Genomic DNA, 41616 nt, shown 5'->3' on the forward strand with positions numbered 1-41616 from the left:
CTAGGCGCAGAGCCCGGCGCTGCCTCGGACCCACACCCTCCGAGAGCCAGCACCAGCGCCACCCCCAACCACACCTTCCCCACCATGGGGTCGAGTATCCGCTTCCCTTCTCGGCCCCTCAAGCAGCGGGGTTTGGTGCGCTGACCGCGTCAGTCCGGTCGCCTTGCGCTCTCCCACAACACGACGTGTTCACGACCGAGATCGGTACGGCGATCGAGCCGGACAACCTGCGGCGGGTTGGTACCCGCTGCGAGAGGCGGCCGGGCTGGGGGAGATGCGCCTCCACGACCTGCGGCACTCGTGTGTGACGTTGCTCCTACGGCTTGGAGTACCGCCACACATCGTCCAGGCGATCGTCGGGCACGCGGACATTCATGTGACCATGACGATCTACGCGCACGCGTCGCTGGACGACCAGCGGAAGGCGTTGGAACAGCTCTCGGAGATGGTCGCCGGATAGGCGTTGCGGTACTCGCGGGAGGATCGGCGGGTCTCAGATGGAGAAGCCGCAGGTGAGAAGGGTGGTCAGGGGCGGTCTCGAACCGCCGACCTTCCGCTTTTCAGGCGGACGCTCTACCAGCTGAGCTACCTGACCAGGGAGAAAATTAGCGGCGGTGTTGTGACACCGCCGCCTCTCCTGGCGACCCAGACGGGACTCGAACCCGCGACCTCCGCCGTGACAGGGCGGCACGCTAACCAACTGCGCCACTGGGCCAGATTTCTCGATGATCCTACAGCATCTTCGAGGTGGTTCTGACACCGGCCTTTCGGCCGTATCCCCAACGGGATTCGAACCCGCGTTACCGCCTTGAAAGGGCAGCGTCCTAGGCCACTAGACGATGGGGACTCGGACCCGCGGGAGCCGAAGCTCCAGGGACAGCCGTAAGCATAGAGGAGTTGGGCGCAGGCTCCAAAACGAGTTACCGAGCAGGCATCGACCAGGGTCCGGACCGCCGCAGGGCGAGCGCCGTACGCCGGGTGAGAGAGACGGCGTACGGCGCCCTGAGGGGGAGGGCTAGCTGGTTGCGTCAGGGGCGATCAGCTGTGGGTATTGGGCGACGAACAGCTGGTAGAAGCTCAGCGCCGGCAGGATGTGCCCCTGCGGCAGGGCCGCGTCTGCGAGGCCGTACGCCCACAGGGAGGAGCGCATCCGCTGGTTGGGCGTGCCGTGGTGTCCGGGCGCGGTGAAGCCGCAGTCGCCGAGTTGGTAGAACATCTGGCTGAAGAGCTCGACCCGCTTCCACTGCATCGCTGCGCCGCGGGCGTGGGTGAGGAAGTACGCGCTGTACGCGTCGGCCATCAGTTCGGCCCACCGCGAGGCCTCAGGAGCCGGCAGGTCGCTGCGCATCAGACCGCGGGCGTACTGGATGTGGTGACCGAACTCATGCGCCAGGATGGCCTGCGGCGCCGCATCACCCAGTCCGACGCGGGCGAAGCCCTCCAGTACGCCGTCGCCGAAAGCGATCCGCTTCGGTGAGACGCCGTACCCGGGGATGACGTCGCCGCCGGGTGCGGCGTACGCGTTGAAGGTGAACAGTGGCAGGTCGCCGTACCCGAGGGCCGCGCTGTTCAGCTCCCGCGCGACCAGGTCGGCCGACACCCGCGACGCGACCGGATCGAGGCGGTAGACGGCGGTGAAGACGCGGTAGTTGAGCTCGGGGTCGAGCATCGACCGGCCGTGGGCGGGCACGAGCTCGATGTCGCCGGACGGGATGTCCCAGAACGTCCGCAGGTCGCGGTTCGTGCGATTCACCACATTCGTGAATTCACCGTCGGCGCCGAAGGTGTACGGCGTGGGTTGCGGCAGGTACGCCGCATCGACCAGCGCCATCTGGTAGATCAGCACGTGCAGGACGGCCAGGATCTGCTCGAAGGTCCAACCCGTGACATCCGGCATGATCGCGGCGACCACCGGCGGCACGGCCGCGGAGCACTCGTACTGCGTCGGGTCGATGGCCTCGACGAGCGCGTCCAGTGCCGGGTTCTCCGGCAGCCCCATCTCGGCCTGGACCGCGGCCGCCTGCTGCCGCATGGCCGGTAGATTGTCGACAATCTGCTGAACCTCGGGCGACAGGCTTTGCGGTACGGCGCTCTGCGTCGAAGCGGCCGGGGACGCGGCGGACGCGGTGGCCGCGGCCGCGGGTGGTGCGGCGAGGCCGAGTACCAAGGCGATGACGGCAATCGCCAGACGCTTTCTCATCCGAATCTCCTCGGGGAACAACTGGTGGGGACGGCAGCAGTATTGGCACCGAGTAGCGCCCGCTACGAGGGCTTGTGCTGTCAGAAACCGGCATGTCAGCAACCTGTCGCCACCCCGCCGCCGGTGGTAGACAAGGGCATGGAACCGCTTCAGTCGCTGGGCCTGTCGGCCCCAGCGGAGGCGCTGCTGCTCGACCTGCTGCAGCGCCCTGACACGGCAGCGGCCGACCTGGCAGCGCAGCACGAGCAGGTGGACGGCAGCCTCGAGGAGTTGGCCGCACTCGGCCTCATCGAACGCAACGGCGACGCCATGTCCGTTCGGCCGCCACGGCTCGCGATGGAGGCCCTCGCCGAGCGTCACACGCAACAGGCCCAGCTCGCCCGCGACAGTGCGGAGATGCTCGGCGAGCTCTGGAAGGCCGCAGCCGGCAAGCAGGACTACCTGGAGGTCCTGCCGACGTACGCCGCTTCACAGGCGGTCCTGAACTCCGTACAGACCGACGCACAGCAGCAGGTCCGCGCCATGACCATGGGCAACCTCGCGGCCCGCGAGCTACGCATCGTCGACGGGATGTTCGAGGCACTGGAGCGCGGAGTCCGGTACGACGTGATCTACGGAGCCCACGTCCTCCAGGACGCCAACGCGCTACACATGGTGCAGGCATGCATCGACGCAGGTGAGACGGCACGCGTCTTCCCGCACGTGCCGCTCAACATCACGATCGTCGATGACAGGTGGGCGCTGGTGGGTGCGCGGTCCGAGGTACGGCGTGGGCCGGCGTTTGCGGCTGTCGTCGTCCATGACTCGCCACTGCTGGCCGGGATGGCGCGGATCTTCGAGGCACTGTGGCGGATGGCCGTGCCCATCACCGGTGGCACCGAGCTGAACGACGTGAACGCCGGACCGAGCCTGGAGGAGAAGCGGCTGCTGACCTACCTGAGCGCCGGCCTGACGGACGAGTCGATCGCCCGGGAGTTCGGCGTCAGCGAGCGCACGATCGCCCGCCGCATCGGCCGCCTGCAGGAAGCACTGGGCGCCCAGACCAGGTTTCAGCTCGGCGTCCAAGCGTCCCGGCAGGGCTGGCTCTGACTCATTACGCTGGCCAAGTGATCGAGATGAGCCGGGCGGACTTCGAGGTGCTGGTGTCCGAGGCGCTGGACGAGGTGCCGCCGGAGCTTGCGGCGCTGATCGACAACGTCGCGGTCTTCGTCGAGGACGAGCCGCCGGCGAGCGACCCGGAGCTGCTCGGCATCTACGAGGGCATTCCGCTGACCGAGCGCGGGCACTACTACGGCGGTGTGCTGCCGGACCGGATCACCATCTACCGCAACCCGACGCTGGCGATCTGCGACACCGTCGAGGACGTCGTCGACGAGGTGAACATCACCGTGGTGCACGAGATCGCCCACCACTTCGGCATCGACGACGCCCGCCTGCACGAGCTCGGCTACGGGTAGCCGTTGCCACTTCGTGCAACTCGCCCGTAAAAATGCGACGCCGATCACGCGATTGAGGTAACCTCACCCGGCCGGTATCGGGGACCGGCCTCTTCGTCATCGCCAATCGATTGAGGCCCCCTGTCGTGAGTGACCCGACCGCCCAGCCGCCTGCCTGGAACCCCGACAACGAACCGACGCGCGCGTACCCAGTGCCGCCCGCGCAGCCACCGAGCCAGCCGCAGTACTACGGCCAGCCCCCGCAGCACAGCGGGCAGCCGCCGTACTACGACCGGCCGCCCACCCAGCCGCAGTACTACGGCCAGCCACCCATGCAGCCGCCGCACAACGGCCAAGAGCCCGGCTACGACCTGCCGCCGCCCCGCAAGAACAAGATGGGATGGCTCATCGCCGGCGCGATCGCCGTCGTCGTCTCGCTGATCGGTGGTGTCGGAGCCTTCGTACTGACCCGCTCCGACCAGAACGCCTCGGCAGAGTCGCCGCTTCCCACCGCCACCTACTCCGACGGTCTGTCCTCCCCGGACCCGTCGACCCAGCCGTCCGCAACCCCCACTGACACCCCCACCACGGTCCCGACGCCCACTCCGACTCCGTCTCCGACGCCCACCGAGCGGCGCCGTACGTTGAAGGACGTCGACCAGGGCATCAAGGTGTACGACGACGTCTACGTCAAGCCCGCGACGGGGTGGAGGAAGGACCGCTCGACGCAGTACTCGGTCACGCTCGGTTCCCGGAGTCGCGCCGGTGCTGTGTTCGTTATGGTCAATCCCGTCGGCTACCCGGCCCGGGTCGCGGTCGCAGCCGTGGCGGCGGACCTCATCAAGGCCGACCGCCTCACCGGCGTCCGGAAATCGTCGGTCAAGACGCTCAGCCCGGCCAACTCGAACATCGACAACCAGGCCCAGTTGACCTACTCAGGCCGGTACACCACGCCGAGTGGCGGAGTTCTCTCGCTGGTCGCCAAATGCACGACGATGACCGGCGTCGAGTCGATCCACAACGTCACCGTCACGTTGTGCGTCGCCGCCCGCAAGGACGATCAGACTGCGGTCTTCCGGGACGCCACGCGCATGCTGGCCTCCGTCGCCAAGTCGATCTGAGGCTCAGGCGGAGCGGCGGAAGAGGAGCTTCCACGGCATCAGGGCCGACTCGAGTTGCACCTTCAGGCTCATCTTCGAGTCGCCCGCGGTCCGCTCCTCGAACCGGATCGGCGTCTCCGCGATCCGCAGTCCGCGGCGGACGGTGCGGTAGTTCATCTCGACCTGGAACGAGTACCCGTTGCTCTGGATCGTGGTGACGTCGATCCAGCGCAACGTGTCGGCCTTCCACGCCTTGAACCCGGCGGTGGCGTCCTTCACGTGCAGCCGCAGGATCGCATTCACGTAGAAGTTGGCCCACGCGGACAGTGCCCGGCGGTGCCAGGCCCACTCCGCGGCCGCCGAGCCGCCCTCGACGTACCGGGAGCCGATCACCACACCGGCGTCCGTGGTCCGCAGCATCTCGACCATGGTCGGGATCACCGCGGCCGGGTGCGACAGGTCCGCGTCCATCTGGATCACGATGTCGGCGCCCTCGTCCAGCGCGCGGCTGATGCCGGCGATGTAGGCGCGGCCGAGGCCGTTCTTCTCGGTCCGGTGCAGTACGCCGACCTGCTCGGGCGACGCCTTTGCCAGTTCGTCGGCCACGTCGCCGGTGCCGTCGGGGGAGTTGTCGTCGACCACGAGCATCTGCAGGCCCGGCAGGTTCAGGTCGGACAGCAGCCCGGCCAGCACGGGCAGGTTCTCCCGCTCGTTGTAGGTCGGCACGACGACCACGATCTTGCTCAGCTCACCCATGACATTCCTTCTTCGGGGACCACCGGACGCTATCGCATCACCCGGTCTGGGGTCTTGTGATGGTCCGATCAGTGCGGTGCAGGCCCGGTCGAGCCGCGCACGATCAGCCGCGGTGGCACCCGCACGATCCGCCGCTTCGCGGGGAGATCCCCGCGGATCCGTGCCAGCAGCAACCGCGCGCAGTTGCGCCCGAGCTCGACGGTGTGCTGGTCGACCGTGGTCAGCGCCGGCTGCACCAGCGACATCCACGGCACGTCGTCGTACGCCGCCACGCTGAGCTGCCGCGGGATCTTCAGCCGCCGGTCCTTCAGCTCGGCCAGCGCACCCTGCGCCAGCACGTTGTTCGCCGAGATGATCGCGGTGACCTCGTGGTCGTTCAGCAGCTTGCGGGTCGTCTCCCGGGCCGCTTCCGCGTCGAAGCTGGTGTACGCGATCAGGTCCTCGTCCAGGTCGACCAAGTTGTCCAGGTGCGCGGCCCGGAAGCCGGCCAGCCGCCCGGCGCCGGTCGACCACTTGGTCTCGTCGATCAACAGCCCGATCCGGGTGTGGCCGAGAGCGAGCAGGTGATCGGTCAGCTCCCGCGCACCGGCCTTGTTGTCGCTCATCACCACGTCGCCGTTGCCCCGACCGAGCTCGCGGTCTGCACACACCACGTGGACGCCGTTCTCCTGCAGCACCCGCGGGCACTTGGCGGTGACCGGCGTGACGATCACCCCCGGCACCCGCATCGCCAGCAGCGTTTCGGCGGCCCGCATCTCCTCTGCTGGGTCGCCGTTGTCGTTGACGAGCACCATCTGGTACTCCGCCGCCCGCAGCTCCTCCTCGATCCCAGCGGCCAGGTCGGCGTAGAACGGGTTGCGCAGATCGGAGATGAGCACGCCGATCGAGGTCGACGTACGGCTTCGCAGGTTGCGGGCGTTGTGGTCGAGCACGTACCCGATCCGCGCGGCCGCTGCGCGTACCCGGGCGCGTACGGCGGGGGACGCATAGCCGCGGGTGTGCAGCGCGCGTGACACGGTCGACGGTGAGACACCGGCCTCGCGGGCCACGTCCTGCACCGTCGGACGCCGGACCAGCTGAGGAGCGGGCAGGTTCATGACCCGCAGTCTAGGTGCCGGAGCCGCAGGGAGAAACGCTTGTCTGCAAGGGGATTCAGAGCTCGGCGAGCGCCGCAGCGACGGTCGAGTGGATCCGGAACTGCCCGCCCAGACCGGTGATCGACAGCGGCCGGTCGACCGGGCGGCCGACGCCGACCAGGGCGAGGGTGATGTTGTGCCGACCGGCCAGGTTGCGGGCCTCCACCAGATTGCCCAGTCCGGCCGAACTGCAGAAGGTGACAGCGGAGACGTCGATCAGCACCAGCCGGGCCGGTGGCGCCACGGCGGCACGGATCGATTCGGCGGCGAAGTCAGTGGTCGCAATGTCGATCTCACCCGACAGCCGGACCAGCAACACGCCTGGTTCCAGCTCCTTGGTCACAGCGTCGAAAGTCGTTTTGATCATCTCGCCGTCCCGCGGCTCTGGGTGGCTTGTCACGCCGGTCTCTCCCCCGGGTAGTCCCGCGAACGCCGGTCGGTCCTGGCGAGGTGGAACTGCCCTGCCCTCACCGTATGCCCCAACGCGCAGGCGTCACAACGGGTATGACCCGGATGACCTCGGAGCGTGATCTAACCACGGGTGTAAGCGCTACCAGTAAGTGCATCTGCTCGTGCAGACGCTTCGATCATCTGCCTGTGCATACGCCTCGTCCGAAGGCAATCGTCACCTCGGGCAAACGCATCACCTCCAGCCGGGCGGCCGCCGGGTTCGTTCATGAAGGGTATGCGTGATAGGCACGTTATGGAAGCGGTCTGACACAAGGAGTGAGACGGTGCGGACCCGGCTCCGGGCACAATGGGACCGATCCAGGAAGGAGCTGTGATGGGCGTACTCGACGGCAAGGCCGCACTCGTCACCGGAGGTTCGCGCGGGATCGGGGCGGCGATCGTCCGCCGACTCGCCGCCGACGGCGCCGTGGTCACCTTCACCTACCTGTCGAGCGAAGCGGCGGCAGCGGAGGTCGTCAACGAGGTCAAGGCGGCCGGCGGCCGGGCGATCGCCGTACAGTCCGACCAAGCCGATCTCGCGAGCATTCCCGAGCTGTTCGCGCAGGCCGCCGGCCCGACCGGCGCCCTCGACATCTTCGTCAGCAACGCGGCCGAGGTGACGGTGAAGCCGATCGACGGCGTCACCGAGGACGATTACGACCACCTCTTCGCCACCAACGTCAAGGGCCCGTACTTCGCCATCCAGCAGGCGGCCCGGGTGTTCCCGGACGGCGGCCGGATCATCGCGCTCTCGACGCTGAACACAGTGGTGCCCGGTCCCGGGATCTCGCTGTACGCGGCGAGCAAGGCCGCGCTCGAGCAGTTCGTCAAGGTCGCCGCCCGCGAGTACGGCGCCCGCGGGATCACCGTCAACGCGGTGTCGCCGGGTGCGACCGACACCGACATGTTCCGCGACTCCAATCCGCCGGAGGCAAAGGCAGCCCTGGTCGGCATCACCGCCCTCGGCCGTGTCGGCGAGCCGGCCGACGTCGCCGACGTGGTTGCCTTCCTGGCCGGTCCCGACAGCCGCTGGCTCACCGGGCAGAACCTGCGTGCCACCGGAGGGCTGCTGATCTGAGCACCGCCGACCTGCTCGCCGACATCGACGCCGCGGCCGACCCGGCCGTGGCGGAGATCCTTGCGGGCTACTTCAAGCTGGGACCTGGGGGCTACGGTCACGGCGACCAGATGATCGGCGTGAAGCTGTCGACCATCCGCGGCCTGCTCAAGCCCTACCTGCGCGCCGGCCTCCCGCTCGCCGAGCTCGAGCAGGCGCTGAAGAGCCCGATCCACGAACACCGGCTGGCAGTTCTCTGCCTGCTCGCCGACCGCGCGTCTCGCAGCCTCAAGTCGCGTACGGCGGACCCGGCCGAAGCCACCGCGATCTACGAGCTGTACCTGCGCAGTACGGCGTACATCAACAACTGGGACCTGGTCGACTGCAGCACCTCGGAGATCGTCGGCGGGTACCTGCTCGACAAGCCGCGGGACGTGCTCTACACGCTGGTCCGGTCGTCCTCGCTGTGGGAGCGGCGGATCGCGCTGGTCGCGACCCACTGGTTCATCAGGCACGGGGAGAGCGCGGATACGTACGCGCTGGCCGCGCTCGTACTGGACGACCGGGAGGACCTGATCCACAAGGCGTCCGGGTGGATGCTGCGTGAGGCCGGCAAGCGAGTCTCGGAAGACGAGCTCCGGGCGTTCCTCGACAAGCACGCGGCGGTGATGCCGCGGACCATGCTGCGCTATGCGATCGAGCGGCTGGAACCCGCCGTACGCAAGGAATATCTGGCGATGCGCTGACATTTTCGCGTACGTCGAAAGGCCTAGCGATCCGGCGACGCAGCGTTACCCTGGCGCTCAAATCGATCGCGGAAGGGGCCGCCCCCATGAACCCGAAGCGCATCATCAAGCTGTTGCTGCTCGCAACACTCGTCGCCGCCGGACTGGTCGCCGTACCGAGCACCGCCACGGCAGCACCCGGATTCCAGATGCCGATCCCGTGCGGGCTGCGGTGGACCACCGCGACGCACAGCGGCCACGCCAGCCAGTGGATGCTGGACATGGTCTCGCCCAGCGGAGCCACCCGCGGTACGCCGGTGCTCGCGTCGGCCGGCGGGACGGTCAGTGCTTCGCTGCTGTCGTCCAGCGGCGGACACATGGTCGTCATCGACCACGGCGGTGGTTGGCAAACCAGGTACCTGCACATGGACCGCCGTGATGTTGCCGTCGGCAACGTGGTCGCGCAGGGCCGGCAGATCGGCATCGTCGGCAACACCGGCGACAGCACCGGGCCGCACCTGCACTACGAGCAGAAGCTGAACGGCACCGTCCAGCAATCGTGGTTCAACGGGCACGCCGTACCGCTGACCTGGTCGTACAACCAGCACTTCGAGACCAGCGCCAACTGCGGTGCTGACGGGAAGTACTGGGTCGACACGTTCGCGAACGCACCCGGTCACAGCACTCCCGGCGGCACGCAGACCGGCACGCTCTACCAGGGCACGAACTACGTCTTCTGCAAGGTCTGGGGACCCGAGGTCCGGGTCGGCAGCGCCTACAACCACTGGTGGATGAAGACCGACCTCGACGTCGGCCCCGCCAACCAATGGGTGTCGGCGTACTACCTGTCCCGCTGGGGCAACGACGAGGCGAAGGACAACAACGGCCGCGACCTGCCGAACTGCTGAATTTGTCGACATGTCGCCGGGCCGGCCTGGAACTCAGGAGGCCCGGCGGCTGTCGGCGTACGGCGGGGCGGTGAGGGCGCAGTGCGGGTGGTGCTCGACCTCCGCCGGCTTCTCGGCGCGACCGCCGATCGTGAACCAGGCGATCACGCCACCGGCCGCGGACAGTGCCGCGGAGATCCACAACGCGTTGGCGAACCCCTCGCTGAAGGCCACCGGATCGAGGTAGGTGTCGCCGGTGATCCCGGCCGCGATCGGGATCGCCGCGACCGCCATCAGCTGCGCCGACCGGGCGATCGCGTTGTTCACCCCGGACGCGATGCCGGCGTGGTGGTCCTCGACCGACGACAACACGGTCGCCGTCAGCGGCGCGACGGTCGCGACCAGCCCGAGGCCGAGGACGACGACCGCCGGCAGCACCGCGGAGACGTACGACGAGTCGATGTCGATCCGCAGCATCAGCAGCAGGCCCACGCCCATCACCAGCGGTCCGACGGTCATCGGGATCCGCGCGCCGATCCGGTCCGCGAGGCCGCCGGCGTAGCCGGACAGCGCCAGCATCAGCAGGGTCATCGGCAGCAGCGCGGCGCCGGCCCAGATCGCGGAGTAGCCGAGTGCCGTCTGGAGGTAGACGACGAGCAGGAAGGTCGCCGTACCGAGGCCGCCGTACACGACGACCGTGACCAGGTTCGCGCCGGTGAAGGCCCGGTTCGCGAAGATGCCGGGTGGCAGCATCGGGTGCGACTCCCGGCGTTCGATCTCCACGAAGGCCGCGAACGCGAGCACGCCGACGATCAGCGAGACCAGCACGACCGGGTCGCTGAAGCCGCCTTCGCCGGCCCGGATCAGGCCGAAGGTGAGCCCGCCGAGGCCGATGGTCACGACGACGGCGCCGTTCACGTCGAGCTTGCCGGCCGCGGTCTCGTCGCGGGTCTCCGGCACGTGCCGCAGGGTGATGAGCACGGTGAGCAGTGCGAGCGGGATGTTCAGCAGGAAGATGAGTCGCCAGGACCCGCTGTCGACCAGGCTGCCGCCGACGAACGGGCCGATGGCCGCTGCGACCGAGGTGAGGCCGGACCAGGCGCCGACCGCCTTGCCGCGGTCGGACGGTGCGAACGTGGTCTGCAGGATCGCCAGGCTGCCGGGTGTCAGCAACGCGCCGCCGATGCCCTGCAGGACCCGGCCGATGATCATCACCTCGATGGTGGGCGCAACGGTGCACACCACCGACGCGACCGCGAACCAGATCACCCCGGCGACGAAGGTCCGTCGCCGGCCGAGCCGGTCACCGAGCGATCCGCTGAGCAGGATCAGCGCCGCCAGCGGCAGCATGTACGCGTTGACGATCCACTGCAGGCCGGCCACCTCGGCGTCGAACTCCTCACCCATCGCCGGCAACGCGACGTTCACCACGGTGCCGTCGAGGAACGCCATCCCCGATCCGAGTGCGGTGGCCGCGAGGACCCACCGGGCCCGGCTGGTGCCGAAAACGATCCGCTCGTCCGTCATGGACTCACAGTAGACAGTTCAGGAGACAGTTACTGCGGCTGTGGAAGGTCCAGTTGGAGGACGACGAGGGCCTTGTCGGCCGGGATGCCCTGGAGCACCGACAGCTTGGGTGGATTGCCGACCGCGCAACGGGTCTCGGTGAGCAGCGGGCAGACCGCGTTGAGCAGCTCGCCGCCGGTCACGATCAGGTTGGTCGGCAGGCCGCTCTCGGTGATCGCGGTCAGTGGCCGGATGGCCGCCGAAGCCCGCTCCGGCTTCGACTCCGTACGTCGTACCGTCGAGCCGGACAGCCGGTAGGTCAGCCGCAGGTTCGTCGCTGCGGTCGTCAGCGGTACGTCGGTCGTCGTGGTGACGCTGGAGCTGGCCAGCGGGACGACCATGTTGTCGGCCAGCACCCGCAGGTTGGTCGCGATCGGCGACGTCTTGGTCATCATCCCGGACAGTTGCTCACCGGACGCGGGCAACTGGACCTGCAGGATGCTTGTCGCCCTCGGCAACATCACGTCCTCGACGATGTCGAACGACCCGTCCGGCATCGGTTTGGCGACCAACCGGATGCCGGGCCTGGTGGCGCCGGGGCCGGAGCTCGTGGTCGGAGTCTCGCCGGGCTGGGTGCTGACCGGTCCGGAGGGGCTCACGGGCAGGCCGGGGCTGGGGGCCACCGGACCGGCGACATCCGGTGCGCAGGCCGCGGTCGCGCTGAGCCCCAGAGTCAGCGCGGCCGTGGCCAGCCACCGTGTCCCCGTCGCCAGTCGCCTGAGGTCCTCCACCCCCGATGGAACGTCCGGGAGGAACTCCGCGTCCGTCCTCGATGCGATGCCAGGGGAACCTCGTTCAGACACGTCTCATCGCCCCCAACGGATTCGGCCGCTTCCTCTGGCGGTCGGATCGGACTTGCGCATACGATACGCCGGAATTAGTGGGGTTCGGCAATTACTGCCGGATATTTCATGGGGACTCCAGGGGGCACAAAATGGTGAGACGGAGCGTGTCCAGATCATTCCGGGCCGTATTCGAAGTAATTTCGAGAATTCATGGTCCGGTAATTCGAAGGATACTTCCACTGACGCTGGTGGTGACGGTCGCGGCCGCGCCGGCAGTGCTCGTGGCGCCGGCCCAAGGGGCCGCGGGCGCCAACTTGTACGTCGTCCAGGGCCTGCCCGGCCGGTCGCTCGACATCAGCATCGACGGCCGCACGGTGGCCACCGGGGTCGCGACCACGAAGGTGATCGGCCCGTTCGGTGTTGCTGCCGGCAAGCGGATGCTGACCGCACGGCAAGGCGGCGAAGTCGTGATCCAGCGGGAGGTCACGGTCGGATCCGGGGCCAGTGTCGACGCCGTGATCCACCTGCCGGTCTCGCCCACGGGGGCGCCGGTGCTGACGTCGTATGTGAACAAGCTGAGCGCCATCCCGAAGGACAAGGCCGCCGTGCGGGTCGCCCACGACGCGGCCGTCGGTCCGGCCGACATCCGGGTGAACGGACAGGTGGCGTTCGCGAACGTGGCGAACGGGGAATCACTGGAAGCGGTCGTCCCGGCTGCCACCTACAAGGTCGACATCGTGCCGGCCGGCGCGACTTCACCTGTTGTTCTCGGTCCGTTGGATTTGCCGGCCCGTGCCGGTTATCTGACTCGGGTGTTCGCGGTCGGTAATCCGAACGCGCAGACGATGAATGTCGCGCTCGGGACGATCAAGTTGCCCGCCTCGGGTTCGGGGACGCCCGGCCTGGTGAACACCGGGACCGGCGGTCAGGCGGCGGAGCTCGACCAGGGGCAGAGCTCCTCCACTTCCGGCCTCTGGCTCGTGGTCGTCCTGGCCGGGCTGCTGGCGGCGGTGGTGACGGTCCGGAAGGCGGTCCGTCGCTGAGGAAGTTCCTGCTCGCACTGGTGTTGTGCTGCGCGGGCCTGGAGGGGTGCGCTGCGCAGGCGGACAACACCGTGCCGGACCCCGGGGCGGGCGGCGGTACCCCAACACCGTCGTCCGCTCCGGCTGCACGCGGCGTCCCTGGGTTCGCTCCGGAGATCGAACCCAGGGTCACGCCTTCGCCGGCGCAGACCGATCCGACGTCCGCGCCACCGGCCCGGATCGGTACGCCGGCGCCGAGCCAGCGGATCTGGTTCGTTCCCACCCAGGTCGTCCTGCCGGGTGGAGCGAAAGCCCCGGTCTTCCCGGCGAGCACGGTGAACGGCGAGCTGAAGGTTCCGGAGCAAGGCCAGCGCGTCGGCTGGTGGGACGGCGGCGCGCAAGCCGGTGACCCGTTCGGGTCGGTGGTCCTGGCCGGCCACGTCGACACCAAGACCGAGGGAATCGGGTACTTCGCCCGGCTGCTCCGCATCACGCCGGGTGAGCTCGTCGTACTGCATGGCTCCGGCCACACCGCGACGTACCGGGTCAGCTCGATCGTGTCGGTGCCGAAGAACGCGCTCGCGACCCGGAGCGGCGCCTTCGACCAGAAGGTCGGCCACCGGCTGGTGCTGATCACCTGCACCGGTGCGTACGACGCCTCCCGGGGCGGGTACGAGGAGAACCTCGTCGTCACCGCCACCGCGGTCGGTCCGGCCCGCTGATCCGACCGCTAGGCTCGCCCGTTATGGCGAGGTATTTCGATGTGCATCCGGAGAATCCGCAGCGGCGCGCGATCGGCCAGGTGGTGGACCTGGTGCGCGACGGCGGGCTGATCGCGTACCCGACCGACTCGTGCTTCGCGCTCGGCTGCCAGCTCGGGAACCGCGATGGGATCGAGCGGATCCGCGCCATCCGGCACCTGGACGACCGGCACCACTTCACGCTGGTCTGCCAGGACTTCGCGCAACTGGGACAGTTCGTGCACATCAGCAACGCGGTGTTCCGGTCGATCAAGGCGGCCACGCCGGGCAGCTACACCTTCATCCTGCCCGCTACGAAAGAAGTGCCGCGCAGGCTGCTGCACCCGAAGAAGAAGACGGTCGGCGTGCGGATCCCGGACCACGTCGTGGCGCAGGCTTTGGTCGAGGAGCTCGGCGAGCCGCTGCTGTCGAGCACCCTGCTGCTCCCGGACCACGAGGTGCCGATGACGCAAGCCTGGGAGATCAAGGAAGAGCTGGACAACCAGGTCGACGCGGTCATCGAGGGCGAGACCGGCACCGAGCCGACCACCGTCGTGGACTTCTCCGACGACGTCGCCGAGGTGGTCCGGGTCGGCGCCGGCGATCCGACGCCGTTCGAGTGAACGCCCCACCTCCACGTCCGCTTCTGCGAGAAGGTGCACCCCAACAGCCTCTACACCTGCTGACCAAGCAGACTGGGGCCGTGACCTACACCTTGGATCTGAACCCCGATGAACTGCTGACGACGACGCGTACCGTGCGGAAGCGGCTGGACCTGGACAAGCCGGTGCCGCTCGAGGTCGTGCGGGAGTGTGTGGAGATCGCGTTGCAGGCGCCGTCGGGGAGCAATCGGCAGACGTGGCACTGGCTGGTGATCACGGATGCGGAGAAGCGGGCCGCCGTCGGGGAGTACTACCGGTTGGCCGTGGAGAAGTACCTGGCCGGCACCGGTGCGGCCGGGAAGCTCTTCGCGGACGACCCCGTGCGCGGCCCGGTGCAGCGCCGCATCGGTGACAGCGTGGCCTACCTCGGGGAGCGGATGGGACAGGTCCCGGTGCTGGTGATCCCGTGCCTCGAAGCGCGGACGCTGCCGGCGGGCAACCAGGCCGGGCTCTGGGGCTCGATCCTGCCGTCCGCCTGGAGCTACATGCTCGCCGCTCGTGCCCGCGGCCTCGGTACGGCGTGGACCACGCTGCACCTCAACTACGAGCAAGAGGTCGCCGATGTCCTCGGTCTGCCCGAGGAGGTCCGGCAGTCGGTGCTGATCCCGACCGCGTACACGATCGGGACCGACTTCAAGCCCGCCCCACGCCAGCCGCTGGACGACGTCCTGCACGTCAACGCCTGGTAGCTATCGCACCTCCACTTCGGCCAACTGCATCCGGTACCCGCCCTCGCCGTCGGGCCGCAGCTCCGTCCCGCGCACCTGGACGTAGCGCGCGGTCGTCGGCGGGAACGTGAACGACACGGGCGCCGATCCCGGCTGGGCGTGATCGGTCACCACGGCGACCGGCGTCCAGCTGACACCGTCGGCCGACGTCTCGACGGTGAAATCGACCGGGAACCCGTTCCCGGTGTTCGCACCGTCCGACCGCGCGTACAGGTCCACCCGGCTCACCAGACTCGGCCCACCGAGGTCGACCCGGACCGACTGCGCCGATCCGGCAGGTACGGACGCACTCGTCCAGCCCATCGAGTTCCACAGGCGCGACTGCCGGGCGCCGTCGGTCAGGTTCGCCCGCAGCCACCCCTCGGCCGTGAGCTCGGACGACGAGGTCGAGCTGACAGTTCGCCCGGCCGCAAGGCTGCCGCCTGCGACCTCGACTTCGGCGAACTGCATCCGGTAGGTCCCGAACGGATCCTGCCCGAGCCGCGTCCCCACCACCCGCACAAACCGCACGTCACGCGCAGCGAACGGGAACGTCTGCACCCCGGTGGGCCGTGGCTGCCCCTGCCGCGACGCGACCGTCGACCACGCCGACCCATCCGCCGACACCTGCACCGTGAAGTCGATCGGGAACCCGATCCCGACGTTCGCCCCATCAGCCCGCGGATACAGGTCGACCCGACCGATGGACCGCGCCGAGCCGAGATCCACCTGCACCGACTGCGCATCGGTCGCGCCGGCGGCAGCCGCACTCGTCCATCCCATCGAAGAAGCGTCCGAGGACCGCCGACCGTCCACGACCGCGCGCGGATTCCATCCGTCCCCGTCGTACGTCGAACTCACGCTGACGGCTCCGCCCTCGGCTGGACCGACCGACGCCCGGAAGTTGTCAAAGGCAACGTTCACGCCACCGCTCGCTAGCCCGATCCCGCCGGCCCGGAAGGCAGAGTCGGTCACCGTCAGCACCGGCGCGTGCCCGGACCCGGCGTACACCTGCAGCGTGCTGCCGCGCGCGACCACCCGCAGCCGGTTGAACTGGCCGGCCGCGTATCCGGGCGCCGGTGCGCGCCCGAGCGTCGTACCACTGCGATAAACGAAGACCTCGCCGTTGTTGCGCTGAGCCACCAGATAGCCGCTCTCGAAGTCCGTCGGGTTGAGGTTGCGGACGACGATCCCGGCCCAGTTCTCGTTGCCGCCGGTCGGGTTGACCCCGCGGATCTGCAGGTCCACGCTCGCCGCGACGTCGCCGTACGCGCGTCCCTCGAGACCGGCAACGTGGTCCCAGCGGCTGACGTCGGTCTGTGTCAGCACGCCACCGGAGGCGGACCACGTCCCGCTGTTCGGCTGCCAGGACTGCGATCCGGCCGCGAAGTCGTCGGCGTACGGGTAGGCCTGATCGGGTCCACCGGCTGCGAGCGCGTCGAGGACCTGACGGTGTACGGCGGCCACGGCTGTGCCGGAGCGATCCCCGGTGTAGGAGTTGACGAGCAGCGAGTTGGCCAGCGCCTTCGCAAGCAGCGGTTTGGTCGCAGCGAGTTGGGTGAAGAGCTCGTAGTCCTCGGCGCCGTCGAGTTGGGCCTCGCTCCGGATGCTGTCGTAGACGTCGTACGCTGTCCGGTTCGGTCGCACGATGAAGTTGTCGCCGTTCTGCGGTCCGTCGAAGGTGTCGTACTGCACGTACGGCCCGCCGACGTGCTCGAACCAGTAGTTCCAGCCCCAGTGCAGGTAGCCGACCGAGTCGGTTTTCCAGGCCAGCAACGGGGTGAGCCGGGTCTTGGCCAGGTGCGACACGAGGAAGCGGTTGAGGTACGGGCCTTGCGGACCGATGCAGTTGTAGAGCCAGAGTTCGTTACCACCCAGCCGCTTGGTCTGGTAGTAGCCGACGTTCCTCTCGTACAGGTCGAGGATCGGCGTGTTCGCGGTCAGGTTCGGCGGCGGGTTGTGGATCGCGAGCTCGGCCTCGTTCAGCCGCGGGTTCGGGAAGTACTGCCGGTACTTGGCGTAGAACCAGTTCGCCGCGGTGGTGTCGGCCGTGTACCGGGTCTCGTCGTTCGCGCTCATGTAGAACAGGTCGGTCCAGCCGTTCGCGTCCAGGTGCTGCTTGAGCGCCGGGAACAGCTTGTCCAAGTAGGCGTTCGCCTCTGCCGACTGGGACGGCACCGGGACCATCTGCGTGGTCCCGTCGGACGCGCGCTCGAGCATCTCCAGCTGGGACGGTCGGCCGACCGCCGGATCGCTGCTGATCAGCAGGGTCGGCGTGTAGATCCACTGTAGTGCACCGGCGTCCCGGTAGATCCTGATGAACCGGTCGAAGTCGGTCCAGTCGAAGGTGTAGTTGCCTGCCGCATCGATCCGGGTCCGCGGGATCAGCAGTGCCTGGAAGTCGGCGTACACGACGTTGTTCCGGTGCTTGGCGTGGTTGCGGGCCATCGCCTCGATCACCTTCCACCAGTTCGCGTCGTACATCTGGACGCCGTACTGGACCGGGACCGCTTTGATCGTGCCGTCGTAGTCCCAGCCGGCCGAGGTGGTCCAGTTGTTCAGCTTGAAGGTGGACTGGTTCGTCGGTGGGACGGTGACCGGGTAGACGGTCAGCCGGACGGGTACGGCGACATCGCCGGCGCTGCTCTGGACGGTCGCCGTACCGGTGTAGAGGCCGGGAGTCGCGTTGGCCGGGACGTGGACGCTGTAGTGGTACGGCTCGGTGACGTTCGCGGCGAGTGATCGCGGAGTGTTCTCGACGAGCGCGTCGTAGTACGCCGTACCGCTGCCTTCGACCTCCACGTCGGGGCCGGGCCGGGTGACGTTGGGGTGCAGGTATTCCCGCCGTACGGTGATGTCCGAGATCGTCGCGCCGGCCGGTCCAGTCAAGTTGCTCACGGCAATGGATACGTTCTGGACCGCGGCCGTCGGGCGGATGGCGAGCTGTGCGGCCTCGGTCTCGTTGCGGGCTGCGTACAGGTCGATCGAGGTGGGTGCGCCGGCAGGTCTGGTCGTGCCGGGGAACAGGCGGTCGCTCGCGTTGTGCGTCCAGACCGGCGGCGGCGCGGCAGCCGCCGGAAGGGGGAGCGCAGCGGCTAGCAGTACGGCGGAGAGCAGGGCGGCTGGGATGCGCATTCGGGTCCTCCAGGCGGGACTCGGAAAGTACGCATGAGTGTGCGGAGGCGCTCGAACCCGGTCAAGTGAGCCTGCTGACCGGAAACGGTCAGGAGGCTGCCATCTCCTCGATCGTCAACCCGCTCAGCACCGATCGCGGTTCGGAAACGGTGAGGTCGACGTCCGGATCGGCCGCGGCGTCGCGGACCTTCACCAGCAGCCAGTCCGCGCCGGTGCGGGTGAAAGCCCACGCGCCGTTGAGTTTCACGCCGTGCAGTTGCACCTTGAAGTGCCCGTTGTCGATCGCCACCGCCGGGTCCACCGGCTCGTGACGATCGTCGTGGGTGAGATTGGTGTAGATCCCGGCGTCCCACACGATCACGGCGCCGCTGCCATACGCGCTGTCCGCGATCACGCCCTCGTACGAGGCGTACTCGAGGTCGTGATCGGTGGTGAAGACCGCCAGCCGCTTCACGGTCGGGTCCAGGGACGGCCCCCGCGGGACCGCCCAGGACTTCAGGACGCCGTCGACCTCCAGCCGAACGTCGTAGTGCAGCCGCCGGGCATCATGCAGCTGCACCACGAAGATCGGCTTGGACGTCAAGCGGCAGCTGCCGAGGGTGGCTCGATCCGGTGCCGGAGCCGGTTCAGGATGCCGCGGAGCAGCCTGGAGACCTGCATCTGGCTCACTCCGATCTCGGCGCCGATATCGGCCTGGGTGTGTCCTTCGACGAACCGTAGTTCGAGGATCTTACGCTCGCGCGGCGCCAGGTCGCTGAGCACCGGCTCGAGGACGGCGACCGCCTCGGTCCGCTCGAACGCACTGTCGTCGGTGTCCGCGATGGTGTCGGCCAGGTTGGCGGCCGAGTCGTCGTCGACCGGGCGGTCCAGCGACAGCACGGAGAAGCAGCCGTCGGCGGCCATCGCGGCCTCGATCTCGTTGACGTCGGCACCGATCTTGGCGGCGAGCTCGGCGAGCGTGGGCTCGCGGTGCAGGTCCTGGACGAGCTGCGGGCGGACCGAGGCGATCGAGCCCTGCAACTCCTGCAAGCGGCGCGGGATCCGGACCGTCCACGAGCAGTCGCGGAAGTACCGTTTCACCTCGCCCTTGATGGTCGGCACGGCGTACGCCAGGAACGGCGTCTCGGTCTCGGGGTCGTAGCTGCGGGCGGCCTTGACCAGCCCCAGGTACGCGACCTGGTCCAGGTCGTCGGCCTCCACGCCGCGGCCGCGGAACCGGGTGGCGATGCTGTGGGCGATGCTCAGGTTGAGCTCGATCGCCTCACCGAGGAGGGCCTGCCGGAGAGTTTCGTCCGTCGTGGCGGCCCGCCGGCTGAGAAGGGTTCGGGTCGTCGTGTCCCGGCGCTGCTTCGGATCGGTGCTGCGCGGCTCGTCGACGGTACTGCTGGAAAGTACGGTGACCATTTTTGCTGACCTCGCGACGTTGAGTCACGGCGCGGCACATGTCTGGACCGCGGTCAGTGCTATCTGATCCGAACCCTACCCCGGACTCCCGGTGTTATTCCTCTGTATCGATTTCGACCACCGAAGAAATTGTTCCGGACGGCCCGGATCGACCTTAGGGTCTGGCCCATGGACTGGAAGCTTGAGTTGGTGTCGGTGCCGGTGACGGACGTGGACCGGGCGAAGGAGTTCTACACCGAGAAGGTCGGGTTCCACGCCGACCACGACCACCAGGTCACCGAAGAACTGAGATTCGTTCAGTTGACGCCGCCGGGGTCGGCGTGCTCGATCGCGATCGGGAGCGGGATGCCGCAGGGTGAGCCCGGCTCGGTGCGTGGGCTGCAGATCGTCGTACCGGACGTGGCGGCGGCGCGCGCGGAGTTGGCCGGTCGCGGGGTCGAGGTGTCGGACCTGCAGGAGTTCCCGTGGGGGACCTTCGCGTTCTTCGACGACCCCGACGGGAACTCCTGGGCCCTGCAGCAACTGCCGGAGTGGCGCTAGGGATCGGCCGGGCAGTTCTGTTGGGGGTCAATTCGAGTTATCGCTAACGCTGCGTCATGTCGCGGTTGTAGGGTGGCCTTTGGTTGAGTAGCCAGCCCCCCGATGTTGGCTGCCGTGTCCCTGCGAGGGCGACGATGACCGATCTTCAGCATCACTCCACAGCCGTTCGAGGTGCCATGCCCGTAGCCACTGCCCCGACCCGGCCCGTCGCCGTTCAGGTCCGCATCGGCGGCCGCTGGATCGCGGGGCAGGAGCTCGGTCGCCGGACCGGCGCGGCCGGTGCTGACGAGGTGCTCGTCAGCCACCACGGCCACCTGGTCTGGGTCGACCAGCACGCGATCCGCGGGGCGTAAGACGCGGAAAGCCGTTACGTACAAGGGATTTCAGCAAAGAGTTTTCGCAACGAGGTTGCCGATCTCGACCGCCGACGCGGACTGCGCGGGGTCGAACAACCTCCTGGTCAGCGCGAACGAGACGCCTGCGCGAGCGTCGGCCCAGGCGGCACTGCCACCCATGCCAGGTATGCCGAACGACGTCGGGCTCTCCTCCGCACTCGATCCGAGTCGCCCGATCGGGTAGCCCAGCGCCCAGGTCGCGTCGTTCCCGAGCAGCTCGTCCTTGCCGGTGAAGGCCGGTCCGGTGATCTCGGCGACCCGCTCCGGCCGGACCAGCCGGACCCCGTCGACCTCGCCGATCAGAGCGGCGTACAGCTTCGCGATGCCACGCGCAGTGAGGACGCCGGCCGACGGAGTCTCGGCGGCGAGGTGCTCTGGACTGTTGCACAGCGCGGCCCGCGGGATGATCGCGGCCGGGGTCACCTTCCCGAACATCCCGGCCAGCATCGCGAACGTGTCCTCGGCTCCGGCCGGCTCGACGAGCTGCGCGACCCGGTGCTGTTGGTCCAGGGGGACGCCGAAGTACACCTCGTCCGCGATCCCGAGCGGCTCCGCGATCTCCCGCAGTACGTCGGAGATCGACCGGCCCGTCGTCCGCCGGACCACCTCGCCGACCAGGTAGCCGAACGTCTCCGCGTGGTACGTCGTCTTCGTCCCCGGCTCCCACCACGGTTCGGCGGTCGCCAGGTACGACGTGATCTTCGGCCAGTCGGCCAAGTCGTCGGGCGTCGTGTCCGGCGCGAGAGCCGGCAGGCCGACCGTGTGGGTGAGGATGTGCCGCAGGGTCGCCTTCTCCTTGCCGTGGACGGCGAACTCGGGCCAGACGTCCGCGATCGGAGCGTCGTACTCGAGGACACCGCGATCGGCCAGCACGTTCGCCACCGTCGCGGTCGCGGCCTTTCCGGTGGACGCGCTGTAGAAGAGGGTGTCCGGTTCGATCCCCTCGCCGGCGACCGCGTCGACCACCAGCTCACCGTTCTGGTAGACCACCACCTGCAGTCCGAGCTCGGTATCGACCAACTCGTCGACGCGCTGCTGCACCTGCTCCTGAAGCTTCGTCACGCTCGCCATCCTGTCTGTGAGAGGTCAGTCACCACCAGGTCGGAGCCACCCGGCCGCTTTTGACACACCTGGTTAGAGAGCTGTTAGAGGCGGGCTTTCGCGCTCCCGGGCCTACGTAGGCTGCGCGCCGTGGCGGCGACAGAAACGCAAGAGAACGACACGGTTGGCGTGCCCCCGCCACGGCACGGACGGTTCGTGGCCTGGCTGCTGCACGACCGGCCCACCGGCCACGCCGGGCCGCACCGCCCGGCTCCGCACCCGACCCACCGCTGGTGGAAGGTGATGTGCCTGACCGGGGTCGACTACTTCTCGACCCTCGGCTACCAGCCCGCGATCGCCGCGGCGGCCGTCGGCCTGCTGTCGCCGCTCGCCACCCTGATCCTCGTGCTGCTGACCCTGCTCGGGGCGCTCCCGGTCTACCGCCGGGTGGCGGCCGAGAGCCCGCACGGCGAGGGCTCGATCGCGATGCTCGACCGGCTGCTCGGCCGCTGGAAGGGCAAGTTCACCATCCTGGTGCTGCTCGGCTTCATGGCCACCGACTTCATCATCACGATGACGCTGTCGGCCGCCGACGCCACCGCGCACGTGGTGGAGAACCCGTACGTCCCGCACTGGTTCGAGGGCAAGGAGGTGGTCATCACCCTGGTCCTGCTGGCGTTGCTCGCGGGCGTGTTCCTGCGCGGTTTTGGCGAGGCGATCGGGATCGCCGTCGTCCTGGTGGTCGTCTACCTCGGGCTCAACCTGATCGTGGTCGGCGACGCTCTCTGGAACGTGATCACCGCACCGGAGCTGGTGACGAACTGGCGCGGCCTGCTGGTCACCGAGCACTCCAACATCTGGGTGATGATCGGCATCTCGCTGGTCGTGTTCCCCAAGCTCGCCCTCGGCCTGTCCGGGTTCGAGACCGGCGTCGCGGTGATGCCGCAGGTCAAGGGCGGAGCCGGCGACGACCCCGCGCACCCGGCCGAGCGGATCCGGAACACCCGCAAGCTGCTCACCACCGCCGCTCTGATCATGAGCGGCTTCCTGATCACCAGCAGCTTCACCACGATCGTGCTGATCCCGGAGCACGAGTTCGAGGACGGCGGCGAGGCGTCCGGGCGGGCGCTGGCGTACCTGGCGCACGAGCACCTCGGCAACGTCTTCGGCACCGTGTACGACGTCAGCACGATCCTGATCCTGTGGTTCGCCGGAGCCTCGGCGATGGCCGGCCTGCTGAACATCGTGCCGCGGTACCTGCCTCGGTATGGCATGGTCCCGGACTGGGCTCGCGCGACCCGGCCGCTGGTGCTCGTGTTCGCGGTGATCGCGTTCGTGATCACGCTGCTGTTCAAGGCCGACGTGGACGCCCAGGGTGGCGCTTACGCGACCGGCGTACTCGTGCTGATCCTGTCCGCGTCGGTGGCGGTGACGCTGTCCGCGCGACGGAAGGGGCAGCGCGCGAAGACGGTCGGGTTCGGCGTGATCAGTGTGGTGTTCCTCTACACCACGATCGCGAACATCATCGAGCGCCCGGACGGCGTCCAGATCGCGTCCTTCTTCATCATCGCGATCATCGTGACCTCGCTGATCTCCCGGGCCACCCGGTCGCTGGAGCTGCGCGCGACCGAGGTCCGGTTCGACGCGGACGCCCGCCGGATCATCGAGGCGGCGGCAGTCGACGGCGAGCTCCGGATCATCGCGAACGAGCCGAACGAGCGGGACGAGACCGAGTACCAGGACAAGGAGGCCGAGCAGCGCGAGGTGCGGAACCTGCCGGAGGGCCTGCCGATCGTGTTCCTCGAGGTCACGCTGACCGACGCGTCGCAGTTCGAGACCGAGCTCGACGTGTCCGGCGAGGAGCGGCACGGGTACTCGGTCCTCAAGGTGGAGAGCCCGAGTGTGGCGAACGCGATCGCGGCGCTGTCGCTGAAGATCCGCGACGACTGGGACGTGATGCCGCACATCTACTTCGCCTGGGCCGAGGGCAATCCGTTCTACTTCCTGTTCCGGTACCTGATCTCCGGCGAGGGCGACGTACCGCCGGTGACCCGTGAGGTGCTGCGGCGCGCCGAGCCGGTCCGGTCGAAACGGCCCTGGGTGCACGTGGGCTGACAGACTGCCCTCGTGGAGTTGCGGCAGTTGGAGTACTTCGTGGCGGTCGCGCATGAGCGCAGCTTCACGCTGGCCGCTCGGCGGCTGCATGTGGTCCAGAGCGCGGTCAGTGCCGCGATCGCCGCGCTGGAACGCGATCTGAAGGTCACGTTGTTCGAGCGCAGCGCCCAGCGGGTGGTGCTGACGGAGGCGGGTACGGCGCTTCTTCCGGAAGCGCTGGCCGTGATGGACGCCGTACAGGGTGCTCGTGATGTCGTCGACGAGCTCGGTGCGGGGATGCGCGGGTCGGTGCGCGTCGGGTTGCTGCCTGGGCTTGGGCTGATCGACCTGCCGGCGGCGGCCGGTGAGTTCCGGCGGCGGTATCCGAACGTCGAGCTCCAGTTGCGGGCCGAGGCCGAGGGATCGGCCGGGGTGATCGCGGGGCTGCGGAACGGCGACATCGACTGCGGGTTCCTCGGCGTCGCTGCCGGGAGCGCGCCGCGCGACCTGACTACGTGGGAGTTGCTGCGGGTCCCGCAGGTGCTCGCGGTGCCGGTCGGTCATCGGCTGGCCCGGCGGCGGTCGGTGACGCTCGCGGACCTGGCCGACGAGGCGTTCGTCGACTTCCCACCGGGGTCCGGGACGCGGACGCTCATCGACCAGAAGTTCGAGGTGGCCGGGATCGAACGGAAGGTCGTGGTCGAGGCGCTCGGGATCGAGGGCGGCGTTCAGTTCGTCGCCCACGGTGTGGGACTGGGGATCCTGCCGGGGTACGCCGTCGCCGAGATCGACTCGATTCGCGCGATCCCGGTCTCGGACGAGTCGTTCCGCTGGACGCTCTACCTGGCCACGCTGAAGAAGCGCAAACCGTCCGCCGCGCTCCGGGCCCTCCTCGGCCTCGTCGGCGCCCACCTCCAGCACCCACCGGGCACCGAGCTCGGCGCGGACGTGGATCAACAGAATTGATCTATCCATCGAGTTGATTCGTTGGACTTGATGCATTGCCAGCAGCAAGATCTTTGGTGTCAGCAAGACATCGAAGATCTGAAGGAGCAGGGCAATGAGCAACGAGCGAGTCGCGATCGTCACCGGTGGTTCGAGCGGGATCGGCCGGGAGGCGGCGAACAGGCTGGGCCGCGAGGGCTACGCGGTGGTGATCGGGTACGCCGGTCATCAAGCCGCGGCCGAAGAAGCCGTCAAGGAGGTCGAGCAGGCCGGCGGCCGGGCGATCGCGGTGCAGGCCGACGTCGCCGACGAGACCGCGGTGGCGGCGCTGTTCGACCGGACCGAGCAGGAGTTCGGCGGCGTCGACGTGGTCGTGAACGCGGCCGGGATCATGCCGCTGTCCCCGCTGGCCGACCTCGACCTGGACGTCTTCGACCGCGTCGTGCGGACCAACCTACGCGGCACCATCGTCGTCGACCAGCAGGCAGTACGGCGGCTGCGCTCGGGCGGCGCCCTGATCAACGTCTCCAGCTCGCTGACCAAGCTGGCTCGTCCGGGCTATTCGGCGTACTCCGCGACCAAGGGCGGCGTCGAGGCGATCACGCTGATCCTGGCCCGTGAGCTGCGCGGCCGCGACGTCACCGTCAACACCGTCGCCCCCGGCCCGACCGCGACCCGGCTGTTCTTCGAGGGCAAGCCGCAGGAGCTGATCGACCGAATCGCCGCCGAGCCGCCGCTCGAGCGCCTCGGTGAGCCCTCCGACATCGCCGAGATCATCGCCTTCCTGGCCGGCCCGGCGCGCTGGATCAACGGCCAGGTCATCTACGCCAACGGCGGCTCGGCCGCCTGACCACCCCCTTGTACTGAAAGGACGACGACCATGAGCAAGACAGTTCTGATCAGCGGCGCCTCCAGCGGCTTCGGCGCCCTCACCGCCCGCGCCCTCGCCGACGCCGGACACATCGTGTACGCCGGGATGCGCGACCTCGCCGGGCGGAACGCGACGGCAGCGGCCGACGCCAAGCAGTACGCGACCGAGCACAACGTCGACCTCCGTCCGGTCGAGCTCGACATCAGTACGGACGCCTCCACCCAGCAGGCCGTCGACACCGTGATCAGTGAGCAAGGGCGTCTCGACGTACTGATCCACAACGCGGGACACATGGTGACCGGTCCGGCTGAGGCGTTCACGCCGGAGCAGTTGGCCGAGCTGTACGACACCAACGTGCTCGGCACGCAGCGGCTGAACCGGGCCGCGCTGCCGAAGCTCCGGGAGCAGCAGGACGGGTTGCTGTTGTGGGTCGGCAGCTCCAGCACGCGCGGCGGCACCCCGCCGTACCTGGCGCCCTACTTCGCGGCGAAGGCGGCGATGGACGCGCTCGCGCAGAGCTACGCGCTGGAGGTGTCGCGGTTCGGGATCGAGACCACGATCGTCGTACCGGGTGCGTTCACCCACGGGACCAACCACTTCGCGCACAGCGGTTCGCCGGCCGACGCCGACGTGGTGACGGCGTACGAGACGAAGTACGCCGGCCTGATGGAACAGGTCAGCCAGAAGCTCGCCGAGTTGGAGCCCGAGTGGGCCGACGTCGCCGAGGTCGCGAAGGCGATCGTGACCGTGGTCGGCACCGAGAAGGGCCGGCGCCCGTTCCGGGTGCACATCGACCCCTCCGACGACGGCGCGGCCGTGGTGAACGCGGTCGCCGACCGGGTCCGCACCGAGCTGCTCCGCCGGATCGGCCTCGAGGATCTGCTCCACCCGGTCGGGTGATGAGGTGATCGACATCCACGCTCACTTCCTGCTGCCGGAGTACGTTGCCGCGGCGGAGCGGGCGGGACACCTTCGGCCAGACGGGATGCCCGGCTGGCCGGAGTGGTCTGTCCGCCGCCAGCTCGAGGTGATGGACCGGAACGGCATCGACACCGCGCTGCTGTCCGTGTCGTCGCCCGGTGTCCACTTCGGCGACGACTTCCGGGCCCAGGTGCTCGCGCGGCGGGTCAACGAGACGGCGGCCGAGTTGGGCCGGGACCACCCTGGGCGGTTCGGGTTCTTCGCCAGCCTGCCGTTGCCGGACGTCGAGGGCGCGCTGGTCGAGCTGGAATACGCGTACGACGTCCTGCACGCGGATGGCGTCGTACTCCTGAGCAACGCGGGCGGACTGTATCCGGGGGAGCCGTCGTGGGAACCGCTCTGGCGTGCGCTGAACGCCAGGTCGGAAGTGGTGCTGTTACACCCGACGTCACCGCCGCAGTGGCGTCAGGTGGCGCTGGACCGCCCACGGCCGATGATCGAGTTCCTCTTCGACAGCGCCCGAGCCGTCACCGACTTGGCGCTGACCGGGATCTTCACGCGGTACCCGGCGATCGACTTCATCGTCGCGCATGGCGGCGTCCTGCCTCTGCTAGGCGACCGCCTCGACCACTTCCTCCGCACCTACACCCCCGACTCCCAGCCCAACATCACCCCCCAATTGGAAAACCTCTGGTACGACGTCGCCGGGACCCCGCACGCAGTCACAGGCGACCGTGCCCTCTACGGCAGCGACTACTGCTTCACGCCTGCCGACGCGGTGGGGCACCAGTTCGCGGCGCTGGACGCTCGATCCGGCGACTGGCGAGAGCGTGTTCAGGCCAACGCACTCCGCCTCGTCGGCGCTGAGCTCGGCGGCTGACGTGAGACCCCGGTGGGTGATGATCGGCCTGTCGGCGGTGGGTGGCATGCTCTCGGCGTAGAGGTGTCGTCGAGCGAGGAGTGCCGTGGGGCCGTGGGATGTGGATCAGGTGCTGGGGTTGGCGCCGGATCCTGCGTCCGCGAAGGCAGCCCAGGCCCAGGCGCGTACGACGAAGTGGCCTGAGTCCGGCGCCTCCGAGCGAGCCGTCTGGGGGTTGTGTCAGGGGAGTGGCAAGCAGCCGTACCAGACCACGGTCGACCTGAGCGGTCCGGCGTACAAATGCTCCTGTCCGAGCCGGAAGTCCCCCTGTAAGCATGCGCTGGGGTTGATGCTGCTGTGGGCGACCGGCGAGGTCCGGTCGGGTGATGAGCCGGAGTGGGTGAACACCTGGGTGGACCAGCGCGCCGCCCGGGCCGAGCGACCCGAGCGGAAGCCGGGTGAGGTCGCCGACCCCTTGGCCGCCCAGCAGCGCGCGTCGAGGCGGGCAGATCGGGTCTCGGCGGGCATGGCCGAGTTGGCGAGTTGGCTCGACGATCAGGTCCGGGAAGGGCTGGGCGGCTTCGACCAGCGGGCGTACAGCGAGCTGAGCCGCCTCGCTGCGCGCATGGTGGACGCGCAGGCACCGGGCGTCGCCGGAGCGGTACGGCGTGCCGCCGGCGTCGTCGGCCGCGGTCACGGCTGGCCGGGCGAGCTGCTGGAGGAGCTGTCACTCATCCACTTGGTCGTGTCCGCGCACGGGCGGCTGGCCGATCTCCCGCCTTCGCTGGCCGACACCGTCCAATCGAGGATCGGCTGGACGGTCGAGACCGCGCGGGTGCTGGCCGAGGGCGAGAAGGTGGAGGACGACTGGCTGGTGCTCGGCCGGGTGATCGAGCCCGACGACCGGCTGACGGTCCGCCGCGTCTGGTTGCGCGGAGCAACAACCGGTCGGCTCGGCCTCATCCTGACCTTCGCCGCTGCCGGGCGTCCGCTCGACCCACTACCGGCCCGCCCGGGCGAGTACGTCCCCGGCGCGCTCTCGTTCTACCCCGGTGCCCTCCCGATGCGTGCGCTGCTGACCCAGACCGCTCCACGCCTGCCCGCGCCCCGGCCCGTCGGTCTCACCGCGCGTCAGGCGCTGGCGTCGTACGTCGAATCCGTCGCCGCAGACCCGTGGAACGAACGCTGGCCGCTGGTCCTGGAGGAAGTGCGACCGGCCCGGTACGGCGAGGGCTGGGCGCTGGTCGACGCCGCCGGTGACGGGCTCGAGATCCTGCCCGGCCTGGATCCGGTGAAGCTACTCGCGGTCTCGGCCGGTGATCCGGTCACGGTCGCGGGTGAGTGGAACCGGGCCGGCTTCCGGCCGATGACGTGCTGGCACGGCGACCGGCCGGTGATCGTGTGAAGGGCTGGGACGGTTTGGTCAGCTCGGCGCTGCTCGGGACCGATCGGCGGCCGGTGCACTTCGAGGAGTTGCCGGAGCACATCCAGGAGCGGCTGGGCGACGGCGGTCTGCTGGATGCGGCCGCGTTGGCGACCGTCTACAAGCGCGCGGGTCGGCAACCGTTGCGGGAGCTCGAACCGTTGCCCGCGGCCCCTGGTGAGGATCGTCCGCTGCCCCGGCCGGTCGCGATCCGTCGGCTGGCCGCCATGCTCGGCGGATTCCAGACGACCGCGCTTGCCGAGTGGTTGCGCGCGGCCGATGCCCGGGGATGGGGTGTGCCGCCGGAACACCTGCCGGCGTTGGCCGACTTCGCCCGCCACCGCGCGGAGTACCGGCCGCTCGTCATTGCCGCGGCCGGACGCCGAGCGACCTGGCTGGCCGACCTCAACCCGGAGTGGAAGTTCCTCCACGCGGCGGTTGCCGAGAGCAATGACATCGCGTTGTGGACGCACGGCAACGCGCTCCAGCGACGGACCTGGTTGCGCACGACGCGCCGGCAGGAACCCGGCGCCGCACTTGAAGCGCTGCGGGAGGTCTGGCCGACCGAGTCCGCCGCGACCCGGGCCGAGTTCCTCGCCGTACTGACCGACGGTTTGGCACTGGACGACGAGGAGTTCCTGGAAGCAGCCCTCGACGATCGCGCCAAGGACGTCCGCCGAGGTGCGGCCCGCCTGCTCGCCCGGCTCCCAGGATCGCGGTACGGCGACCGGATGGCCGAGCGAATGTGGTCACACCTGGTCGTCAGCCAAGGCGTCCTGGCGGTCGACCTGCCCAAACGCCTCAGCGCGTCGATGGAACGCGACGGTCTCGACTCGCAGGTCCCGGAGGGCGTCGGCAAACGCGCGTGGTGGTTCCTGCAGATCGTCGCGAATACTCCGCTCACGGAGATGGATCCCGCTTGGCTCCGGATGCCCGTCGAAGGGTGTGCTCCGGAGATCCTGCAGGCAGCGTGGGCCGAGGCCGCCGTACGGGAGCGGTCGGAGACCTGGGCTCGTGAGTTGCTCAAGGCAAATGCCTCGACCGGGACTCGCAGCGCGGCCGAGCTGCTGCGCATCGTGCCTGCCGAGGAATGGGTTCGGGCGGTGCAGGCGCTGCAGGAAACCATCGACCTGGCCGAGTTGGTGGGCGGGCTGCCGGTGCCGTGGCCGGCGTCGCTCGGCTCGATGATCCTGGACCAACTGGCGGCCGCCGGCACCGCGCGGAGCTCGGCCCGGTTGGCGAGTATCGCGGCTCGGGCCGTGCCGCCCGACGTACTGCACCATCCGATCACCCGCGAGCCGACCGGTGAGGAAGACACCTGGCGACGCCGGCTGGTCGAGACCTTGACCTTCCGCCGTGTACTGTACGAGGAGCTGTCATGAGCACAGAGGTATTGCGCCCGCACGCCGAGGAGGAGTACGCCGGTGAACTCGCCGCGCTCGCGGCAGCCGACGACCGGCCGCGCCCGCCGGCCTGGCAACTCTCACCGTCCGCGGTCGTCACGTACCTGCTCGGCGGACGCGCCGGCGACGTGGAGATCTCACCCAAGTACGTCGGTCCGCGCCGGCTGATCGAGGTTGCGGTGGCCACCTTGGCGACGGACCGTGCGCTGCTGCTCCTCGGCGTACCGGGGACGGCGAAGACCTGGGTCAGCGAGCACCTCGCGGCGGCCATCAGCGGCGACTCGACCCTGCTCGTGCAAGGTACGGCGGGCACCGCCGAGGAATCGATCCGGTACGGCTGGAACTACGCCCAATTGATTGCCCAAGGCCCCAGTGAGGAGGCGTTGGTGCCGAGCCCGGTGCAGCGGGCGATGGCCGAGGCGAAGATCGCGCGGATCGAGGAGCTCACCCGGATGCCGTCCGACGTGCAGGACGCGCTGATCACGATTCTGTCCGAGAAGGCGCTGCCGATCTCCGAGCTGGCCACCGAAGTCCAGGCCCGCAAGGGTTTCAACGTCATCGCCACCGCCAACGATCGCGACAAGGGCGTCAACGAGCTGTCGAGCGCGCTCCGGCGGCGGTTCAACACCGTCGTCCTGCCGCTGCCCGACTCGGCCGACGACGAGGTCGAGATCGTGTCCCGCCGGGTCGCGCAGCTCGGGACGGCGCTCGAGCTGCCACAGCCGGACGATGCGCTGGACGAGATCCGCCGGGTGGTCACGATCTTCCGCGAACTGCGCTCCGGCCGCACCGAGGACGGGCGGACCGCGGTGAAGTCGCCGTCGGCCACGCTGTCCACTGCCGAGGCGATCAGCGTGGTCACGGGTGGGCTCGCGCTGGCGGCGCACTTCGGCGACGGCGTACTGCGCCCGACCGACGTGGCCGGCGGCATCGTCGGGGCGGTGATCAAGGATCCGTCCGCGGACCGGGTCGTCTGGTCGGAGTACCTGGAGACCGTGGTCCGGGAACGCGACGACTGGGCGCCGTTCTACCGAGCCTGCCGAGAGATCACCGGATGACCGTTCACCTGCTGGGGATTCGGCACCACGGGCCGGGGTCGGCGCGCGCGGTCGCGGCTGCGCTTGCGGACCTCCGGCCGGACGTGGTGCTGATCGAGGGGCCGCCGGAAGCCGACAAGGTGGTCGCGTTGGCCGGGTCGGAGGAGATGGTTCCGCCGGTCGCGTTGCTGGCGTACGCGGTGGACGACTCGACCAAGGCCGCCTTCTGGCCGTTCGCGGTGTTCAGCCCGGAGTGGCAGGCGATCGAGTACGCGCTCGGAGCCGGCGTACCGGTGCGGTTCTGCGATCTGCCTGCTGCCCATCAGTTCGCCTCGTCGGGTCGTGAGGGGCGGCGTGGGCTGTCGATCGATCCGTTGGCTACGTTGGCGAACGCGGGCGGGTACGACGATCCCGAACGCTGGTGGGATGACGTGATCGAGTCCCGGCGCGAGGGCGCCGAGCCGTTCACGGTGATCGCCGACGCGATGCGTGAGCTCCGGCACGGCGAGGACGCGACCGGCCGGGAGGCGCAGCGCGAGGCCTACATGCGGACGGTGATCCGGAAGGCGATCCGGGATGGGTTCGAGCGGATCGCCGTGATCTGCGGCGCGTGGCACGTGCCGGCGCTGGAAGTCCCGTTGCCCCCGGCAACACATGACCAGCGGATCCTGAAGGGTCTGCCGAAGCGGAAGGTCGCGTGTACTTGGGTCCCGTGGACGCACGGGCGGCTCGCGGCGTCTTCAGGTTATGGCGCCGGGATCACGTCGCCCGGTTGGTACCACCACCTGTTCACCGCACCGGACCAGATCACCGCGCGCTGGTTGTCGAAGGTCGCGCAGGTGCTGCGATCCCAGGATCTGCCGGTGTCCAGCGCCCACGTGATCGAAGCGGTCCGGCTCGCGGACACCCTGGCTGCGCTGCGGGAGCGGCCACTGGCCGGGCTGAGCGAGGTCACCGAGGCGACCCGGGCCGTGCTGTGCGGCGGGAACGACGTACTGCTGGACCTTGTCACCAGGGAAGCGGTCGTCGGCGAGTTGCTGGGGTCGGTGCCGGGCGAGACGCCGCAGGCACCGGTCGCGGCGGACCTGGCGGCGCAGGCACGGCGGCTGCGGATGCGGCGGGACGCGACCGAGCGGGTGGTCGAGCTCGACCTGCGGAAGCCGAACGACCTGGAGAAGTCGCGGCTGCTGCACCGGCTGCGGATCCTCGGGGTGCATTGGGGCGTGCCGACCGCCGACGAGCGGCGGGCGCAGGGCACGTTCCGGGAGATCTGGCGGCTGACCTGGGATCCCGGGCTCGAGGTCGAGTTGGTCGCCGCGGGTGCGCACGGCACGACGGTCCTCGGCGCCGCGACGACCGTGATGCTGCAGGTCGCCGACGAGTCGTCCACCCTCGCGGACGTGACCGCCGCGCTGGAGAAGTCGCTCCTGGCGGATCTCGCGGACGCGCTGCCCTCAATGCTGCGCGGTGTCGACACCCGAGCGGCCGCTGATGCGGATGTCGGTCACTTGATGGCAGCGCTGCCGGCGTTGGCGCGATCTTCGCGGTACGGCGACGTGCGCGGCACCGACACGGCTGGGCTGGCCGCGGTCGCCGGCCGGATGGTGTCCCGAGTCTGCGCCGGTCTCGGGCGGACGGTGCACGGACTCGATCCGGATGCGGCGGCCGCCGTACAGGAGCTGATCGACGGGGTGCAGGACGCGACTGTCCTGCTGGCCGAGGACGTCCGGGCGGAGTGGCTGGCGACGCTCGAAGGGTTGAGTGATCGGTCGTCCGTGCCGCCGTTGATCCGCGGGCGGTTGACCCGGTTGATGCTCGACACGTCGCGGCTGCCCGATCACGAGGTTGCCCTGCGCCTGGGGCGGGCGTTGTCGCCTGGTACGCCGACCGCCGACGCCGCCGGGTACGTCGAGGGGTTCCTGGCCGGTGGCGGGTTGCTGCTCGTGCACGACGAGCGACTGCTGGCGTTGGTGGATGCGTGGCTCGCGGCGGTTCCGGCCGACGCGTTCGTGGAGGTGCTGCCGCTGCTTCGCCGTACCTTTGGCACCTTCGCGTCGCCGGAGCGGCGATCGATCGGCACCCGGGCCCGTGCGCTGAGCGATCCTGCCGCCGTGGTTCTTGCTGACGACAACGACCTCGACACCGAGCTGGCCGCGACCGCCCTGCCCGTCGTCGCGCAGTTGCTGGGGGTTTGATGACCGACGACGAACGCATGCGCCGCTGGCGACTCGTGCTCGGTAGCGAAGCCGAGGACGAGATCGGTACGACGCTGTCCGCCGAGGACCGCTCCGTCGACGCGGCGATGGCGGCGCTGTACGACACGACGCCCGGCGAGTCCGGCGGCACGCAGCGAGCGGCGGGGTTGGGATCGTCGGCGCCGCGGGTGGCGCGGTGGCTGGGTGACATCCGGCGATACTTCCCGAGCACGGTCGTCCAGGTGATGCAGCGGGACGCCGTCGAGCGGCTCGGCATCACCCGGATGCTGATGGAGCCGGAGCTGCTCGGCGCGGTCGAGCCCGACGTCCACCTGGTCAGCACGCTGCTGGCGCTCAACGAGGTGATGCCGGAGGAGACCAAACAGACCGCGCGCGACGTGGTCGGGCGGGTCGTCGCGTCGTTGGAGGAGCGGTTGGCGGAGCGCACCCGGGCGTCGGTCACCGGTGCCCTCGACCGGGCCGGGCGTACCGGTCGGCCGCGGCACTCGGACATCGACTGGGACCGGACCATCCGGGCCAACCTCAAGCACTTCTCGCCGACGCTCGGCACGATCGTCCCGGATCGGCTGGTCGGGTACGCGCGGCGCAACCACAGCGTCCAGCGCGACATCGTGCTCGCGATCGACCAGTCGGGCTCGATGGCGGAGTCGGTGGTGTACGCGTCGCTGTTCGGTGCGGTGCTCGGATCGATCCGCACACTGCGGACGAGCCTGGTCGTGTTCGACACCGCGGTGGTCGATCTGACCGATCAGCTGGAGGACCCGGTCGACGTACTGTTCGGGACGCAGCTCGGCGGTGGCACGGACATCAACCGCGCCCTCGCGTACTGCGAGGACCTGGTCACCAAACCCGGCGAGACGGTGATGGTGCTGATCTCGGACCTCTACGAGGGCGGTGTCCGCGAGGAGATGCTGCGACGGGCGCGCTCGCTGGTGGAGTCGGGTGTCCAGCTGATCGCTCTACTTGCCCTGGCCGACTCGGGGACTCCGTCGTACGACGCGGAGAACGCCGCGGCCCTCGCCGACCTCGGCGTACCGACCTTTGCCTGCACTCCCGACCTGTTCCCGGACCTGATGGCTGCGGCGATCAAGCGTGAGGACATCACGGAGTGGGCCGGGAAGTATCTCGGCCGCTGAGTGGGACAATGCCGGTATGACTGAGCCTGTTCGGGTGATTCGGGCCGGTGAGCTGATCGCGGCGGATCCGACGCCGGGGATGTTCCGGACCAAGGCGTTCGAGCTGCCGATCCTCTGGGCCGGTCAGGTCGTGACGGCGCCCGGGGCGGTGTCCGGCTGGCACCACCACGACCGGAACGAGTCCAGTCTGTACATCGTGTCGGGCGTGCTGCGGCTGGAGTTCGAGGGGTACGACGACTACCTCGACGCCGTCGCGGGCGACTTCGTCCACGTGCCGTCGTTCACCGTGCACCGGGAGAGCAACCCGACCGGCGAACCCTCGCTCGCCATCATCGCCCGCGCCGGCGGCGGCATCCCCACCGTCAACGTGGACGCACCCCCGGGGCGTTGACGGCTCAGTCGGCCAGCTCGAGGATGTCGATCGGGGTGTTGGGGTCGGCTTCGGCGAACCGGAGGGCCCACTGCACCGCCTCGTCCTTGGACTCGACGCGGATGATCGAGACGCCGGCGATCAGCTCCTTGGTCTCCGCGAACGGCCCGTCGACCACCCGCGGCTCCTCACCCGGCGCCGGGAACGTGATCTGCACCCCGCGCGAGCTCGGCATCAACCCCTCGGCAACCAGCAGCACCCCCGCCTGCCGCATCTCCTCGAGCACCGCATCCGCCCGGGCCAGCATCTCCGGATCCGGCGGATTCCCCGCCTCCAGGCTGTCATTCGTCTTGTGAAGCAGCATGTACCGCATGAGCCGACTTTAGTGCCGATCCAGCTCTGCCCAGAACGTTGAGGGGATGTCGTGGTCGAGCCAGGCGGCTACCTCGGTGATTTCCTGGGGGTTGCGGGCGCCGACGACGACGGCTGGTACGGCGGGGTGGGCCAGCGGGAACTGGACGGCGGCGGCCAGCAGGGGGACGTCGTACCGGCGACTCAGCTCGCGTAGGCGCTCGATCCGGCGGACCAGGTCCTTGGGGAGCGCCTCCTGGCCATGTGGGGCGCCCTCGGCCAGTACGCCGCCTTGGAAGACGCCGGCCGCGAGTACGGCGACGCCGAGCTTCTCGCAGAGCGGCAGGAGCTCCTCGGCGCCGGACTGGTCGAGCAACGTGTAGCGACCGGCCAGCAGGATGCAGTCGGGACCCTTCGAACCGCTGTCGCGCAGGAAGCGGGCGGCGACGTCGGCGTGGTTCACCCCCAGCGAGATCGCCTGGATGGTGCCGCGACCCCGCAGCTCGGCGAGCGCGCGCAGGGCGTCCGTCGACGCGGTCACGTAGTCGAGGTCCGGGTCGTGGATGTGCAGGACATCGATCCGGTCGATGCCCATCCGCCCCAGGCTCTCCTCGAACGACCGCATCACCGCGCGGTACGAGTAGTCGAGCCGCGGCCCCAGACCGGCCGGCGGCTCGGCCCAGATCGGCTGAATGTCCGGACCGCCCGGTTCGATCAGCCGCCCGACCTTGCTGCACAGCACGAACTCGTCCCGCGGCCGCCCCCGGAGCGCGATCCCGGCCCGCTGCTCCGACAGCCCGTACCCGTACACCGGGGCGGTGTCGAACAGCCGGATCCCCAGCTCCCAGGCCCGGTCGATGGTCGCCACGGCCTCCGGCTCCGGTACGGCGGCGAACATCCCCCCGATCGAGGCGAGCCCGAGCCCCAGCCTGCTCACCCGCAACCCCGTCCGCCCCAGCTCCACAGTCCGCATGCCGCCGACCCTAGAAGCCGCCACCGACAGTTCGCCTTTTCACGTCGGCGGCCGACACGGCAGTATGCGGGGATGGGTGAGATCGCGGAGCGGTACCGGCGGCGGGCCGAGGCGTTCGAGCGGAAGGTCGCCGCGGTTCGGCCGGACCAGTGGGACAACCAGTCGCCGTGCGAGAAGTGGACGGCCAAGGACGTGGTGGACCACATCGTGATGATGCACGGCGTGATGCTGATGCCGGTGGCCCGGACGCTGGAGCCGGCGGGCGACTCGCTGACCGCGTTCCAGGAGGCCCGCGCGGCCGTCGAGGACGTCCTCGACGACCCGGTCCTCGCCCTCACCGAGACCGACACGCCGTCCGGTCGGCTGACGACCGAGCAGCACATCGACCAGGTGATCTCCGACGACCTGGTCCTGCACGGCTGGGACCTTGCCCGCGCGACCGGGCAGGACGAGACGATGGATCCGGACGACGTCGAACTCCTGTGGGCCACGGCGTCCGCCGTACCTCCCGACGTGATGGAGAAGCTCCGGACGCCGGGAGCCTTCGGCGAAGGCATCGAGGTCTACGGACCCGAGGTCCCGGTCCCGCCTGATGCGCCACTGCAGGACCGGCTACTCGGCATGATCGGCCGTCAGCCGTGAGAGGTCGCTCGGCGCGTAGTACGTCTCCGGCGCCGGGCACAACGGCGCGCTGGTGAGCTCAGCCGGCTTGGTCATCAGCAGGGCGTGGCCGCTGGCGATCGGGCGGTCGAGGTACTCGTGGCCGGGGAGGTTGGCCACCGCCGTACGGCAGCCGAGCGCCATCCCCTCGAACAGTGCCGTCGTGGAAACGCCGACCTGGTACGTCGCGCCGGCGAGCAACTCGAGTGTGCTGCCTTCTGTGGACAACCGGACGACGTCCGGGATCGTGTAGCCCGACGCCCGCTCGCTCGGGTGCAGCCGGAACACGACATCGAGTTCCGGGTGCTCCTTCGCGACCGACTCCGCCACATGCAGCAACTCGGCGCCGATCGTGCCCTGCGACAGGAAAACCGCCAGCTTGGGGTCCTTCTCGGTGGCTTGAGGCAGGTACGACGCCCCGATCACCGACGTACTCATCCCGGCCGGGAGGTCGGCGATATCGGTCCAGTAGGAACCGAAGCACCAGAGCTCGTCGGGCTGGTCGGCCACCACCGGGCGGCCGGGGTAGCTGTAGCCGAGGTGGAACGGGCTGATCGCGCCGTGCTGGAGCTCGACCACCCGGATCCCGAGGTCGCGGGCGGCGCCGACGATGTGCTGGTGGAAGTACGCGACCACGACGTAGACAGTCTGGATCCGGTGCTTCCGCAGCAGGGCGCGATAGAGCCCGCGCAGCCTCACGTGCTTCGGGATCTCCCGCGCCAGCAACGCGCCGACGGGCACCCGGACGCCGGTCAGCCGTTCGAGGGCCTCGGTGATGCCGCGATCGTCTGCGTGACGCTTGTGCACGGCGCCGGCGGCTGACGTGAAGAAGTCGAGGTTCTTGCTGCCGGGGAGCGGGGTGCCGTTGATCCCGGAGTCGAGGACCAGCGCGCTGGTGCCGAGCGCATTGCGGAGCTCATCGGTGTAGATCTCGACACCGCCCGGTTTCCGCGGGTGCGGCACGACCATCGCGTCGTACGAGCCCAGGAACGGGTTCCGCGTGACCAGGCCGGCCACATGCCGGCCGACCAACCGCGCTTTCTCGTACGGCGTCCGTCGTACCGGATGCGAGGCGCCGTGGATCCCGCTGCGCCGGGTCAGCTCATGGAAGACCCGCATCCGGATCACGGGCCACGGGCTAACGTCTCCGATCCGCCAGTCGAGCAGACTCAGGTCCCGTTCCACCTGCCAGATCGCCCGGCACAGGCTCGCCACCGTCGGGCCAGTGCTCGGCCCCGTGCCGTTCCCGGTACTCGTCATGGTTGATCCCAACTATCCCCGCGAGGCTGCCGACGCCTGAGAAGAACCGGCGGACAGCCTTCAGCAGGTGCGTCTTGCGGCCGAGCAGCAGCCCGGCCAGGGCGTACCCGATCGCCGAGACCACCCGGGCCGAAGCATAGGCCAGCACCAGCAGGTAGCTGACCGCACCCGGCCGGATCAGCAACCGGCTGATCGTGTCCCCGCTGCCGGACCGGAACGCCCGCCGTACCAGCCAGCGCAGCGTCGTCCGCCCGGCCGGGACCTCCTCGGCGATGCACGCCTCCTCGCACCAGACGATCCGGAATCCGGCCCGGTGCACGCGGAGGAAGAAGTGCAGATCGCTGGAGCCGGTGTAGCGGAACGCGGGATGAAATCCAGGCGTGATCGAGTGGTAGACGCGCCGGCTGACCAGGGTGTTGTTCGTGTACGCCTTGCGCAGCTCCTCGCCGGTGGTGTGTTTGCCGGTCGAGTCGTGGACGTCGCTGTAGTGGTTCCAGGGCGGGGCGCCGGGTGGCAGGTTGCCCTTCACGGGGCCGGTGACAACGTCGGCGCCGGACGTCTCCCACGTGTGCAGCAGCGTCGCCAGCCAGCCGGGCGGCGCGACCTCGTCGTCGTCCACGAAGACGAGCGCGTCGTCGTTCCAGCACAACTCCACCGACTTCTCGCGGGCGAAGGGGATTCCGGGCTCCGGTTCGACCACCGACTCGATCGGATACCTCGGCTGGTCGAATCCCCGGACGACGGCGGCCGCCGTACCCTCCGCGTCGTTGTCGACCACCACGATCCGGATCGCGTAATCCGAGTCCTCGGGAAGCTCCTGGGCCTGCAGGCTGGTCAGCAGCCCATGCAAGAGAGCAGGTCGCCGGAAGGTGATGACCGCGATGGCGACGCTGGTGCTCATGGCGCCCGAGACTATCGGTCCCCACCAACCCCCAGCCATCCGGACCACCCGCACCCAACCCCAAATTCACACCCCGGAAACACGCTCTGAAGAGTGCTCCGATACGTCAGACACCGCTCCCCGGCCCCTGTCCTTGGGCGCGTCCTGCGGCGCGCGGCGTGGGATGGACCGGGTGTACGCCGATCGGGATCCGAGTGTCTTCGCATCGGGATTCGCGGGGGACTGAGGTCGATGCGGGATGCTGCGTGACGGCAGTCGCGGAGAACCCAAGCGTCCATCACGCCCGCTCCTCGTGGCCGCGCGCCATGCTCCCGCTCCCGCGCCCGCTCCGGCGCCCGTTCCCGATCCCGCCAACCCGGCTTCCCACTACCGGCTTCATCGACCCGGTCCGCGCTGTCGCCGACGCGTGCCCCTTGAGCGAAGCCCTCGGAATAGAGAGCGGGGTCGGCGCATCACCGTCCACGGCGCTGCCCCCGTGCCGTCCGGTGTGGAGCCGCCTTCGCGGTACAACCACGGACGGGTATTCGAGGCGACGTCGTTGGCGCTGGCAAGGTGTGCCGACTTGGGACACCACGACCTTCGCCAGCGGATGCCTGTCAGCCGGGACGAGGCAGCCGGCGACAACAGAGTCATGCAATCGGGACACCAGAGTCGTGCAACAGGGACACCAGAGTCGTGCTGCGGGAACCCTGCACAGGCCTGCCCTTGGTCAGCAGACACCGATTCGTGCCTGACGTGGCGGAGGCGTGGAGCAGTCGCTACCGCTACGGCCGCCGCCATCGCACCCGTCTGGCCGTACCCGGTGTGATCGAGCGGTTGGACGAGCTTCGGCTTCAGCTGACATGGCCGTAGGACCTGCGGGTGACACGGGCGTAGGACCTGCGGGCGGGAGAGTGACGCATGCCCGCAGGTCCTCGGGGGGCAGGGTGGTTCAGGTGGGTGGGTCAGGTGTCCGGGTCGGTCAGGTGTCTGGGTGGGTCAGGTGTCTGGGTGGGTCAGGTGTCTGGGTCGGTTAGGTGTCCGGGTGGGGGTGGGGTGCTGGGTGGGTGCCGGTCGGGTCGACGTGGAAGGTGAAGCCGTTCGGGGTGGTCCATTCCAGGGTGGTGGGGTTGAGGCGGCGGACCTGCCAGCGGCCGTGGGTTTTGATCCGGTGTGGGAACCGGCGCAGCGGGACGAGGTTGCTGGTGCTGGTTTGGCCGGGTGGGCCGAGGGGGTCGTAGGGCTGGATGTGGTCCAGGTCCATGGCTGGGTGGGTTTCGCGGGAGCCGTAGGGGAACAGTTCGACCGGGTGGGTGAGCCGGGTGCGTTCGCGGATCCGGTCGGGGATCTCGTAGGCGTCGACGCTGACGGCGTCGTTGAGGTCGATGACTGGCTTGACGGTGTAGGGGCCGTGCCCGATCAGTTCGGCGAGCTGGGTCGCGAGCAGCGGCCCGATGGTTTCGGCGCGCAGCACCCCGGTGCCGGTGGCGAGGGTGTGGTCGGTGAGGTGCACGTAGATCTCGGTCTGCCCGGGCCGCGCCGCCCGGCCCGAACCCGGGTCCGTGTGGGCGTCCCGCCGAATCCGCGCAAGCCGGGCCTGCAGCACCCGCCGCGCCGCAGCATCCATCGGCTCCCCATCCACGGCGTCGTCGAGGCGCAGCCCTGGCTCGAACGGCTCGATCGCCTCGCGGTACGGTGCGTCGAGCGGGTCGGGCAGTTCGCTGTCGCCGGGATGCGGCGCGTCCCGATCGGCCTCGTCCTCCGGCCCCGGCTCGCCCCAGTCGATCAGCAGGCCGTCGTCACCCGACCAGCCACCCTGGTCATCGCCACCCGGTCTAAAGCCTCCACGATCACCATGACCAGTACTGCGGCCAGCGCCGCGCTCGGCAACCCGCGCGGACGCGGCCGCCGGCGACGGGTTGGTTGGAGCAGGAGGTAGGTCGGCGGTCGTCGTCGCGCCGTCGAGCACCAGGCCAGTCGCGGCTGGCGACGGGTTGGTCGGAGCAGGAGGCACGTCGGCGGTCGTTGTCTCGCCGTCGAGCACAGGACCAGCGGCGGGCGTGCTGCCGGGAGCGGTTGTCGGGGCTCTGCCGTGCGCTTGACGAGCGCCGGGGTTTGGGGGCGTGGCTGGACCGGTGGGGGCGCCGGTCGTCTGGGTGGTGGGCGGCGGGGTAGGGTGCTGTGCCTTGGGAGCATCGGTGTTGCGGGTTGGGGCCGGAGTCGTGGCGTCGGCAGCTGTTGGGGTGGCGGGCGGGGTTGGGCTGGGGTGGGTGGTGGGAGCGGCCGGTGGGGCGGTGGTCCGGCTGGTTGCCGTGTCGGCCGTTGCCGTGCCGGTCGTTGACGGGGCGGCGGTGTCGGCGGCGGCCGGGGTGTTGGCGAGTAGTTGGTGGGCTTGGTGGAGGAGTTCTTCGGTGTAGCGGGGGTCGGCGATGATGCCGACCGCGTCGGCGCGGCGGCGCTGCAGGGAGGCGGT

The 41616-nt window shown here is 69.3% G+C and carries 40 protein-coding genes, 3 tRNA genes and 1 pseudogene; 26 read left to right on the forward strand and 18 right to left on the reverse strand.

Annotated elements, in window-relative coordinates:
- Window positions 1–274: 274 nt before the first annotated feature.
- Window positions 275–460, forward strand: a complete 186-nt coding sequence (locus tag ACIBL3_RS06715; protein WP_396352231.1) for a tyrosine-type recombinase/integrase — start codon at window positions 275–277, stop codon at window positions 458–460.
- Between the two features lie 62 nt (window positions 461–522).
- On the opposite strand, the gene ACIBL3_RS06720 is transcribed toward ACIBL3_RS06715, so the two are convergent.
- The 4 genes from ACIBL3_RS06720 to ACIBL3_RS06735 form a co-directional block, all read right to left on the reverse strand.
- Window positions 523–595, reverse strand: a tRNA-Phe gene (locus ACIBL3_RS06720).
- Between the two features lie 43 nt (window positions 596–638).
- Window positions 639–715, reverse strand: a tRNA-Asp gene (locus ACIBL3_RS06725).
- 59 nt (window positions 716–774) lie between these two features.
- Window positions 775–847 (reverse strand) — tRNA-Glu (locus ACIBL3_RS06730).
- A 168-nt stretch (window positions 848–1015) separates the two neighbouring features.
- On the reverse strand, window positions 1016–2200 hold the full coding sequence (locus ACIBL3_RS06735; RefSeq protein ID WP_396352232.1) for a hypothetical protein: 1185 nt from the start codon (window positions 2198–2200) through the stop codon (window positions 1016–1018).
- Between the two features lie 138 nt (window positions 2201–2338).
- Between ACIBL3_RS06735 and ACIBL3_RS06740 the strand changes: the two genes are divergently transcribed.
- The 3 genes from ACIBL3_RS06740 to ACIBL3_RS06750 all read left to right on the forward strand — a co-directional run bounded on the left by ACIBL3_RS06740 (window position 2339) and on the right by ACIBL3_RS06750 (window position 4757).
- Complete coding sequence (locus tag ACIBL3_RS06740; RefSeq protein ID WP_396352233.1) at window positions 2339–3289, forward strand: LuxR C-terminal-related transcriptional regulator; 951 nt, start codon at window positions 2339–2341, stop codon at window positions 3287–3289.
- A 17-nt stretch (window positions 3290–3306) separates the two neighbouring features.
- Entirely contained in the window at window positions 3307–3657 is a 351-nt protein-coding gene (locus ACIBL3_RS06745; protein ID WP_396352234.1) for a metallopeptidase family protein, read from the forward strand.
- A gap of 125 nt (window positions 3658–3782) precedes the next feature.
- Entirely contained in the window at window positions 3783–4757 is a 975-nt protein-coding gene (locus ACIBL3_RS06750) for a hypothetical protein (protein ID WP_396352236.1), read from the forward strand.
- 3 nt (window positions 4758–4760) lie between these two features.
- Here ACIBL3_RS06750 and ACIBL3_RS06755 read toward each other — a convergent pair whose 3' ends face one another.
- From ACIBL3_RS06755 to ACIBL3_RS06765, 3 genes are all read right to left on the reverse strand, one after another.
- Window positions 4761–5492 (reverse strand): polyprenol monophosphomannose synthase, encoded by a 732-nt coding sequence (locus ACIBL3_RS06755; RefSeq protein WP_396352238.1) that lies wholly within the window; start codon window positions 5490–5492, stop codon window positions 4761–4763.
- 68 nt (window positions 5493–5560) lie between these two features.
- A complete protein-coding gene (locus ACIBL3_RS06760; protein ID WP_396352239.1) occupies window positions 5561–6589 on the reverse strand; it encodes a LacI family DNA-binding transcriptional regulator in 1029 nt (342 codons plus the stop codon).
- Window positions 6590–6644: 55 nt separating this feature from the next.
- A complete protein-coding gene (locus ACIBL3_RS06765) occupies window positions 6645–6995 on the reverse strand; it encodes an STAS domain-containing protein (protein ID WP_396352241.1) in 351 nt (116 codons plus the stop codon).
- 417 nt (window positions 6996–7412) lie between these two features.
- Here ACIBL3_RS06765 and ACIBL3_RS06770 point away from each other — a divergent pair, with 417 nt between their 5' ends.
- The 3 genes from ACIBL3_RS06770 (at window position 7413) to ACIBL3_RS06780 (ending at window position 9768) form a co-directional block, all read left to right on the forward strand.
- The gene (locus ACIBL3_RS06770; protein ID WP_396352243.1) at window positions 7413–8156 is read left to right on the forward strand and encodes an SDR family oxidoreductase; all 744 of its coding nucleotides are present in this window, start codon (window positions 7413–7415) and stop codon (window positions 8154–8156) included.
- Between the two features lie 23 nt (window positions 8157–8179).
- Window positions 8180–8881 (forward strand): DNA alkylation repair protein, encoded by a 702-nt coding sequence (locus ACIBL3_RS06775; RefSeq protein WP_396352315.1) that lies wholly within the window; start codon window positions 8180–8182, stop codon window positions 8879–8881.
- 86 nt (window positions 8882–8967) lie between these two features.
- Complete coding sequence (locus ACIBL3_RS06780) at window positions 8968–9768, forward strand: M23 family metallopeptidase (RefSeq protein WP_396352245.1); 801 nt, start codon at window positions 8968–8970, stop codon at window positions 9766–9768.
- Between the two features lie 33 nt (window positions 9769–9801).
- On the opposite strand, the gene ACIBL3_RS06785 is transcribed toward ACIBL3_RS06780, so the two are convergent.
- Window positions 9802–11274, reverse strand: a complete 1473-nt coding sequence (locus tag ACIBL3_RS06785; RefSeq protein WP_396352247.1) for a DHA2 family efflux MFS transporter permease subunit — start codon at window positions 11272–11274, stop codon at window positions 9802–9804.
- A gap of 29 nt (window positions 11275–11303) precedes the next feature.
- Window positions 11304–12044 carry a hypothetical protein gene (locus ACIBL3_RS06790; RefSeq protein ID WP_396352248.1) on the reverse strand — a complete coding sequence of 247 codons (741 nt, stop codon included), beginning with the start codon at window positions 12042–12044 and terminating at the stop codon, window positions 11304–11306.
- Between the two features lie 302 nt (window positions 12045–12346).
- On the opposite strand from ACIBL3_RS06790, the gene ACIBL3_RS06795 reads away from it, so the two are divergent.
- The 4 genes from ACIBL3_RS06795 (at window position 12347) to ACIBL3_RS06810 (ending at window position 15211) form a co-directional block, all read left to right on the forward strand.
- Window positions 12347–13141, forward strand: coding sequence for a DUF4397 domain-containing protein (locus tag ACIBL3_RS06795; protein ID WP_396352250.1), 795 nt, complete (start codon window positions 12347–12349; stop codon window positions 13139–13141).
- A 71-nt stretch (window positions 13142–13212) separates the two neighbouring features.
- Window positions 13213–13842: a sortase domain-bontaining protein gene (locus ACIBL3_RS06800; protein ID WP_396352252.1), complete on the forward strand. Its 630-nt coding sequence runs from the start codon at window positions 13213–13215 to the stop codon at window positions 13840–13842.
- A 23-nt stretch (window positions 13843–13865) separates the two neighbouring features.
- Window positions 13866–14483, forward strand: coding sequence for an L-threonylcarbamoyladenylate synthase (locus ACIBL3_RS06805; RefSeq protein ID WP_396352254.1), 618 nt, complete (start codon window positions 13866–13868; stop codon window positions 14481–14483).
- A gap of 80 nt (window positions 14484–14563) precedes the next feature.
- Entirely contained in the window at window positions 14564–15211 is a 648-nt protein-coding gene (locus ACIBL3_RS06810) for a nitroreductase family protein (RefSeq protein WP_396352255.1), read from the forward strand.
- On the opposite strand, the gene ACIBL3_RS06815 is transcribed toward ACIBL3_RS06810, so the two are convergent.
- From ACIBL3_RS06815 to ACIBL3_RS06825, 3 genes are all read right to left on the reverse strand, one after another.
- Window positions 15212–18364 (reverse strand): discoidin domain-containing protein, encoded by a 3153-nt coding sequence (locus ACIBL3_RS06815; protein WP_396352257.1) that lies wholly within the window; start codon window positions 18362–18364, stop codon window positions 15212–15214.
- 88 nt (window positions 18365–18452) lie between these two features.
- Window positions 18453–18947 carry a DNA polymerase ligase N-terminal domain-containing protein gene (locus tag ACIBL3_RS06820; RefSeq protein ID WP_396352258.1) on the reverse strand — a complete coding sequence of 165 codons (495 nt, stop codon included), beginning with the start codon at window positions 18945–18947 and terminating at the stop codon, window positions 18453–18455.
- Window positions 18944–19768: a SigB/SigF/SigG family RNA polymerase sigma factor gene (locus ACIBL3_RS06825; protein WP_396352259.1), complete on the reverse strand. Its 825-nt coding sequence runs from the start codon at window positions 19766–19768 to the stop codon at window positions 18944–18946. Before ACIBL3_RS06825 ends, ACIBL3_RS06820 begins: the two co-directional genes overlap by 4 nt.
- 168 nt (window positions 19769–19936) lie before the next feature.
- Between ACIBL3_RS06825 and ACIBL3_RS06830 the strand changes: the two genes are divergently transcribed.
- Together ACIBL3_RS06830 and ACIBL3_RS06835 are read left to right on the forward strand one after the other, a co-directional pair.
- Window positions 19937–20308, forward strand: coding sequence for a VOC family protein (locus ACIBL3_RS06830; protein WP_396352260.1), 372 nt, complete (start codon window positions 19937–19939; stop codon window positions 20306–20308).
- 176 nt (window positions 20309–20484) lie between these two features.
- The gene (locus tag ACIBL3_RS06835; RefSeq protein WP_396352262.1) at window positions 20485–20661 is read left to right on the forward strand and encodes a hypothetical protein; all 177 of its coding nucleotides are present in this window, start codon (window positions 20485–20487) and stop codon (window positions 20659–20661) included.
- 30 nt (window positions 20662–20691) lie between these two features.
- Here ACIBL3_RS06835 and ACIBL3_RS06840 read toward each other — a convergent pair whose 3' ends face one another.
- Complete coding sequence (locus tag ACIBL3_RS06840; protein ID WP_396352263.1) at window positions 20692–21765, reverse strand: serine hydrolase domain-containing protein; 1074 nt, start codon at window positions 21763–21765, stop codon at window positions 20692–20694.
- 129 nt (window positions 21766–21894) lie between these two features.
- On the opposite strand from ACIBL3_RS06840, the gene ACIBL3_RS06845 reads away from it, so the two are divergent.
- From ACIBL3_RS06845 to ACIBL3_RS06895, 11 genes are all read left to right on the forward strand, one after another.
- Window positions 21895–23859: an amino acid transporter gene (locus tag ACIBL3_RS06845; RefSeq protein WP_396352264.1), complete on the forward strand. Its 1965-nt coding sequence runs from the start codon at window positions 21895–21897 to the stop codon at window positions 23857–23859.
- Between the two features lie 12 nt (window positions 23860–23871).
- Window positions 23872–24804 (forward strand): LysR family transcriptional regulator, encoded by a 933-nt coding sequence (locus tag ACIBL3_RS06850; RefSeq protein ID WP_396352266.1) that lies wholly within the window; start codon window positions 23872–23874, stop codon window positions 24802–24804.
- 94 nt (window positions 24805–24898) lie between these two features.
- Window positions 24899–25633, forward strand: coding sequence for an SDR family oxidoreductase (locus ACIBL3_RS06855; protein ID WP_396352267.1), 735 nt, complete (start codon window positions 24899–24901; stop codon window positions 25631–25633).
- Between the two features lie 30 nt (window positions 25634–25663).
- Window positions 25664–26554: an SDR family oxidoreductase gene (locus ACIBL3_RS06860; RefSeq protein ID WP_396352269.1), complete on the forward strand. Its 891-nt coding sequence runs from the start codon at window positions 25664–25666 to the stop codon at window positions 26552–26554.
- Window positions 26555–26558: 4 nt separating this feature from the next.
- Entirely contained in the window at window positions 26559–27455 is an 897-nt protein-coding gene (locus tag ACIBL3_RS06865) for an amidohydrolase family protein (protein ID WP_396352270.1), read from the forward strand.
- Between the two features lie 85 nt (window positions 27456–27540).
- On the forward strand, window positions 27541–28839 hold the full coding sequence (locus ACIBL3_RS06870) for an SWIM zinc finger family protein (RefSeq protein ID WP_396352272.1): 1299 nt from the start codon (window positions 27541–27543) through the stop codon (window positions 28837–28839).
- Window positions 28836–30239: a DUF5691 domain-containing protein gene (locus ACIBL3_RS06875; RefSeq protein WP_396352274.1), complete on the forward strand. Its 1404-nt coding sequence runs from the start codon at window positions 28836–28838 to the stop codon at window positions 30237–30239. Before ACIBL3_RS06870 ends, ACIBL3_RS06875 begins: the two co-directional genes overlap by 4 nt.
- On the forward strand, window positions 30236–31318 hold the full coding sequence (locus ACIBL3_RS06880) for an AAA family ATPase (protein ID WP_396352275.1): 1083 nt from the start codon (window positions 30236–30238) through the stop codon (window positions 31316–31318). Before ACIBL3_RS06875 ends, ACIBL3_RS06880 begins: the two co-directional genes overlap by 4 nt.
- Window positions 31315–33492, forward strand: a complete 2178-nt coding sequence (locus ACIBL3_RS06885; protein ID WP_396352277.1) for a DUF5682 family protein — start codon at window positions 31315–31317, stop codon at window positions 33490–33492. The genes ACIBL3_RS06880 and ACIBL3_RS06885 overlap by 4 nt, the downstream gene beginning before the upstream one ends.
- Window positions 33492–34649 (forward strand): VWA domain-containing protein, encoded by a 1158-nt coding sequence (locus ACIBL3_RS06890; RefSeq protein ID WP_396352279.1) that lies wholly within the window; start codon window positions 33492–33494, stop codon window positions 34647–34649. The genes ACIBL3_RS06885 and ACIBL3_RS06890 overlap by 1 nt, the downstream gene beginning before the upstream one ends.
- Before the next feature lie 16 nt (window positions 34650–34665).
- The gene (locus tag ACIBL3_RS06895) at window positions 34666–35040 is read left to right on the forward strand and encodes a cupin domain-containing protein (RefSeq protein ID WP_396352280.1); all 375 of its coding nucleotides are present in this window, start codon (window positions 34666–34668) and stop codon (window positions 35038–35040) included.
- Window positions 35041–35044: 4 nt separating this feature from the next.
- Here ACIBL3_RS06895 and ACIBL3_RS06900 read toward each other — a convergent pair whose 3' ends face one another.
- Entirely contained in the window at window positions 35045–35392 is a 348-nt protein-coding gene (locus ACIBL3_RS06900; RefSeq protein WP_396352281.1) for a YciI family protein, read from the reverse strand.
- Between the two features lie 9 nt (window positions 35393–35401).
- Window positions 35402–36343, reverse strand: coding sequence for an aldo/keto reductase (locus ACIBL3_RS06905; protein WP_396352282.1), 942 nt, complete (start codon window positions 36341–36343; stop codon window positions 35402–35404).
- 72 nt (window positions 36344–36415) lie between these two features.
- Between ACIBL3_RS06905 and ACIBL3_RS06910 the strand changes: the two genes are divergently transcribed.
- Entirely contained in the window at window positions 36416–36985 is a 570-nt protein-coding gene (locus ACIBL3_RS06910; protein WP_396352283.1) for a TIGR03086 family metal-binding protein, read from the forward strand.
- On the opposite strand, the gene ACIBL3_RS06915 is transcribed toward ACIBL3_RS06910, so the two are convergent.
- Window positions 36956–38122, reverse strand: a complete 1167-nt coding sequence (locus ACIBL3_RS06915) for a hypothetical protein (protein ID WP_396352316.1) — start codon at window positions 38120–38122, stop codon at window positions 36956–36958. The two genes, ACIBL3_RS06910 and ACIBL3_RS06915, sit on opposite strands and share 30 nt — an antisense overlap.
- Before the next feature lie 19 nt (window positions 38123–38141).
- Complete coding sequence (locus ACIBL3_RS06920; RefSeq protein ID WP_396352284.1) at window positions 38142–39164, reverse strand: glycosyltransferase; 1023 nt, start codon at window positions 39162–39164, stop codon at window positions 38142–38144.
- Window positions 39165–39890: 726 nt separating this feature from the next.
- Between ACIBL3_RS06920 and ACIBL3_RS06925 the strand changes: the two genes are divergently transcribed.
- The gene (locus tag ACIBL3_RS06925; RefSeq protein ID WP_396352285.1) at window positions 39891–40016 is read left to right on the forward strand and encodes a hypothetical protein; all 126 of its coding nucleotides are present in this window, start codon (window positions 39891–39893) and stop codon (window positions 40014–40016) included.
- A 160-nt stretch (window positions 40017–40176) separates the two neighbouring features.
- Here ACIBL3_RS06925 and ACIBL3_RS06930 read toward each other — a convergent pair.
- Window positions 40177–41616 (reverse strand): annotated as a pseudogene (locus ACIBL3_RS06930) (hypothetical protein); the annotation flags it as partial.

Source organism: Kribbella sp. NPDC050124 (assembly GCF_044460355.1).
Lineage (GTDB): Bacteria > Actinomycetota > Actinomycetes > Propionibacteriales > Kribbellaceae > Kribbella.

Excerpts from the sequence above, each read along its gene's own strand:
- ACIBL3_RS06780 (WP_396352245.1), top strand. The coding sequence starts at position 8,968 with ATGAACCCGAAGCGCATCATCAAGCTGTTGCTGCTCGCAACACTCGTC.
- ACIBL3_RS06905 (WP_396352282.1), bottom strand. The coding sequence starts at position 36,343 with ATGCGGACTGTGGAGCTGGGGCGGACGGGGTTGCGGGTGAGCAGGCTG.
- ACIBL3_RS06890 (WP_396352279.1), top strand. The coding sequence starts at position 33,492 with ATGACCGACGACGAACGCATGCGCCGCTGGCGACTCGTGCTCGGTAGC.
- ACIBL3_RS06715 (WP_396352231.1), top strand. The coding sequence starts at position 275 with ATGCGCCTCCACGACCTGCGGCACTCGTGTGTGACGTTGCTCCTACGG.
- ACIBL3_RS06740 (WP_396352233.1), top strand. The coding sequence starts at position 2,339 with ATGGAACCGCTTCAGTCGCTGGGCCTGTCGGCCCCAGCGGAGGCGCTG.
- ACIBL3_RS06920 (WP_396352284.1), bottom strand. The coding sequence starts at position 39,164 with ATGAGCACCAGCGTCGCCATCGCGGTCATCACCTTCCGGCGACCTGCT.
- ACIBL3_RS06755 (WP_396352238.1), bottom strand. The coding sequence starts at position 5,492 with ATGGGTGAGCTGAGCAAGATCGTGGTCGTCGTGCCGACCTACAACGAG.
- ACIBL3_RS06915 (WP_396352316.1), bottom strand. The coding sequence starts at position 38,122 with ATGCGGGTCTTCCATGAGCTGACCCGGCGCAGCGGGATCCACGGCGCC.
- ACIBL3_RS06785 (WP_396352247.1), bottom strand. The coding sequence starts at position 11,274 with ATGACGGACGAGCGGATCGTTTTCGGCACCAGCCGGGCCCGGTGGGTC.
- ACIBL3_RS06760 (WP_396352239.1), bottom strand. The coding sequence starts at position 6,589 with ATGAACCTGCCCGCTCCTCAGCTGGTCCGGCGTCCGACGGTGCAGGAC.
- ACIBL3_RS06815 (WP_396352257.1), bottom strand. The coding sequence starts at position 18,364 with ATGCGCATCCCAGCCGCCCTGCTCTCCGCCGTACTGCTAGCCGCTGCG.
- ACIBL3_RS06895 (WP_396352280.1), top strand. The coding sequence starts at position 34,666 with ATGACTGAGCCTGTTCGGGTGATTCGGGCCGGTGAGCTGATCGCGGCG.
- ACIBL3_RS06860 (WP_396352269.1), top strand. The coding sequence starts at position 25,664 with ATGAGCAAGACAGTTCTGATCAGCGGCGCCTCCAGCGGCTTCGGCGCC.
- ACIBL3_RS06885 (WP_396352277.1), top strand. The coding sequence starts at position 31,315 with ATGACCGTTCACCTGCTGGGGATTCGGCACCACGGGCCGGGGTCGGCG.
- ACIBL3_RS06765 (WP_396352241.1), bottom strand. The coding sequence starts at position 6,995 with ATGATCAAAACGACTTTCGACGCTGTGACCAAGGAGCTGGAACCAGGC.
- ACIBL3_RS06805 (WP_396352254.1), top strand. The coding sequence starts at position 13,866 with ATGGCGAGGTATTTCGATGTGCATCCGGAGAATCCGCAGCGGCGCGCG.
- ACIBL3_RS06855 (WP_396352267.1), top strand. The coding sequence starts at position 24,899 with ATGAGCAACGAGCGAGTCGCGATCGTCACCGGTGGTTCGAGCGGGATC.
- ACIBL3_RS06825 (WP_396352259.1), bottom strand. The coding sequence starts at position 19,768 with ATGGTCACCGTACTTTCCAGCAGTACCGTCGACGAGCCGCGCAGCACC.
- ACIBL3_RS06770 (WP_396352243.1), top strand. The coding sequence starts at position 7,413 with ATGGGCGTACTCGACGGCAAGGCCGCACTCGTCACCGGAGGTTCGCGC.
- ACIBL3_RS06880 (WP_396352275.1), top strand. The coding sequence starts at position 30,236 with ATGAGCACAGAGGTATTGCGCCCGCACGCCGAGGAGGAGTACGCCGGT.
- ACIBL3_RS06835 (WP_396352262.1), top strand. The coding sequence starts at position 20,485 with ATGCCCGTAGCCACTGCCCCGACCCGGCCCGTCGCCGTTCAGGTCCGC.
- ACIBL3_RS06910 (WP_396352283.1), top strand. The coding sequence starts at position 36,416 with ATGGGTGAGATCGCGGAGCGGTACCGGCGGCGGGCCGAGGCGTTCGAG.
- ACIBL3_RS06830 (WP_396352260.1), top strand. The coding sequence starts at position 19,937 with ATGGACTGGAAGCTTGAGTTGGTGTCGGTGCCGGTGACGGACGTGGAC.
- ACIBL3_RS06735 (WP_396352232.1), bottom strand. The coding sequence starts at position 2,200 with ATGAGAAAGCGTCTGGCGATTGCCGTCATCGCCTTGGTACTCGGCCTC.
- ACIBL3_RS06900 (WP_396352281.1), bottom strand. The coding sequence starts at position 35,392 with ATGCGGTACATGCTGCTTCACAAGACGAATGACAGCCTGGAGGCGGGG.